Source organism: Arthrobacter sp. NPDC057259 (assembly GCF_042668995.1).
GTDB lineage: Bacteria > Actinomycetota > Actinomycetes > Actinomycetales > Micrococcaceae > Arthrobacter.
Map to the genome: position 1 here is coordinate 299,223 of NZ_JBHUYA010000002.1, position 55,592 is coordinate 354,814.

The 55,592-nt window shown below is 69.7% G+C and carries 55 protein-coding genes and 1 tRNA gene (2 of these 56 cut by a window edge); 39 read left to right on the forward strand and 17 right to left on the reverse strand.

Going from position 1 to position 55,592, the window contains the following annotated elements:
* From ACFUCU_RS05260 to ACFUCU_RS05275, 4 genes are all read left to right on the forward strand, one after another.
* Positions 1-723: the 3' end of a PH domain-containing protein gene (locus ACFUCU_RS05260; RefSeq protein WP_377971154.1), read on the forward strand. The gene continues 879 nt to the left of window position 1, outside the view; only the last 723 of its 1,602 coding nucleotides appear in the window; its start codon lies beyond the left edge, outside the window; its stop codon occupies positions 721-723.
* On the forward strand, positions 716-1,612 hold the full coding sequence (locus tag ACFUCU_RS05265; RefSeq protein WP_377971156.1) for a Rossmann-like and DUF2520 domain-containing protein: 897 nt from the start codon (positions 716-718) through the stop codon (positions 1,610-1,612). The genes ACFUCU_RS05260 and ACFUCU_RS05265 overlap by 8 nt, the downstream gene beginning before the upstream one ends.
* Before the next feature lie 24 nt (positions 1,613-1,636).
* A complete protein-coding gene (gene panC, locus ACFUCU_RS05270; RefSeq protein WP_377971157.1) occupies positions 1,637-2,524 on the forward strand; it encodes a pantoate--beta-alanine ligase in 888 nt (295 codons plus the stop codon).
* Positions 2,525-2,630: 106 nt separating this feature from the next.
* Positions 2,631-4,178 carry an MDR family MFS transporter gene (locus ACFUCU_RS05275; protein WP_377971158.1) on the forward strand — a complete coding sequence of 516 codons (1,548 nt, stop codon included), beginning with the start codon at positions 2,631-2,633 and terminating at the stop codon, positions 4,176-4,178.
* A gap of 83 nt (positions 4,179-4,261) precedes the next feature.
* Here ACFUCU_RS05275 and ACFUCU_RS05280 read toward each other — a convergent pair whose 3' ends face one another.
* Positions 4,262-5,095, reverse strand: a complete 834-nt coding sequence (locus ACFUCU_RS05280) for an alpha/beta fold hydrolase (protein ID WP_377971159.1) — start codon at positions 5,093-5,095, stop codon at positions 4,262-4,264.
* 247 nt (positions 5,096-5,342) lie between these two features.
* Between ACFUCU_RS05280 and ACFUCU_RS05285 the strand changes: the two genes are divergently transcribed.
* Positions 5,343-6,101 carry a hypothetical protein gene (locus tag ACFUCU_RS05285; protein WP_377971160.1) on the forward strand — a complete coding sequence of 253 codons (759 nt, stop codon included), beginning with the start codon at positions 5,343-5,345 and terminating at the stop codon, positions 6,099-6,101.
* Positions 6,102-6,210: 109 nt separating this feature from the next.
* Here ACFUCU_RS05285 and ACFUCU_RS05290 read toward each other — a convergent pair whose 3' ends face one another.
* On the reverse strand, positions 6,211-6,834 hold the full coding sequence (locus ACFUCU_RS05290) for a thymidine kinase (protein WP_290257006.1): 624 nt from the start codon (positions 6,832-6,834) through the stop codon (positions 6,211-6,213).
* Between the two features lie 89 nt (positions 6,835-6,923).
* Between ACFUCU_RS05290 and lysS the strand changes: the two genes are divergently transcribed.
* The 4 genes from lysS to ACFUCU_RS05310 all read left to right on the forward strand — a co-directional run bounded on the left by lysS (position 6,924) and on the right by ACFUCU_RS05310 (position 11,947).
* Positions 6,924-8,453, forward strand: a complete 1,530-nt coding sequence (gene lysS, locus ACFUCU_RS05295; RefSeq protein ID WP_290257005.1) for a lysine--tRNA ligase — start codon at positions 6,924-6,926, stop codon at positions 8,451-8,453.
* Positions 8,454-8,455: 2 nt separating this feature from the next.
* Positions 8,456-8,650, forward strand: coding sequence for a hypothetical protein (locus ACFUCU_RS05300; protein WP_290257004.1), 195 nt, complete (start codon positions 8,456-8,458; stop codon positions 8,648-8,650).
* 129 nt (positions 8,651-8,779) lie between these two features.
* On the forward strand, positions 8,780-9,106 hold the full coding sequence (locus tag ACFUCU_RS05305; RefSeq protein WP_290257003.1) for an Lsr2 family protein: 327 nt from the start codon (positions 8,780-8,782) through the stop codon (positions 9,104-9,106).
* A 348-nt stretch (positions 9,107-9,454) separates the two neighbouring features.
* Positions 9,455-11,947, forward strand: coding sequence for an ATP-dependent Clp protease ATP-binding subunit (locus ACFUCU_RS05310; protein ID WP_290257002.1), 2,493 nt, complete (start codon positions 9,455-9,457; stop codon positions 11,945-11,947).
* A 127-nt stretch (positions 11,948-12,074) separates the two neighbouring features.
* Here ACFUCU_RS05310 and ACFUCU_RS05315 read toward each other — a convergent pair whose 3' ends face one another.
* Positions 12,075-12,521 (reverse strand): Rieske (2Fe-2S) protein, encoded by a 447-nt coding sequence (locus tag ACFUCU_RS05315; protein WP_377971161.1) that lies wholly within the window; start codon positions 12,519-12,521, stop codon positions 12,075-12,077.
* A gap of 124 nt (positions 12,522-12,645) precedes the next feature.
* On the opposite strand from ACFUCU_RS05315, the gene ACFUCU_RS05320 reads away from it, so the two are divergent.
* From ACFUCU_RS05320 to dhaM, 5 genes are all read left to right on the forward strand, one after another.
* Positions 12,646-14,766 (forward strand): alpha/beta fold hydrolase, encoded by a 2,121-nt coding sequence (locus ACFUCU_RS05320; RefSeq protein WP_377971162.1) that lies wholly within the window; start codon positions 12,646-12,648, stop codon positions 14,764-14,766.
* Positions 14,767-14,824: 58 nt separating this feature from the next.
* On the forward strand, positions 14,825-15,334 hold the full coding sequence (locus ACFUCU_RS05325) for an amino-acid N-acetyltransferase (protein WP_377971163.1): 510 nt from the start codon (positions 14,825-14,827) through the stop codon (positions 15,332-15,334).
* A gap of 392 nt (positions 15,335-15,726) precedes the next feature.
* Positions 15,727-16,728: a dihydroxyacetone kinase subunit DhaK gene (gene dhaK, locus ACFUCU_RS05330; protein ID WP_377971165.1), complete on the forward strand. Its 1,002-nt coding sequence runs from the start codon at positions 15,727-15,729 to the stop codon at positions 16,726-16,728.
* Positions 16,729-16,730: 2 nt separating this feature from the next.
* Complete coding sequence (dhaL, locus tag ACFUCU_RS05335; RefSeq protein ID WP_377971167.1) at positions 16,731-17,372, forward strand: dihydroxyacetone kinase subunit DhaL; 642 nt, start codon at positions 16,731-16,733, stop codon at positions 17,370-17,372.
* Positions 17,369-18,040 carry a dihydroxyacetone kinase phosphoryl donor subunit DhaM gene (gene dhaM, locus ACFUCU_RS05340; RefSeq protein ID WP_377971169.1) on the forward strand — a complete coding sequence of 224 codons (672 nt, stop codon included), beginning with the start codon at positions 17,369-17,371 and terminating at the stop codon, positions 18,038-18,040. The genes dhaL and dhaM overlap by 4 nt, the downstream gene beginning before the upstream one ends.
* A 24-nt stretch (positions 18,041-18,064) precedes the next feature.
* Here the strand turns inward: dhaM and ACFUCU_RS05345 are convergent, their stop codons facing one another.
* Positions 18,065-19,087 carry an A/G-specific adenine glycosylase gene (locus ACFUCU_RS05345; RefSeq protein WP_377971171.1) on the reverse strand — a complete coding sequence of 341 codons (1,023 nt, stop codon included), beginning with the start codon at positions 19,085-19,087 and terminating at the stop codon, positions 18,065-18,067.
* A 96-nt stretch (positions 19,088-19,183) separates the two neighbouring features.
* Between ACFUCU_RS05345 and ACFUCU_RS05350 the strand changes: the two genes are divergently transcribed.
* Entirely contained in the window at positions 19,184-19,864 is a 681-nt protein-coding gene (locus tag ACFUCU_RS05350) for a hypothetical protein (protein WP_290256994.1), read from the forward strand.
* A 74-nt stretch (positions 19,865-19,938) separates the two neighbouring features.
* Here ACFUCU_RS05350 and disA read toward each other — a convergent pair whose 3' ends face one another.
* The gene (gene disA, locus ACFUCU_RS05355; RefSeq protein ID WP_290256993.1) at positions 19,939-21,015 is read right to left on the reverse strand and encodes a DNA integrity scanning diadenylate cyclase DisA; all 1,077 of its coding nucleotides are present in this window, start codon (positions 21,013-21,015) and stop codon (positions 19,939-19,941) included.
* Positions 21,016-21,342: 327 nt separating this feature from the next.
* Here disA and ACFUCU_RS05360 point away from each other — a divergent pair, with 327 nt between their 5' ends.
* A complete protein-coding gene (locus ACFUCU_RS05360; RefSeq protein WP_377971173.1) occupies positions 21,343-22,956 on the forward strand; it encodes a peptide chain release factor 3 in 1,614 nt (537 codons plus the stop codon).
* A 186-nt stretch (positions 22,957-23,142) separates the two neighbouring features.
* Entirely contained in the window at positions 23,143-24,510 is a 1,368-nt protein-coding gene (locus ACFUCU_RS05365) for a GAF domain-containing serine/threonine-protein kinase (protein ID WP_290256991.1), read from the forward strand.
* A gap of 86 nt (positions 24,511-24,596) precedes the next feature.
* Here ACFUCU_RS05365 and ACFUCU_RS05370 read toward each other — a convergent pair whose 3' ends face one another.
* Positions 24,597-25,799, reverse strand: a complete 1,203-nt coding sequence (locus ACFUCU_RS05370) for a PucR family transcriptional regulator (protein WP_377971175.1) — start codon at positions 25,797-25,799, stop codon at positions 24,597-24,599.
* Between the two features lie 97 nt (positions 25,800-25,896).
* Here ACFUCU_RS05370 and ACFUCU_RS05375 point away from each other — a divergent pair, with 97 nt between their 5' ends.
* Together ACFUCU_RS05375 and ACFUCU_RS05380 are read left to right on the forward strand one after the other, a co-directional pair.
* Complete coding sequence (locus ACFUCU_RS05375; protein WP_377971176.1) at positions 25,897-26,964, forward strand: ferredoxin reductase; 1,068 nt, start codon at positions 25,897-25,899, stop codon at positions 26,962-26,964.
* A 13-nt stretch (positions 26,965-26,977) separates the two neighbouring features.
* A complete protein-coding gene (locus ACFUCU_RS05380; protein WP_377971178.1) occupies positions 26,978-28,162 on the forward strand; it encodes a fatty acid desaturase family protein in 1,185 nt (394 codons plus the stop codon).
* Positions 28,163-28,239: 77 nt separating this feature from the next.
* On the opposite strand, the gene ACFUCU_RS05385 is transcribed toward ACFUCU_RS05380, so the two are convergent.
* Positions 28,240-30,297: a copper-translocating P-type ATPase gene (locus ACFUCU_RS05385; RefSeq protein ID WP_377971342.1), complete on the reverse strand. Its 2,058-nt coding sequence runs from the start codon at positions 30,295-30,297 to the stop codon at positions 28,240-28,242.
* Here ACFUCU_RS05385 and ACFUCU_RS05390 point away from each other — a divergent pair.
* Entirely contained in the window at positions 30,208-30,417 is a 210-nt protein-coding gene (locus tag ACFUCU_RS05390; RefSeq protein ID WP_377971344.1) for a hypothetical protein, read from the forward strand. The genes ACFUCU_RS05385 and ACFUCU_RS05390 overlap by 90 nt on opposite strands.
* 118 nt (positions 30,418-30,535) lie before the next feature.
* Here the strand turns inward: ACFUCU_RS05390 and radA are convergent, their stop codons facing one another.
* Together radA and ACFUCU_RS05400 are read right to left on the reverse strand one after the other, a co-directional pair.
* Positions 30,536-31,909, reverse strand: a complete 1,374-nt coding sequence (radA, locus tag ACFUCU_RS05395; protein WP_377971179.1) for a DNA repair protein RadA — start codon at positions 31,907-31,909, stop codon at positions 30,536-30,538.
* Positions 31,910-31,939: 30 nt separating this feature from the next.
* The gene (locus ACFUCU_RS05400; RefSeq protein ID WP_377971181.1) at positions 31,940-33,067 is read right to left on the reverse strand and encodes an aromatic acid exporter family protein; all 1,128 of its coding nucleotides are present in this window, start codon (positions 33,065-33,067) and stop codon (positions 31,940-31,942) included.
* Between the two features lie 271 nt (positions 33,068-33,338).
* Between ACFUCU_RS05400 and pstS the strand changes: the two genes are divergently transcribed.
* The 4 genes from pstS (at position 33,339) to pstB (ending at position 37,521) form a co-directional block, all read left to right on the forward strand.
* Positions 33,339-34,457, forward strand: coding sequence for a phosphate ABC transporter substrate-binding protein PstS (gene pstS / locus ACFUCU_RS05405; protein ID WP_290256985.1), 1,119 nt, complete (start codon positions 33,339-33,341; stop codon positions 34,455-34,457).
* A 193-nt stretch (positions 34,458-34,650) separates the two neighbouring features.
* Positions 34,651-35,583, forward strand: coding sequence for a phosphate ABC transporter permease subunit PstC (gene pstC / locus ACFUCU_RS05410; RefSeq protein WP_290256984.1), 933 nt, complete (start codon positions 34,651-34,653; stop codon positions 35,581-35,583).
* Complete coding sequence (pstA, locus tag ACFUCU_RS05415) at positions 35,584-36,693, forward strand: phosphate ABC transporter permease PstA (protein ID WP_377971184.1); 1,110 nt, start codon at positions 35,584-35,586, stop codon at positions 36,691-36,693.
* Positions 36,694-36,741: 48 nt separating this feature from the next.
* A complete protein-coding gene (gene pstB, locus ACFUCU_RS05420; RefSeq protein ID WP_290256982.1) occupies positions 36,742-37,521 on the forward strand; it encodes a phosphate ABC transporter ATP-binding protein PstB in 780 nt (259 codons plus the stop codon).
* A gap of 31 nt (positions 37,522-37,552) precedes the next feature.
* Here pstB and ACFUCU_RS05425 read toward each other — a convergent pair whose 3' ends face one another.
* The 3 genes from ACFUCU_RS05425 to ACFUCU_RS05435 form a co-directional block, all read right to left on the reverse strand.
* Entirely contained in the window at positions 37,553-38,569 is a 1,017-nt protein-coding gene (locus tag ACFUCU_RS05425; RefSeq protein ID WP_377971186.1) for an anion permease, read from the reverse strand.
* Between the two features lies 1 nt (position 38,570).
* On the reverse strand, positions 38,571-39,188 hold the full coding sequence (locus ACFUCU_RS05430) for a nuclease PIN (protein ID WP_356902961.1): 618 nt from the start codon (positions 39,186-39,188) through the stop codon (positions 38,571-38,573).
* 324 nt (positions 39,189-39,512) lie between these two features.
* Positions 39,513-40,169, reverse strand: a complete 657-nt coding sequence (locus ACFUCU_RS05435) for a hypothetical protein (protein ID WP_290256979.1) — start codon at positions 40,167-40,169, stop codon at positions 39,513-39,515.
* Positions 40,170-40,416: 247 nt separating this feature from the next.
* On the opposite strand from ACFUCU_RS05435, the gene ACFUCU_RS05440 reads away from it, so the two are divergent.
* The 5 genes from ACFUCU_RS05440 (at position 40,417) to ACFUCU_RS05460 (ending at position 43,394) form a co-directional block, all read left to right on the forward strand.
* A tRNA-Lys gene (locus ACFUCU_RS05440) sits at positions 40,417-40,489 on the forward strand.
* A gap of 128 nt (positions 40,490-40,617) precedes the next feature.
* Positions 40,618-41,121: a MarR family winged helix-turn-helix transcriptional regulator gene (locus ACFUCU_RS05445; protein WP_290256978.1), complete on the forward strand. Its 504-nt coding sequence runs from the start codon at positions 40,618-40,620 to the stop codon at positions 41,119-41,121.
* 63 nt (positions 41,122-41,184) lie between these two features.
* Positions 41,185-41,511, forward strand: coding sequence for a hypothetical protein (locus tag ACFUCU_RS05450; protein ID WP_377971188.1), 327 nt, complete (start codon positions 41,185-41,187; stop codon positions 41,509-41,511).
* On the forward strand, positions 41,508-42,416 hold the full coding sequence (locus ACFUCU_RS05455; protein WP_377971189.1) for a serine/threonine-protein kinase: 909 nt from the start codon (positions 41,508-41,510) through the stop codon (positions 42,414-42,416). Before ACFUCU_RS05450 ends, ACFUCU_RS05455 begins: the two co-directional genes overlap by 4 nt.
* A gap of 54 nt (positions 42,417-42,470) precedes the next feature.
* The gene (locus tag ACFUCU_RS05460; RefSeq protein ID WP_377971191.1) at positions 42,471-43,394 is read left to right on the forward strand and encodes a putative protein N(5)-glutamine methyltransferase; all 924 of its coding nucleotides are present in this window, start codon (positions 42,471-42,473) and stop codon (positions 43,392-43,394) included.
* On the opposite strand, the gene ACFUCU_RS05465 is transcribed toward ACFUCU_RS05460, so the two are convergent.
* The 4 genes from ACFUCU_RS05465 to ACFUCU_RS05480 all read right to left on the reverse strand — a co-directional run bounded on the left by ACFUCU_RS05465 (position 43,381) and on the right by ACFUCU_RS05480 (position 45,500).
* Positions 43,381-43,785, reverse strand: coding sequence for a YtxH domain-containing protein (locus ACFUCU_RS05465; protein WP_377971193.1), 405 nt, complete (start codon positions 43,783-43,785; stop codon positions 43,381-43,383). The genes ACFUCU_RS05460 and ACFUCU_RS05465 overlap by 14 nt on opposite strands.
* A gap of 124 nt (positions 43,786-43,909) precedes the next feature.
* Positions 43,910-44,173, reverse strand: coding sequence for a GlsB/YeaQ/YmgE family stress response membrane protein (locus ACFUCU_RS05470; protein ID WP_290256973.1), 264 nt, complete (start codon positions 44,171-44,173; stop codon positions 43,910-43,912).
* Positions 44,174-44,348: 175 nt separating this feature from the next.
* Positions 44,349-44,558 carry a dodecin gene (locus ACFUCU_RS05475; RefSeq protein WP_290256972.1) on the reverse strand — a complete coding sequence of 70 codons (210 nt, stop codon included), beginning with the start codon at positions 44,556-44,558 and terminating at the stop codon, positions 44,349-44,351.
* Between the two features lie 90 nt (positions 44,559-44,648).
* Positions 44,649-45,500 (reverse strand): SGNH/GDSL hydrolase family protein, encoded by an 852-nt coding sequence (locus tag ACFUCU_RS05480; RefSeq protein ID WP_377971195.1) that lies wholly within the window; start codon positions 45,498-45,500, stop codon positions 44,649-44,651.
* A 144-nt stretch (positions 45,501-45,644) separates the two neighbouring features.
* Between ACFUCU_RS05480 and ACFUCU_RS05485 the strand changes: the two genes are divergently transcribed.
* The gene (locus ACFUCU_RS05485; protein WP_290256971.1) at positions 45,645-45,902 is read left to right on the forward strand and encodes a metal-sensitive transcriptional regulator; all 258 of its coding nucleotides are present in this window, start codon (positions 45,645-45,647) and stop codon (positions 45,900-45,902) included.
* A 50-nt stretch (positions 45,903-45,952) separates the two neighbouring features.
* Here ACFUCU_RS05485 and ACFUCU_RS05490 read toward each other — a convergent pair whose 3' ends face one another.
* On the reverse strand, positions 45,953-46,663 hold the full coding sequence (locus ACFUCU_RS05490; RefSeq protein ID WP_377971198.1) for a FadR/GntR family transcriptional regulator: 711 nt from the start codon (positions 46,661-46,663) through the stop codon (positions 45,953-45,955).
* A 169-nt stretch (positions 46,664-46,832) separates the two neighbouring features.
* On the opposite strand from ACFUCU_RS05490, the gene ACFUCU_RS05495 reads away from it, so the two are divergent.
* The 9 genes from ACFUCU_RS05495 to ACFUCU_RS05535 form a co-directional block, all read left to right on the forward strand.
* Positions 46,833-48,320 (forward strand): four-carbon acid sugar kinase family protein, encoded by a 1,488-nt coding sequence (locus ACFUCU_RS05495; protein WP_377971200.1) that lies wholly within the window; start codon positions 46,833-46,835, stop codon positions 48,318-48,320.
* A gap of 29 nt (positions 48,321-48,349) precedes the next feature.
* Positions 48,350-49,243 carry an NAD(P)-dependent oxidoreductase gene (locus tag ACFUCU_RS05500; RefSeq protein WP_377971202.1) on the forward strand — a complete coding sequence of 298 codons (894 nt, stop codon included), beginning with the start codon at positions 48,350-48,352 and terminating at the stop codon, positions 49,241-49,243.
* Positions 49,244-49,331: 88 nt separating this feature from the next.
* Positions 49,332-50,798, forward strand: a complete 1,467-nt coding sequence (locus tag ACFUCU_RS05505) for a GntP family transporter (RefSeq protein ID WP_377971204.1) — start codon at positions 49,332-49,334, stop codon at positions 50,796-50,798.
* Positions 50,798-51,670, forward strand: coding sequence for a class II fructose-bisphosphate aldolase (locus tag ACFUCU_RS05510; protein WP_377971206.1), 873 nt, complete (start codon positions 50,798-50,800; stop codon positions 51,668-51,670). Before ACFUCU_RS05505 ends, ACFUCU_RS05510 begins: the two co-directional genes overlap by 1 nt.
* A gap of 57 nt (positions 51,671-51,727) precedes the next feature.
* Positions 51,728-52,132, forward strand: a complete 405-nt coding sequence (locus ACFUCU_RS05515; RefSeq protein WP_377971208.1) for a DUF1304 domain-containing protein — start codon at positions 51,728-51,730, stop codon at positions 52,130-52,132.
* A 102-nt stretch (positions 52,133-52,234) separates the two neighbouring features.
* Entirely contained in the window at positions 52,235-53,569 is a 1,335-nt protein-coding gene (locus tag ACFUCU_RS05520; protein ID WP_377971210.1) for an acyltransferase, read from the forward strand.
* Positions 53,566-53,910 carry a GNAT family N-acetyltransferase gene (locus ACFUCU_RS05525; RefSeq protein WP_377971211.1) on the forward strand — a complete coding sequence of 115 codons (345 nt, stop codon included), beginning with the start codon at positions 53,566-53,568 and terminating at the stop codon, positions 53,908-53,910. The genes ACFUCU_RS05520 and ACFUCU_RS05525 overlap by 4 nt, the downstream gene beginning before the upstream one ends.
* Before the next feature lie 83 nt (positions 53,911-53,993).
* Positions 53,994-54,872, forward strand: coding sequence for a hypothetical protein (locus tag ACFUCU_RS05530; RefSeq protein ID WP_377971213.1), 879 nt, complete (start codon positions 53,994-53,996; stop codon positions 54,870-54,872).
* Between the two features lie 77 nt (positions 54,873-54,949).
* Positions 54,950-55,592 carry the 5' portion of an SDR family NAD(P)-dependent oxidoreductase gene (locus ACFUCU_RS05535; RefSeq protein ID WP_377971215.1) on the forward strand. It continues 143 nt past the right edge of the window, so only the first 643 of its 786 coding nucleotides appear in the window; it begins with the start codon at positions 54,950-54,952; its stop codon lies off the right edge, out of view.

Consider the following 55,592-nt stretch of genomic DNA (forward strand, 5'->3'; position numbering starts at 1 on the left):
CAGACGCTCCCGCCGGGCAGGATCCAGGCCCTGCGGATCAGCCAGCCGCCGCTCTGGCGGCCGCTGGGCTGGTACCGCATCCAGGTCAACGTCGCCGGCTACGGGACGCCCGGCCAGGACGGCCAACGATCCGCCCGGACCACCCTGCTGCCGGTCGGCACCCTGCAGGACGTGACCGCGCTGCTGGACCTGGTGCTGCCCGATGGGGCCGCGCGGCCGGGCTCCGATCAATCCTTCGCCGCGGAAGCCGAGGGCCCTGACGCCCACGCCGTCCTCGCCGCCGGGCTGAGCGGGCTGGCGCCCGCAGCCCGCATCCAGGCCCGGCGGGACCCGGCCCACCCCACAGGCAGTGACGACGGCGGCTTCACCACCACCCCGCGCCGCGCCCGGCTGCTCGCGCCGCTGGGATGGCGTCGCAATGGCTTCGCCGTGACCGGCAGCGCGCTGCTGATCCGCACCGGCCGCTGGTGGCGGCACCTGACAGTGGTGCCGCACGGACGCACCCAGTCCATCGCCCTGCACCAGGGACCCGTGGCGCGGCGCTTCGGCGTCGTGGACCTGGTCCTGCACACCACCTCCGGACCGGTGGCCCCCCGGGTGATCCAGGCGGGCCTGGCCGAAGGCCGCGCCCTGCTCCTGGCCCAGGCTGCACACCTGAGCCCCAAACCCCAGCCGGTGGGGAACCCCGCCGAAGATCCACAGGAAGGCCCACAGCATGGCTAAGCCAGGACGCCTCGGCGTCGGAATCATCGGCGCCGGAAAGGTCGGAGCCGTCCTCGGCGCGGCCCTGCGCGCCGCCGAACACGCCGTCGTCGGCGTCTCCGCCGTCTCCGAGGCCAGCCGTGAACGGGCGGACACGCTCCTGCCCGGCGTGCCGGTCCTGGAGATCCAGGACATCGTCGAACGCGCCGAACTGGTGCTGCTGGCCGTCCCGGACGACGCCCTCGGCCCGCTGGTGGACGGGCTCGCGAAACTCGGCGCCTGGCAGCCGGGGCAGCTGGTTGCCCACACCTCCGGGCGCTTCGGCGTCGGCTTCCTGCATCCGGTCCGCGCCGCGGGCGCCGTGCCGCTGGCCCTGCACCCGGCCATGACCTTCACCGGGATGAGCCTGGACCTGACCCGCCTGCTGGACTGCACCTTCGGCGTGACCGCGGACCCGGCCATGCTGCCCATCGCCCAGGCCCTGGTGGTGGAGATGGGGGCCGAGCCCGTCGCCATCGCCGAGGGGGACCGGCCGCTGTACCACGCCGCCCTGGCCCACGGCTCGAACCACCTGGTCACCCTGGTGGCGCAGGCCGCGGAAATGCTGCGCGAGGTGGGCGTCGAGGAACCCGGCCGCATGCTGGGCCCGCTGCTGCGCGCCAGCCTCGAGAATGCCCTCGCCTCCGGTGAGTCGGCGCTGACCGGCCCGGTGGCCCGCGGGGACGCCGGCACCGTCGCCGCGCACGCGGAGGCGCTGCGCGACCTCGACGGCGGCTCCGGCGGGGATATTCTGGAGGCCTACCTGGCCATGGCGCGGGCGACGGCCCGCCGCGCGGGCAGCCGCGGGCTGCTCCGGCCGGACCAAGTCGACGGCATCCGCCAGGCGCTCGACGGCGCCGCACCGGACTGACCGTTTCCTGAGGAAGGACCCGATATGCCCATCCAGCTGGTGACCACCGCCGCGCAGCTGCGCGCCGAGAGCGCCCGCCTGCTCACCGAAAAGGGCGGCAGCTCCCAGGGCATCGTCCCCACCATGGGCGCCCTGCACGAGGGCCACGCCGCGCTGGCGCGCACCGCCGTCGCGCAGAACGACGTGGTGGTGGCCACCATCTTCGTTAACCCGCTGCAGTTCGGCGAGGCCGTGGACCTGGAACGCTACCCGCGCACGCTGGAGGCGGACCTGGCGCTGCTGGAGGCGGAGGGCGTGGACCTTGTGTTCGCGCCGTCCGTCGAGGAGGTCTACCCCGGCGGGGAGCCGATGGTCCGGATCACCTCGGGCGCGCTGGCCGAGAAGTGGGAGGGCGCCTCCCGCCCCGGGCACTTCGACGGCGCGCTGACCGTGGTGGCGAAGTTGCTGCACTACGGGCTGCCTGGTGCCGGCCAGGCCGACTACCGGGCGTACTTCGGCCAGAAGGACGCCCAGCAGCTGACCCTGGTGCGCCGGATGGTGGCGGACCTGAACTTCCCGGTGGAGATCGTGGCCGTCCCGATCGTGCGGTCGGCGGACGGGCTGGCTCTCTCCAGCCGGAACCGCTTCCTTTCCGACGCCGAACGCGAGGCCGCGCTGGTCCTCTCGCGGGCGCTGCGGCTGGTGGAGGACCGGGCGAACGCGCACGAACCCCTCGACCTGGACTCCGCCCGCGCGCTGGTGGAATCCCAGCCGCTCGTGGAAATGGACTACTTCGACGTCGTCGATCCGCTCACCCTTGAGCCGCTCGCGGAGAACTGCCGCGAGACGCCGTTCCGGGGCGAGGCTTTGGTGCTCATCGCTGCCAAGGTGGGCCCAGTGCGGCTGATCGACAACGTGCCGCTGGACTCCTAGGGAACAAATAGTCCGACGGGAGGGAATGACCTTTCCGGCCGGAGGGTTGAGAATCGTAGTGGCGGCCGTGTCCGCCAATCCGCCATCGCATCCCCGAGGGAACCCCATGCCTGAAGAATCCCGTTCCAACGTCCAGGAGGGTCTGGCCCCGCCCCGGATCGACGCCGAAAGCACCGACGCAGAGGGCACCGGAAACGGAAACCGCGCGGAAAGCCCCGCCGGCTCCCCGGCCGCGAACGCCCGCGCGGCCAAACCCGCGCCGGAGAAGCTGTCCCGCGAATCCGTGACGGTCATCGCCACCCTGCTGGTGGCCACCTTTGTGGTGATCCTGAACGAGACCATCATGAACGTGGCGCTGCAGCGGCTGATGGTGGACCTGCGCGTGGACGCGCCAACGGTCCAGTGGCTGGCCACCGGCTTCATGCTGACCATGGCCGTGGTCATCCCCACCACCGGGTTCATCCTGCAGCGGCTGACCACCCGGGCCGTCTTCATGCTGGCCATGGGACTGTTCTCCGGCGGCACCCTGCTGGCCGCCCTCGCCCCGGGCTTCCCGGTGCTCCTGCTGGCCCGGATCGTCCAGGCCGCCGGAACCGCCATCATGCTGCCGCTGCTGATGACCACCATCCTGACCCTGGTGCCGATCTCCCGGCGCGGCGCGGTCATGGGCAACGTCAGCATCGCGATCTCGGTGGCCCCGGCCATGGGTCCCACCGTCTCCGGCCTGATCCTGCAGAACTTTTCCTGGCGCTTCATGTTCGTCTTCGTCCTGCCCATCGCGCTGCTGGCCCTCGCGATCGGCGCCAAGTACCTCCGCAACATCGGCGAGAACGAGAAGACCCGGCTGGACGCCCTCTCCGTGGTCCTGACCATCCCGGCCTTCGGAGGCGTGGTCTACGGCCTGAGCCAGATCGGCGGCGGCACCTCCGGCCCGCCCGCCCCCGCGGTGGCCGCGCTCGCCGTCGGCGTCGTGTCCCTGGCCGCGTTCGTGTTCCGGCAGCTGCGGCTGCAGAAGCGGGACGAGCCGCTGCTGGACTTGAGGGCTTTCAACTTCCGGATGTTCACCGTCTCCGTGCTGCTGCTGGTGGTCGCGATGGTCGCGCTCTTCGGCGCCGTCATCCTGTTGCCGCTTTACCTGCAGGAAATCCGCGGCCTGAAGTCGCTGGAAACCGGCCTGGTGCTGCTCCCGGGCGGTCTCGCGATGGGCCTGCTGGGCCCGGTGATCGGCCGGCTGTTCGACAAGGTGGGCCCGCTGCCGCTGACCGTGACCGGCTCCGTGCTGATGGTGCTCTCGCTCTGGCAGCTCGCCGGACTGGACGCGCAGTCGCCGGTGGGCTGGATCATCGGCCTGCATGTGACCCTCAGCCTAGGCCTGGCGCTGCTGTTCACCCCCGCCTTCACCACCGGGCTGAACCCGCTGCCGCCGCACCTGTACTCGCACGGTTCGGCCATCCTGAGCACCCTGCAGCAGGTGGCCGGAGCGGCCGGCACCGCGCTGCTGGTCTCGATCTTCGCGGTGGTTTCCGTCTCGTCCGGTCCGGCAGCGGGCATGCACGCGGCGTTCCTGACCGCCGCGGCGATCGCCGTCGCCGCGCTCGTGCTCTCACTGCTGATGCGCAAGACCGAAGGGGCGGCAGGGCCCGCAGGACACTGAGAACCGGGCCACTGGGGGAGGGGAGCGGGCAAGTCCCGCTCCCGGGTCAACAGACGCGGCTGGCGCGCCGCGGGGAAGCTGCGTCAGCCGGCGAAGAAGGCGCTCAGCTCCGAGATCAGCTTCTCCGGGGCCTTATTCACGCCGTCGTGGCCCATGCCCGGCAGGATTGTGTAGCTCGAACCGGAGAGCACGTCGTGGATCTGGGCGCAGGCCACGCCGAAGTACGCCGGGCTCTTCTCGCCCACCACGATCAGGGTCTCCAGCGGCAGTGCCAGGAACGGTTCGGCGGGCATGTCGGCGGCGATGATCGCCTTAATCTCGCGGACGCCGGTCTTCATCAGCTCCCGCAGTTGCTTGCCCACGGGGGTCCCGGCGGTCAGCTTATTGGCCAGGGTCAGCATGGACAGCGGCATCCGGGAAACGGCGCTGCCGGTTTCCAACCCGCGGACCAGCACGGCCAGGGCCCGGTCGTCGTCGCCGGCGGCGGTGAGGCGCTCATACTCGGGGATCCAGTCGGCGGTGACGCTGTGGTTGACCGAGACGGCCGGGTCGTAGACCGCCAGCCGCTCCACCGGCAGGGTGCGGGCGGCGTGCAGGGCGACGGCGCCGCCGAAGCTGTGACCGAACACGTCCGTGCTGTTGGTGTGCTTCATCACGGCGTCGAGGTCGTGGATGTCCACGTCAAGTGTGTAGTCCTCCGGCTGCGGGGAGGAGCCGCCGCGGCCGCGGCGGTTAAAGGTGTGGACCGGCCGGCCGAGGGAGGCGCTGAGCTTCTGCGCAAACTTGGTGTAGTCGGCGGCGGTCACCATCGAGGCGGACACGACGACGACGCCGGAGCCGGCCGCGGACAGTTCCGCCCCCGTGCTGAACAACTCGAGGGTTCCGCCGTCGGGGGTGTGGATGTTCTCGCGGGTCATGGCTTGAGCCTAGCCCAGCCGGCCGCCCTCGCGCAGGCGGCTTCGGCCCAGGCTGCGCGGGCGGCCCTATATGGAGCCTTCTGAGAGCGGCGTGCACATTCCCCGCCAGTTTCGTAGCCCTCGCGCCGGTGGATGCGACGGCAAAATTTATTACTAAGCGTGCTTGCTATTACCTTTTCGATCGTGTGTACTCAATTTGGAAAGCATGCTTAGTTTCGTTCGACCCTTAGCCGATATGTGAGGAAAAATGGAAGATACACTCAAGGCCGGCCTGGCCACCGTCATTGACTTCGTCCCCAAGCTGGTGCTGTTCCTGGTCATCCTGATCGTCGGCCTGCTGATTGCAAAGGCGATCGCGAAGGCTCTGTCCAAGCTGCTGCACAAGGTCGGCTTCGACCGCGCCGTGGAGCGAGGCGGGGTGAAGAAGGCGCTGGCCAATTCCGAGCTTGATGCCAGTGACGTTATCTCCAAGATCATCTACTACGCCCTGGTGCTCTTCGTGCTTCAGTTCGCGTTCGGTGTCTTTGGGCCCAACCCGGTCAGCACGCTGCTCGCCGCGATCATCGCCTTTCTCCCGCGCGTCGTCGTCGCCATCATCATCGTCATCGTCAGTGCCGCGATCGCCGCGGCCGTCAAGACCCTCATTCAGGGCTCCCTCGGCGGCCTCTCCTACGGCAAGACGCTTGCGAACATCGCCAGCATCTTCATCCTGGGCATCGGCATCATCGCTGCCCTGAACCAGGTCGACATTGCCACCACCGTGACGACCCCGATCCTCATCGCTGTGCTTGCCGCGATCGTGGGCATCCTTGTTGTAGGCGTCGGCGGCGGGCTCATCAAGCCCATGTCCCAGCGCTGGGAGCACTACTTGAACAAGGCCGAGGCCGAGGCCCCGAAGATCAAGTCGGAGGCCCAGAATTCTCCCCCGGCCACCGAACAGATCAAGGACGCCGTCCACACCTACACGCCGGAAGCAGGCTCCACCGGCGGGACGCACCGCCTCTAAGGCATCCTCCCGCATTCGTTAGACCACAGGAACCGGCTCCGTCCCCTCAGGGACGGAGCCGGTTCTTTGCGCTTTGAGGGAGCCCACGTCGCGCACGCGGCTCCGTCGGTCAACCCAGCCGGCCGCCGGATACCTCGAGATAGCAGGAGCCGCAGAGGGATTCGTACCAGGCGTCCTGGCCGTCGATGGCGACCTGTTCGCCGTCGAACACCACCCGGTCGCCGATCCGGCGGGTGTTGAAGATCGCTTTGCGGCCGCAGCGGCAGATCGTCTTCAGCTCCTCCAGGGTGTGCGCGATCTCCAGCAGACGGAGCGACCCCGGGAAGGCGCGCGTACGGAAGTCCGTGCGGATGCCGTAGGCCAGCACCGGCACGTTGTCCAGGACGGCGATCCGGAACAGGTCATCCACCTGCTCCGGCGTCAGGAACTGCGCCTCATCCACCAGCAGGCAGGCCACCGGCGGGGTGTCCACGTGCTGCAGCAGCGCGTCCGGATCATCCCCGTGCGCCAGGGCGGAGAACAGTTCCCGCGCGGATGCGCCCGCCGGGATCAGGAAATCGACGTCGCGGGTCATGCCCAGGCGGGAGACGACGGCGGTGTCGCCCTTGGTGTCGATGTCCGGCTTGGCCAGCAGCACCCGCTGGCCGCGTTCCTCGTAGTTGAAGGCCGCCTGTAGCAGGCCCGTGGACTTGCCGGAGTTCATCGCGCCGTAGCGGAAGTAGAGCTTGGCCAAGGGGGTCCTTTCAGGAGCGGTCGCCCCCGATTCTAGTGCCACCGCCCCCGATCCCGGGCGCTCAGGAATCCCCGGTAAACTTAGGGATTGTGACTTCCCAAAACACCCCTGCCCCGAACACGCCCGAGCACTCCGAGGCCAGCGAACAGACCCTGGTCCGGATGGAAAAGCGCGCGAAGCTGATCGAGCGCGGGATCGAGGCCTACCCCGTGGGCGTCGAGCGGACCCACTCGCTGACGGATATCCGGGAGAAGTACGCCCACCTCGTCGCCGACGAGACCACCGGCGACGTCGTCGGTGTCACCGGCCGCATCGTCTTCATCCGCAACACCGGCAAGCTCTGCTTCGCCACCCTGCAGGAGGGCGGCCTCGACGGCAAGGCGGTCCGCCTCCAGGTCATGCTCAGCCTGGCCAACGTCGGTGAGGAGGCGCTCGCCGACTGGAAGTCCCTCGTGGACCTCGGCGATCACGTCTTCATCAAGGGTGAGGTCATCTCCTCCCGCCGCGGCGAGCTCTCCGTCATGGCCGAGTCCTGGTCCATGGCGTCCAAGGCCCTGCGCCCGCTGCCCGTGCTGCACGCTGAACTGAACGAGGAAACCCGCGTCCGCCAGCGCTACGTGGACCTGATCGTCCGCGACGAGGCCCGCGAGATGGTCTACACCCGCGCCGCAATCACCCGCTCCATCCGCGAGACCCTGCACCGCCAGGGCTACGTGGAGGTGGAGACCCCCATGCTGCAGCTAGTCCACGGCGGCGCCACCGCCCGCCCGTTCGAGACGCACATGAACGCGTTCGACCAGAAGATGACCCTGCGCATCGCCACCGAGCTCTACCTCAAGCGCACGGTCGTCGGCGGCATCGACCGGGTCTACGACATGGGCCGCGTCTTCCGGAACGAGGGCGTCGACTCCACGCACAGCCCCGAATTCACCACCCTGGAGAGCTACGAGGCCTGGGCCGACCAGTTCGTCATGGCGGACCGGATCAAGGAGATCATCCTCGACGCCGCGGACGCCGCTGGCGTGGGCCGGGTGCTGCAGACCGAGGCCGGCGAGATCAACCTCGACGGCGACTGGGCCTGGATGGCCGTCTACCCGGGCCTCTCCGACTTCGTCGGCCAGGAGATCACCCCGGACACCCCCGCCGCCGAGCTGCTGGCCCTCGCGGAAAAGCACGAGGTCAAGGTGGACGCCGCCTGGGACGCGGAGAAGCTCGTCGTCGAACTCTTCGGCGAACTGGTCGAGCCCACCCTGCTGAACCCGACCTTCGTGTACGACTACCCGCCGTCCGCGCAGCCGCTGGCCCGCCAGCACCGTGAGGACGGCCGCCTGATCGAGGCCTGGGACCTGATCATCGGCGGCATGGAGCGCGGCACCGCGTTCTCCGAGCTGATCGACCCCGTCATCCAGCGCGAACGCCTCACCGAACAGTCGCTGCGCTCCGCCGCCGGCGACGTCGAGGCCATGCAGCTGGACGAGGACTTCCTCCGGGCCCTCGAATACGGCGCCCCGCCGATGGGCGGCATCGGCCTCGGCATCGACCGGCTGGTGATGCTGTTCACCGGTGCGGGCATCCGCGAGACCATCCTGTTCCCGCTGCTCAAGCCCGAAGGCAACTGATCATGGATTACATTGCCGTGCTGCTGCCCTCCGTGGTGGTGGGCCTCATTTTCTGGTTCGTGATGAAGGCAATATTCAACGCCGATAAATCCGAACGCCAGGCCGAGGCCCGCGCCCAGGCGGAAGCCGACGCAGCAGTAAACGCCCCGGCCGCGAATTCCGCGCCGGATCAGGGGCATTCCCCGGAACAGCCCTAGAAAGTCATTAGCCGACGCTGTTTTCCCATAGCGTAGTTTTCGCTTTGACTCGGTGCCATAAAGCGATGGATACTTTTTACAGTTACATCCTGCTTTTCTAAATGCTCCTCCTTCGAAAAGAGAGTCTTTATGGCACAGAAAGTTGAAATCATCCTCGTGGATGATCTGGATGGGGGATCCGCGGACGAAACCGTCCGGTTTGGGCTGGACGGCGTCAGTTACGAAATTGACCTGTCGGCCAACAATGCTTCAGAACTGCGCTCGTCGCTCGAACGTTATGTGGGCCAGGCCCGCAAAACGTCCGCCGGCCGGCCCACCCGCACGAAGGCCGCCAGCGGCCGAAATCAGGATTCGGCCCAGATTCGCCAGTGGGCCCGTGACAATGGCTACGCGGTCAACAGCCGCGGCCGAATCCAGGCCGAAATTCAGGAAGCCTACCAAAAGGCCAATTCCTAAGATTGGCGCCGTTTCCGGCCCCTAGGGCCGGAACGAATTGCCTACAGCGAAGCCCCCGCCATCCGGTGGGGGCTTCGCTGCGTCCGGGGTCCGTACGTTCCTCCCCGGTTACCGTCCGGAGGCTGGCCCGGCGTGCCGACGCCGGAGCCCGGCCGGGCAGTGTTTGGGCCGTTTCCGGGGACCACCCGGCCTGGTGCGGCGGAGGTAACCGGGTAGGAGCGCATACACGGGCCGTGCACGCCGCCCGGGTCCCCGCAACCGCCCCGGTTTCCCCTGTGGCGAACAAGCCACAAATTACGAAGACCGCCACGTAGCATCAAAGTACGTCGTAGCTAGGAGTGTGGCGAAATGTTTGAGCGATTTACGGACCGTGCCCGTCGCGTAGTTGTGCTTGCCCAAGAAGAGGCACGCATGCTGAACCACAATTACATCGGTACCGAACACATCCTCTTGGGTCTGATCCATGAGGGTGAAGGTGTTGCCGCCAAAGCCCTCGAGTCCTTGAGCATTTCGCTCGACGGCGTCCGCGAGCAGGTGCAGGAGATCATCGGACAGGGCCAGCAGGCGCCGTCCGGTCACATCCCCTTCACGCCGCGGGCCAAGAAGGTGCTGGAACTCTCCCTGCGCGAGGCCCTGCAGCTCGGCCACAACTACATCGGCACCGAGCACATCCTGCTCGGCCTCATCCGCGAGGGTGAAGGCGTTGCCGCTCAGGTGCTGGTCAAGCTCGGAGCAGACCTCAACCGGGTCCGCCAGCAGGTCATCCAGCTGCTCTCCGGCTACCAGGGCAAGGAATCCGCCGGAGCCGGTGTCGGCGCCGGCCAGGCCGAGGGTACCCCCGCCGGCTCGGTCGTCCTCGACCAGTTCGGCCGGAACCTGACCCAGGCCGCCCGGGAGAACAAGCTTGACCCCGTGATCGGCCGCGAGCAGGAAATGGAACGCGTCATGCAGGTCCTTTCCCGCCGCACCAAGAACAACCCCGTCCTGATCGGTGAACCCGGTGTCGGTAAGACCGCCGTCGTCGAGGGCCTGGCCCAGGCGATCGTCCGCGGCGACGTCCCGGAAACCATCAAGGACAAGCAGCTCTACACCCTGGACCTCGGTTCCCTGGTGGCAGGCTCCCGTTACCGCGGTGACTTCGAAGAGCGACTGAAGAAGGTCCTCAAGGAGATCCGCACCCGCGGCGACATCATCCTGTTCATCGACGAGATCCACACCCTGGTGGGTGCGGGCGCGGCCGAGGGCGCCATCGATGCGGCCTCGATCCTGAAGCCCATGCTGGCCCGCGGCGAGCTGCAGACCATCGGCGCCACCACGCTGGATGAGTACCGCAAGCACATCGAGAAGGACGCCGCCCTGGAGCGCCGCTTCCAGCCGATCCAGGTCAAGGAGCCCTCCGTCGCGGATGCGATCGAGATCCTCAAGGGCCTGCGTGACCGCTACGAGGCGCACCACCGCGTGACCATCACCGACGGCGCCCTCGCCTCGGCCGCGAGCCTGTCCGAGCGCTACATCTCGGACCGCTTCCTGCCGGACAAGGCCATCGACCTGATCGATGAAGCCGGCGCCCGGCTGCGCATCCGCCGGATGACCGCTCCGCCGGAGCTGAAGCTGATGGACGAGAAGATTGCGGCCATGAAGCTGGAGAAGGAATCGGCGATCGACGCCCAGGACTTCGAAGGAGCCGCCTCGCTGCGCGACAAGGAGCAGAAGCTCATTGCCGAACGCGCCGAGAAGGAACGCCAGTGGAAGACCGGCGGCATGGACGACATCTCCGAGGTGGATGAGGACATCATCGCCGAGGTGCTCGCGAACTCCACCGGCATCCCGGTCTTCAAGCTGACCGAGGAAGAGTCCTCGCGCCTGCTGAAGATGGAAGAGGAACTGCACAAGCGCGTCGTCGGCCAGGACGAGGCCATCAAGGCCCTGTCCCAGGCGATCCGCCGCACCCGTGCCGGCCTCAAGGACCCGAAGCGTCCCGGCGGCTCGTTCATCTTCGCCGGCCCCACCGGCGTCGGCAAGACCGAGCTGGCCAAGGCCCTCGCGGAGTTCCTGTTCGGCGAGGAAGACGCGCTGATCACCCTGGACATGTCCGAGTACTCCGAGAAGCACACCGTTTCGCGGCTCTTCGGTGCCCCTCCGGGCTACGTGGGCTACGAGGAAGGCGGCCAGCTGACCGAGAAGGTCCGGCGTCGTCCGTTCTCCGTGGTGCTCTTCGACGAGGTGGAGAAGGCCCACGCGGACCTGTTCAACTCGCTGCTGCAGATCCTGGAAGACGGCCGCCTGACCGACTCCCAGGGCCGCGTGGTGGACTTCAAGAACACCGTGATCATCATGACCACCAACCTCGGTACCCGGGACATCTCCAAGAGCGTCGCCACCGGCTTCCAGTCCGGCACGGACACGCAGACCGGCTACAACCGGATGCGCGCCCGGGTCACGGAGGAGCTCAAGCAGCACTTCCGCCCCGAGTTCCTGAACCGTGTTGACGACGTCGTGGTCTTCCCGCAGCTGACCCAGGACGAGATCATCGAGATCGTCGACCTATTCGTCACCCGCCTGGAGCGCCGCCTCAAGGACAAGGACATGGGCATCGAGCTCACGCCCGCGGCCAAGGTGCTCCTGGCCACCCGCGGCTACGACCCCGCGATGGGTGCCCGGCCGCTGCGCCGCACCATCCAGCGCGAGATCGAGGACCAGCTCTCCGAGAAGATCCTCTTCGGTGAGTTGCACTCCGGCGACATCGTGGTGGTCGACGTCGAGGGGGAGGGCGACGACGCGAAGTTCACCTTCGCCGGCAACGCCAAGCCGAGCATCCCGGAGATCGCGCCGACCCACTAGGGCAGGTTCGCTGCTCCGCACGGCACCAGACGCAACGGCCCCGGCCGCTTCCCTCGCGGGAGCGGCCGGGGCCGTCGTCGTTAAGCCTTAAAGCGTTGAGGCCCGCGCCCAGGGCCGCGACGGGTCATCAGGCGGTGACGGTGATCCATTCGCCGTCGATCGCGGCCTTCAGCTTGGCCAGCGGCGCGCGGGCCGGGCCCTGGATGACGCTGCCGTCGCTGCCCTTGAAGGAGGAGCCGTGGCAGGGGCATTCGAAGTCGCCGCCGGCCGGGGCCACCGGGCAGCCCGCGTGGGTGCAGGCCGCGTCGTAGGCCAGGACGGTCTTCTCGTCCGGGCGGAAGATCACCACGGCCTTGCCGTTGACCTTGCCGGTGGCGGTCCCGCCCACCTTGACCTCGCTGACCTTCCCCACCTGCACGGGGGTGCCCGCGGGGACGGAAGACGCCGCGGCGTCGCTGGTGGCGGCCGCGTCGGAGTCCGGCCCGGAGCAGGCGGAGAGCGTCAGGGCGGTGCCGCCGGCCGCTCCGGCGCCAAGCAGCAGGGAACGTCGGGGGAGCATCTGTTCAGGATTCATGGCCCCATTCTGCCAACCGGCGCTGGGAATTGGCTGCGGGCCTACATACCGGAATCTTGAAAGCATTGTTTCACTCTTAGTGAACCCGGTGTGATCGGGGGCACATCGGGTGTTGAATCGGACCATGCCTTCAACCGAAACGCCTTCGACCGGCGGGTTCCCACAGACACCCTTCCACGACCTGGACCACTACCTGGCCATCCCGCGCCTCAGCGGCCTCGCCATGAGCCCGGACGGCCGGCGCCTGGTCACCGCCGTCGCCACCCTGAACGACAAGGGCACCGACTACCGCACCGCGCTCTGGGAGATCGACCCGGCCGGAACGCGCCCGGCCCGGCGGCTGACCCGCAGCGCCAAGGGCGAGGCCGGGGCCGCCTTCGCCGCCGACGGCACCCTCTACTTCACCTCCGAGCGCCCGGACCCGGAGAACCCCGACGCCGAGGCCGTCAAGGCCCTCTGGGCGCTGCCGGCCGACGGCGGAGAAGCGCGCCTGGCTCTCTCCCGCGCCGGCGGGGTCAGCGGCGTGCTGGCCGCCCGGGACGCCGACGCCGTGTTCGTCACCGCCCCGGTGCTGGCCGGTTCCACGGACGAAACCGATGACGAGGAGCGCCGGAAGGCCCGCAAGGACAAGAAGGTAGCCGCCATCCTGCACACCGGCTATCCGGTGCGGTACTGGGATGCCGACCTCGGTCCCGGCCAGCCGCGGATCTTCGCCGTCGAACCCGGCACGGAACCGGAGAACGGCACCCCGGGAACGGTCGACGCCGCCACCCCCGCCACCCTGCGCAACCTCACCCCGGAGGCGGGCAGCGGGCTCCGCGAGGCCGATATGTCGGTCAGCCCGGACGGGAAGACCATCTACAGCAGCTTCACCCGGCCGCTGGCCAACGCCGACTCCCGGATCGTCCTGGTGGCCGTGGACGTCGCCACCGGCACCACCCGCGTCCTGCTGGATGAGCCGGGCATGAGCTACTTCCCCGGCCCCGTCAGCCCGGACGGGAGCACCCTGGCCGTGCTCAGCGAAACCGACACCACCCCGGAACAAGCGCCGCAGGTCCGGCTGCACCTGCTGGACCTCACCGGACCCGACGCGAGGCTCAGCCCGCTGGCGGAAGGCTGGGACCGTTGGCCGCGCCCGGCCGCCTGGCTGCCGGACGGTTCGGCTCTGCTGGTCACCGCGGACGAGGACGGGGCCACCCCGGTGTTCCGGGTGGACGTGGCGGACTCCGGCACCGGCGCCGCATCCAGCGCACCGCACCGGCTGACCGACGACGCCGCAGCCTACACCGACGTCGTCGTCTCACCGGACGGGCAGCATGCCTACGCGCTCCGCAGCTCCTACGAATTCCCCGCCGAGGCGGTCCGGATCGACCTCGCCTCAGGCGACGTCACCCGGCTGCCCGCCCCCGCCGGGCGCCCTGCGCACCCGGGCCGGCTGGAGCGGGTGGAAACCACCGCCGCGGATGGCCGGCGGGTCCCCGCCTACCTGGCCCTGCCCGACGACGCCTCGGCGGAGAGCCCTGCTCCGCTGTTGCTCTGGATCCACGGCGGCCCGCTGGGCTCCTGGAACGCCTGGACCTGGCGCTGGAACCCGTGGCTGCTGGTGGCCCGGGGCTATGCCGTCCTGCTCCCGGACCCGGCCCTGTCCACCGGCTACGGCCAGGACCACATCCAGAGCGGCTGGGGCGAGTGGGGCAAGGCCCCCTTCACGGACCTGATGGCCATCACCGACGCGGTCGTGGACCGGCCGGACATCGACCAGACCCGCACCGCGGCGATGGGCGGCTCCTTTGGCGGCTACATGGCCAACTGGGTGGCGGGCCAGACGGACCGGTTCACGGCGATCGTCACCCACGCCAGCCTCTGGGCACTGGACCAGTTCGGCCCCACCACCGACGCGGCCCAGTACTGGCTGAAGGAAATGACCGAGGAGATGGCCGCGGCTAACTCCCCGCACCTGTTCGTGGAGAACATCCGCACCCCCATGCTGGTGATCCACGGCGACAAGGACTATCGGGTGCCGATCGGCGAGGGCCTGCGGCTCTGGTACGAGCTGCTCGCCAAGTCCCAGCTCGCCGCGGACGGGGATGGCCGCACCGACCACCGGTTCCTCTACTTCCCGGACGAAAACCACTGGATCCTGCAGCCGCAGCACGCCAAGGTCTGGTACGGCGTCGTCGAGCACTTCCTCGCCCGGCACCTGCTGGAGGAGGACATCGCGGTGCCCGCGGAGCTCGGCGTCTAGGCCGCCGGGGAGGCGTGAGGCGCACGGGGGCGGCGGGGCGGAGCAGTAGGATGGGGCCGTGACTGAGCCCATCCGGATCCGCCCTGCCCGCACCCACGACGTCGCCGCGATCAAGACCCTCGTGGCGCCCCTGGCGGACCAGCGGATCCTGATGGCGAAGGAGACGGTCGCCTACTACGAGAGCCTGCAGGAGTTCCGGATTGCCGAATCGTCCGACGGCGAGGTCATCGGCTGCGGCGCGCTGCACGTGATGTGGGAGGACCTGGCCGAAGTGCGCACCCTGGCCACTTCCGACGCGTGGCGCGGCAAGGGCGTGGGCCACCAGCTGGTGGAGCACCTGCTGGACGACGCCCGCGCGCTGGGCGTCTCCCGGGTCTTCTGCCTCACCTTCGAGGTGGAGTTCTTCAAGCGCCACGGTTTCGCCGTCATGGCGGACCAGACGGCGGTGGACCCGGTGGTCTACTCCGAGCTGCTGCGCTCCCACGACGAGGGCGTCGCCGAGTTCCTGGACCTTGCCCGGGTCAAGCCCAACACCCTCGGTAACACCCGGATGATCCGCGCCCTGTAAGGGCCGCCCGGCCTCTTCCGCCACCTCCACTCGGTGGATAAACTGATGCCGGCCCGGCGGGGAAGGGCCGCCGTCGTCCGGAGGCAGACTGTGCAACACCGCGTGATCTTTCCTGACTTTTCCGCGTTCCAGATGTCCGTGGACGCCCCTCCGCTGCCGCCGTGCGACGCTCCGGCCTACGACGGCGGAGCAACGGACGGTGCCGGTGGTGGCGGTGAAGCCGGCGGCGGCTTGCGCCCGGGCCGGCGGCTGCCCCCGCAGGAGGGACTGGGGCCGGACGCGTGGCCGGAATTCCCCTCCGCAGTCCCGCCCGGCCCCGGAGCCTACCGCGGGCCGGACGCCGGTAGTAGGGTTCAACCAAAGCAGCCAGGACACCATCCAGGAGCGCAGCCATGAAGAAACTCATCAACGATCCCAAGGCCGTGGTCGACGAATCAGTGGAGGGCTTCGGGCTCGCCCACGCGGACCTCGTCACCGTCCACCCCGACCCAAAATACATCGTCCGCAAGGACGCCCCGGTGGCCGGGAAAGTGGGCCTCGTCTCCGGCGGCGGCAGCGGCCACGAACCCCTGCACGGCGGCTACGTCGGGAAGGGCATGCTGGACGCCGCGGTCCCCGGCGCCGTCTTCACCTCGCCCACCCCGGACCAGATCCTGCCCGCCACCCTCGCCTCCAACTCCGGGGCCGGCGTCGTCCACATCGTGAAGAACTACACCGGCGACGTGCTGAACTTCGAGACCGCCGCCGAACTCGCCCAGGCCGAGGGAGTTGAGGTCCGCACCGTGCTGGTCAACGACGACGTCGCCGTGCAGGACTCGCTCTACACCGCCGGGCGGCGGGGCGTGGGCGGCACCGTCCTGGTCGAGAAGATCGCCGGCGCCGCGGCCGAACGCGGCGATAACCTGGATGCCGTCGCCGCGATAGGGGACAGGGTCAACCAGAACGTGCGCAGCATGGGCGTGGCGCTGACCGCCTGCACGGTCCCGCACGCGGGTGTCCCCAGCTTCGAGCTGGAGGACAACGAGATCGAGATCGGCATTGGCATCCACGGCGAACCCGGCCGGCAGAAGATTCCCATGGAGCCCGCGGACGGCATCACCGACCGCCTCCTGGACCCGGTGGTCAGCGACCTGGGACTGGCGTCCGGGGACAAGGTCCTCCTGTTCGTCAACGGCATGGGCGGCACCCCGCAAAGCGAGCTCTACATCGTCTACCGCCGCGCGGTGCACCGGCTCGAGGAGCAGGGCGTGAGCGTGGAGCGCTCGCTGGTGGGCAACTACATCACCTCCCTCGAGATGCAGGGCTGCTCCATCACCGTTCTGAAGCTCGACGACGAGATGACAGCCCTCTGGGACGCACCCGTGCACACCGCGGCCCTGCGCTGGGGCGCCTGACCGTGGGGCTGGACGTCGGCTGGGCCGTCCGCTGGCTGACCTTGTCGGCCGAGGCCATGGCCGAGCACCGGGTGGAACTGATCGAACTGGACCGGCCCATCGGGGACTCTGACCACGGCGAGAACATGGACCGCGGCTTCAAAGCCGTAATGGACAAGCTCGCCGAGGCGCCCCCGGAAACCGCCGGAGCCGCGCTGAAGCTGACCGCCATGACGCTGATGTCCAAGGTGGGCGGAGCCGCGGGACCGCTGTACGGCACCGCTTTCCTGCGTGCAGCAACCGCCCTCGGCGACGCCGCGGACATCGACGCCGGCACGCTCGCCACGGCGCTGACGGCAGCCCGGGACGGGATCGTGGCCCGCGGCAAGGCCGAATCGGGGGACAAGACCATGGTGGATGCCTGGACCCCTGCCGTCGACGCGGGCTCGGCGGCTGCCCGGGCCGACGGCGGAAGCCCGGGCCGTGTGCTGGCCGCGGCGGCTGACGCCGCGGAGGCCGGGGCCGTCTCCACCGACCCGATGCAGGCGCGGAAGGGCCGCGCCAGCTATCTGGGGGAGCGCAGCATCGGCCACCGCGACCCGGGGGCCGTGTCCACCGCCCTGATCCTGAGGGCCGCCGCTGAGGCCGCGGAGGGCGCCGCATGACGGTGCGGCTGGTGGTGGTCTCACACAGCGCGAAAATCGCCGAGGGTGCCGTCGAACTCGCCGCCCAGATGGCGCCGGACGTGCCCATCATCGCGGCGGGCGGCACCGACGACGGGCGGATCGGTACCAGCCTGGAGAAGGTCATGGCCGCGCTGGAACAGGCCGACGGCGGCGAGGGCGTGGTGGTCCTCACGGACCTGGGCTCCGCCGTGATGACTGCCGAATCTGCCGTTGAGTTTGCCACGGACCCCGGTTCCATCCACCTGGCCGATGCTCCGCTGATCGAGGGCCTGGTGGCGGCCGCGGTGTCCGCGCAGACCGGAGCCGACGCGGAGACCGTGAAGGAGGCGGCCGAGGCCGTCTACCGGCCGCCGGAGCACCACCACGCCCATGCGGAGAGGACCGCAGCTCCGGACGCGCAGGGAGACTTCGAACTGGTCAACAAGGCCGGCATGCACGCCCGGCCGGCCGCCAAGATCGCCGGGAGCCTTGCCGGAATGGACGCCACGGTCACCATCAACGGCGTCGACGGGGAGTCCATGACGGAGCTGATGATGCTGGGTGCCGGGCAGGGTACCGTGTTGCACATCGAGGCCAGCGGTCCGGACGCGGTCAAGGCCGTCGACTACCTGGGCGGACTCATCAGCGACGGGTTTGGTGAGCCCTAGGCTTCACCTAGTTCGTCTTGGCGCTCAGGCCGGCAGCTGCAGCCCTGCCGGATGCTGTTCTGCCAGGCCGTCGGCCAGCAGCCCGGCCACGGCACGCTCCAGCTGTTCCGGCGGGGCATTCAGCCGGTGCAGGGCGGCCAGCGGGATACCGATCCCAACAGGCATGAACCCCAGGTCGGCGGGCGCGCGGTCCAGCAGCTCCCGGGGCACCGGCGCCTCGGCAACACGCAGCACCGCGACCACAGCCCCGCGGACCTGGCGGTCCGTGCCGTGCCAGGCCTGGCCCTTGGGGGTGTAAGTGGGCGCGGGTTCCCCGGCGGCCAGCCAGGCGCACGCACCCCGGACCGGGCACTGCCCGCACTTGGGTGAGCGGGCGGTACAGACCAGGGCGCCGAGTTCCATCACGGCGGCATTCCAGCGCACCGATTCCGACCCGCCCTCGGGCAGCAGCTCCGCCGCGAGGCGCATCTCCGCGGCGGTGAGGGCCGGGGCGGGCAGCGCGGCGCCGCCGATCAGCCGGGAGTGCACCCGGCGGATGTTGGTATCCACCACCGTTTCCCGCCGGCCGAAGGCGAAGGCGGCGACGGCAGCCGCGGTGTAGGTTCCGACGCCGGGCAGCGCCAGCAGCTCCGGGTAGGTGCCGGGCACGTCGCCGTCGTGGTCATTGACGATCGCCGCCGCGGCAGCGTGCAGCCGCAGGGCGCGCCGCGGATAGCCCAACCGGCCCCAGGCGCGGACGGCCTCGCCGGGGGCTTCCTTGGCCAGGTCGGCCGGTTCGGGCCAGCGCCGCAGCCACTCCTCCCACACCGGAAGCACCCGCACTACCGGGGTCTGCTGCAGCATGATCTCGCTGACCAGGACGCCCCAGGGGGTGCGGTCCGCCTCGCGCCACGGCAGGTCCCGGGCCGTGTCCGCGAACCAGAAGTCCAGGGCGGCGTGGAGCTCCGCCAGCCGGCCGGCGGGCGGTGCGGCGGGGGCGCCCACTGCCTGCGCGGCGGGTGAGCCATGCGCGGTGGGGGCGGCCATTGTTTCGGGGGAGGGAGTCATTGTTTTGATCGGACCAGCTTAATAGAGACGCGCACCATAGCCGGACCAGCGGCGTGGTGGTGTGTGATCGGAGGCGCGGTTCTCTAGCCTAGAAGAATGGTCAGGCAAGGCAACGCTCGCGGTACGGCCCGGAAACCGGGTAAAGCCGTCTACCGCCGTCGACGCCTCCTTGCCGGCGCCGTCCTGCTCCTGGTCCTGGCGCTCGCCGTGGCCGGTGTCGTGGCCGTCTCCAATGCCCTTTCCGGCGGCTCTTCCGACGACGCAGGGCAGGCAGGCAGCGCCAACGTTAGCGGCGCCACCGCGTCTGCCGCCGCGTCCGGGACGGCCTCCGCCGGCGCCTCAGCGTCCGCTAGCCCGACTGCCTCCGCGACGCCCAGCCCGACGTCGGCCTGCGACGACAAGCTGATCACCGTCACTGCCGCCACGGACAAGGCCGTCTACGGTCCTGGCGAGAACCCGCTGCTGACGCTCAAGGTCACGAACGGCAACCAGGTCCCCTGTGAGGTCAATATCGGCACCTCGCAGATGGAGTACGTCGTCACCAGCGGCGCGGACCGGATCTTCTCCTCGGCGGACTGCCAGGCCGAGAGCGGCGACCTGGTGAAGTCGATCGGCCCCGGTCAGAGCGAGACGGCCAACTTCCCGTGGGCCCGGAACCGGTCCGTCGACGGGTGCAAGGCAGTCGCGGCGCAGCCCGGCGGCGGCGGCGCGTACTACGTCTTCACGGCGCGGCTGGGAAACAAGACCAGCCCCAAGGCCGTCTTCCAGCTCGGCTAAGCCGGCTGAGCCGGCCGGGCCGGGGGAGAAAACCCGGCGGAGCCGGTTGAGGGAGCCGGTTTAGCGCAGCCGGTTTAGAGGAACCGGTCCAGCAAGCTGGCCTCCGCCATCCGGCTCAGGCCCTCGCGGACGGTCCGGGCGCGCTGGTCTCCGATCCCGTCCACGGTCATCAGGTCATCGATGGTGGCGGCCATCAGGAACTGCAGGCCGCCAAAGTGGTCCACCAGCCGGTCGGCCACGGCCTTCGGCACCGCCTTCAGGCCGGACAGCAGCCGGTAGCCGCGCGGCTGGACGACGGCGTCGAGGTTGGCCTCCCCGCCGGCGAACCCGACGATCCCGGCGATCTTGCCCAGATCGATCAGCTCCGTCGAATCCAGGCTGACCAGGGCCTTGACGGCCTTGTCGATGTCCTCGACGGAGGCGTGCGGGCCCGAGTAGTCCCGGATGATCACGTCGCTGCCCGGGCCGCGGCCCACGGTGAGCTCGTCCAGCTGCAGCGACAGCAGACGGCCGTCCTCGCCGAGTTCCAGCACGTACTGGGAGATTTCCTCGGAGATCCGGCGCACCATCTCCTGGCGCTGCAGGGTGACGGCGACGTCCCGGACGGTCACCATCGCCTCGATCTCAAGGGCGGACAGGGAGCTGGTGACCTGGTCCAGCCGCGACCGGTACCGCTCGAGGGTGGCGAGGGCCTGGTTGGCGCGAGCCAGGACCTTCTCGGAGCCTTCCAGCACGTGCCGCAGGCCGTTGACGTACAGGGCGATGATCTGCATCGACTGGCTCACGGAGATGACCGGCACGCCGGTCTGGATGGCGACGCGCTCGGCGGTCCGGTGCCGGGTGCCGGTCTCCTGGGTCTCGATGCTGGAATCGGGCACCAGCTGCACTCCGGCGCGCAGGATGTTGCTGGCGTCCTTGTCACAGACGATCGCGCCGTCCATTTTCGCCAGTTCCCGCAACCGGGTGGGGGAGAAGTCGATGCCGATCTCGAACCCACCGGAGCAGATGGATTCGATGGTCCGGTCCATGCCCAGCACGATCAGCGCGCCGGTGCGGCCGCGCAGGATCCGTTCTAGCCCGTCCCGAAGGGCGGTGCCGGGGGCCACCCTGGCCAGCGTCGCCTTGAGTGCGTCTTCGGGGCTCCGAGCCATGGGTGTTTCCCTTCAAAGGTGCAGGCCACTGCCTGCTGTGCGCCGGATCCGCGGATTTCACGCGGTGGCCGGTCAGAACAAAAATGCCCGGTCGCCCGGTAGCACCATCATAGGGGTACGGTGCCCCGTTTTCCGCACGGACAAGCCCCAAAGTGGTCCATGGGAGCACTCCGGCGGGGCCCGGAAAGTGCTCTTCCCGCGGACCCCGGCGGACCGCATTTTGGGCTCCGCCGGGGCTGTCCCGCCCCTGCGATAAACTGGAGTCCTGGGTGTATCGCGGGCTCTCCGCGCAGTGAACCCGCCCCAAGCCGCAGCGAAAGTAGCACCGTGTCTCAAGATGTCCACAGCCCCGCCCGAGTCCAGGAGATTCACAAGCAGGCGGGCCGGCGCCGGACCTTCGCAGTCATTTCCCACCCCGACGCCGGTAAGTCCACGCTGACCGAGGCGCTGGCGCTGCACGCGAAGGTGATCGGCACCGCCGGTGCGTCCAGCGGCAAGGCCAACCGCAAGGAAACGGTCTCCGACTGGATGCAGATGGAAAAGGACCGCGGCATCTCCATCAGCTCCGCGGCGCTCCAGTTCGCCTACCGGGACACCGTCATCAACCTGCTGGACACCCCCGGCCACGCCGACTTCTCCGAGGACACCTACCGCGTGCTCGCGGCCGTTGACTGCGCCGTCATGCTGGTGGACGCGGCCAAGGGCCTGGAAACCCAGACCATGAAGCTCTTCGAGGTCTGCAAGCAGCGGAACCTGCCCATCATCACCGTGATCAACAAGTGGGACCGCCCCGGCCTGGACGCGCTGGCGCTGATGGACGAGATCACCGAGCGCACCGGTCTGCAGCCCATGCCGCTGACGTGGGCCGTGGGCATCTCCGGCGACTTCCGCGGCGTCTGGGACCTGCGCAACGACCGCTTCGCCCGGTTCCAGCGCAACAACGCCGGCGCCAACATCGCCCTGACCGACTACTTCACCCCGGAAGAGGCCGCCGAGAGCCAGGGCGATGACTGGTCCAACGCGGTGGACGAGGCCGGGTTGGTCATCGAGTCCAACCTCGCGTTCGACGTCGAGGCCTTCCACGCCGGCAAGGCCACCCCCATCCTCTTCAGCTCCGCGGCGCTCAACTTCGGCGTCAAGGAGATCCTGGATGCGCTGGTGGACTTCGCCCCGCCCGCCGCACCCCGCCCCGACGTCGACGGCGACCCGCGGCCGGTGGATGCCCCGTTCGCCGGTTTCGTCTTCAAGGTCCAGGCCGGCATGAACAAGGCCCACCGCGACCACGTCGCCTTCATCCGGGTCTGCTCCGGCGTCTTCGAACGCGGCATGGTGGTCACCCAGGGCCGCACCGGTAAGTCCTTCGCCACCAAGTACGCCCAGCAGGTCTTCGGCCGCGAACGAGAGGTGATCGACGAGGCCTTCCCGGGCGACGTCGTGGGCCTGGTCAACGCCTCCGCGCTGCGGGTGGGCGACAGCCTGTTCCTGGACCAGCCGGTGGAATTCCCCGCGATCCCGCTGTTCGCGCCGGAACACTTCCAGGTGGCCCGCTCCAAGGACCCCAGCCGCTTCAAGCAGTTCCGCCGCGGCATCGAACAGCTCGAGCACGAGGGCGTCATCCAGGTGCTTCGCTCCGACATCCGCGGCGACCAGGCACCCGTGCTCGCCGCAGTCGGCCCCATGCAGTTCGAGGTGGTCGAGGACCGGATGGCCCACGACTTCAGCGCCCCGATGCGGCTGGAGCGGCTGCCTTACTCGCTGGCCCGGATTACGACGGCGGACGCCATGCCCGCGCTGGCCAACGTCACCGGCGCGGAGGTGCTGCTGCGCTCCGACGGCGAGTACCTGGCCCTCTTCAACGACGTGTGGGCGCTGCGGCGGATCGAGAAGAACCTGCCGGACCTGACGCTGGTCCCGATCGGCACCCACAACCCCGCGAAGTAGCCACCGCATCACCTGGCCCGGACGCCCGGGGACCGCGGCGAAATAAACGCCGCGGCCCCTATCATTCCGGCGATTCCGCGTTATCATAAGTAACCTTGCTAATTTGCGGGCGCCGGCCCCAGGCCAGCTCACAGCACCGATCCGCCGAGGTTCAGCGGACCCCGAACGAGGGAACACCTAAAGGCGTTGACCATCACCATCGAATCCGGAGCCCTGTTTGGCGGGCGCTACCGGATTGAGTCCCTGATCGGCAGGGGAAGCCAGTCCACCGTGTATCGGTGCTACGACCAGCAGTTGCGCCGTGAGGTTGCCGTGAAACTCTTCCGCGCCGACCCGGACGGCCCCGGTGCCGTCCGGCTGCAGCGGCAGGAAGCCCGCATCCTCGCCGGGATGAGCCATCATGCCCTGGTGATGCTGCTGGACGCCGGTTCGGACCGCGACGACGACGGCCAGGAGCTCAGCTACCTGGTGATGGAGTACGTCCCGGGCCAGGACCTGCGGCACCGAACCGTCCGCGGACCGCTCTCCGCCGCGCATATGGCACACATCGGCTACGACCTCGCCGAGGGCCTGTCCTACATTCACCACCACGGCGTGGTGCACCGGGACGTCAAGCCCGGGAACGTCCTGCTGGTGGACTACAGCAATGAGGACCGCAGGCCCCGGGCCAAGCTCACCGATTTCGGCGTCGCCTGCTTCGCGGACGCCCCGGAGGACGACCAGGAGGACGGCGGCACCTCCGGAACGCCCGCCTATCTCAGCCCCGAGCAGGCTGCCGGCGGCCCGGCCGGTCCCGCCAGCGACGTCTACTCCCTGGGGCTTGTCCTGCTGGAGGGGCTAACCGGAAACATGGCCTACCCCGGGGCGCCGATCCAGTCCGCCGTCGCTCGGCTCCTCCATGACCCGAAGATCCCCGACGAGCTGGCGCCCAAGTGGGCGGAGCTGCTCGCCTCCATGCTCTCCCGCGACCCGGCCGGCCGGCCGGCCGCCAGGGAGGTGGCCCTGGCCCTCCGGCAGGAGATCATCAGCTCATCCGGCCGCCGACGCCGCGGCGGCTCGGTACCCGACGAGGCCGGGCGGATGCGGGCCGTTGAGCGCTACGGCATCCTGGATACGCCAGCGGACGGCTCCTTCGACCGCATCGCGGCGTTGGCGGCCCGGATGTTCTCGGTGCCGGTGGCGATCGTCAGCATCGTGGACCACGACCGGATCTGGTTCAAGGCCCACCATGGCACCGACGTGAGCGAGATCGGCCGTGACCCCGGGCTCTGTGCCTCGGCCATCCTGCAGGAGGGGCCCTGGATTATCAACGACGCCGCCAATGACCCGCGGACGCTGGCCAACCCCTTGGTGGCGGGCGAGTTTGGCCTGCAGTTCTACGCCGGGATTCCGCTGCGGACCCCCGACGGCTACAACCTGGGCACCTTCTGCATCCTGGACCGGGAGCCCAGGGAGTTCGGCGCGGAGGACACCCGCACGCTCGAGGACCTGGCCGCCCTGGTAATGAACGACCTCGAGCTAAGGCTCCGCGGCAGGGAGCTGGCCGCGGGCTGAGCCGGCCCGGCCACGGGACGGCGCCGCAAGCGCCTGCCGATCCAGCGCCTGCCTACCAGCGCCTCCGTGACCGCGCACCTGCCGTCCTAGCGCCTGCCGGCGTTGAGGGCCAGTTCCAGCTCGAAGCGAGCCACCGGGTCCTCCAGCGCGTCGCCGAACAGCTCCCGCAGCTGCGCCGCGCGGTACCCCACGGTCTGCGGATGGATCCCGAGCTCCTCGGCCACCGGGCCCCGCTGGCCCCAGTGCCGGAGCCAGGACAGCAGCGTCTCGGCCAGCCGTTCGCGCTGCGCCGGCCGGAGCCCCTCCAGCGGTGCCAGCCGCCGGCTGGCCAACTCGGCGATGGCCGACGGCTCGGCGCCCAGCACCACGGCGGCCAGGTGCTCGTCCGCCCAGATTGGCGGATCCTCCGGGCCGTCACGGTGCGGCAGGACTGACGCGGCCAGCACGGCCAGACGCAGTGAGTCGGGCACTTTTTCCCAGCCCCCGGCCGGCCCAACCGCGGCACCGCGGCCGCGCAGCGCGTTGTCCACGTCCCGCCGCGCGGCCGCGGAACGGGGTGCGGGAACCAGGACGACGGCGTCGGTCTCCCGCTCGATCACCAGGGTCCCGGGGCCCAGCCTCAGTCGCAGGCCCGCTGCCCGGTCCAGCGGCAGCGTCACCACGCACATTCGCTGCGGCAGCGCCCAGTCGGCCATCGCGGCGGTCTGGCGGAGGGCCGCCTCGTCCGCCTGGCCGAGCAGCAGCAGGTCCAGCAACTCGGTCCGGCGGCGGTCCACCGCGCCCGCCCGCTCCGACTGTTCAAACGCGTAGGCCTCGGCGCTGACGGCGGAGAGCTCGTCGATGTAGGCCAGGATCGATTCGCCCAGGTCAACCACCACGTTCTGGCCCAGGTGCTGCTCCATCGAGACCTTGGACATCTCCCGGAACGTCACCCGGGCGCCCATCCGGTAGGCGCTCAGCAGCGCGTCCATGCTCCTGCCCTGACGGAACTCGCCGCTGCCCAGCCCCGCCACCAGCTCCCGGCTTTCCTCCGAGAGGGCCGGCAGAGCCGTGCCCGGCAGCTGCAGGAAACGGTCCAGGGCCGCGGCCACCCCGCGCCTCAGCCCCCGGCCGAAGCGGCCCTCGATGGGACGAGCGTAGGCCGGCACCAGCTGCGGCACCGCGTCGATAATGGCCTCCACGATGCCCGGCATCCGGGGCCGGAGCACGTCGCTGACCTCCGTGGGCAGGGCCAGCCAGGGCGGGTCATAGGCGGGGTAGCCGGTGCCGGAGGTGGGTGCCGCATCCATGGTGGACTCCAAAAACTGTTGTGGCGAGATAGTTTCTACATCTCGATCGTATGCCTTGGGTGAAGAATTATGACTCCTGCCGACATACACTTGATAAATGATCCGGCTCCGTAAGCTGGCGCGCGCCGCATCTCTGCTGACCACCCCGCTAGCCCCAGAAGACATTCTGTCGCTATTCAACCCCGTGTTTTCCGCCCGCCAACTGCGCGGCGTGGTCACCAGGGTGGTCCCGGAAACGGCCGACTCCGCCACCATCTTTTTCCATCCCGGCCGCGGCTGGCAGGCGCACCGCGCCGGCCAGTGGGCGCGCATCGGCGTCGAACTCAACGGCGTCCGCCAGTGGCGTTCCTACTCGCTCAGCGCACCCGCAGGCGAGGATCCCGCCATCACCGTCACGGACATGGGCGCCGTCTCCGGCGCGCTGGTCCGCAACACCAAGCCCGGTGACGTACTGTTCCTGGCTCCGCCGCAGGGCCACTTCGTCCTCCCCGAGCACCCGCGGCCCCTGCTGATGCTCACCGCCGGCAGCGGCATCACCCCGGTGATGTCCATGATCCGCACGCTGGTCCCGCACCGGCCCGATGCCGACGTCGTCCTCATCCACACCGCCCGGACCCGGGAGGACTCCATCTTCCTGGAGGAGCTCGCCGAGCTCGCCGACCAGTTCCCCAACTTCACGGTGACCCACTGGTTCACCGGCGAACGCGGCCGGGCCGACTTCAGCTCCGGTGCCGAGCTGGACCGGCTGTGCCCGGACTGGCGGGACCGGGCCGCCTACGCCTGCGGTCCGGAGGGATTCCTGGACGACGCCGAATCGCTCTGGGCGATCGAATCCGGCACCGAGGAGCGCGGAACCGACCTCACGATTGAACGGTTCAGCACCAACCTGGGCGGCGGCGAGGGGCACGACGGCGGCCTGGTCACCTTCGAGGCCTCCGACCGCGAGGTCGAGGCCGACGGCGCCACACCGCTGCTGGACGTCGGCGAGGACGCCGGCGTGCTGATGCCCAGCGGCTGCCGCATGGGCATCTGCCACAGCTGCCTGACCCCACTCCGGGCCGGCCAGGTCCGTGACCTTCGCAGCGGCGAGGTGCACGGCGAGCCCGGCCAACTTATCCAGACGTGTGTCTCGGCAGCCGCCGGGCCCGTGAACCTCGACCTCTGAGGAGAGCCACCCTATGACCACGCTTGCAGAAAAGCCCACCCTCGACGGCGAAGACGCCGCCCCGGCAGCCGCCGTCGCCAAGCCCCGCAAGGGCGCCCTGGCCGAAACCGGCAGCCCGCTGGTCCGGCCGCCGGCCGCCGCCCACCTCTCCGACGAACAGGTCGCGGAACTCGGCCGCGAGCTGGATGCCATCCGGGACGCGGTGCTGGCCAAGCGCGGCGCCGAGGACGCCGCGTACATCCGCCGGATGATCAAGATCCAGCGCGGGCTCGAGATCTCCGGCCGAGCGGCCCTGCTGGTGAGTAAGAACAAGGCGGCCTGGGCCACCGGCACCACCCTGCTGAGCCTCGCCAAGATCCTCGAGAACATGGAACTGGGCCACAACATCCTGCACGGCCAGTGGGACTGGATGCGCGATCCGGACATCCACTCCACCACTTGGGAATGGGATTTCGTCACCCCGTCCCGGTCCTGGCAGCACACCCACAACGACCTCCACCACCGCTGGACCAACGTGGTCGGCAAGGACAACGACATCGGATACAACCTGCTCCGTATGGATCCGCAGCAGGAATGGAAGCCCTTCAACCTGGGCAACCCGGTCTACAACGCCCTGCTGGCACCGGTCTTCGAATGGGGCATCGCCGTCTACGACCTGGAGCTCGTGGAATACCGCGAGGGCAAGAAGAGCAAGGAGGCCCTGCTCAAGGACCTCAAGGCCCTCGGCATCAAGGCGGTCAAGCAGTTCACCAAGGACTACGCCGCCACCCCCGCCGTCGCCATGCTCAGCGGCTCCGGCAAGCAGGCCCTCTACGGCACCCTGGCCGCCAATGCCATCCGCAACGTCTGGGCCCACGCGGTCATCTTCTGCGGACACTTCCCGGACGGCACGGACACCTTCACGGAGGAAATGGTCGACGGCGAGACCCGCGGCGACTGGTACGTGCGCCAGATGATCGGCTCGGCCAACATCTCCGGCTCCCCGTTCATGCACCTGATGACCGGCAACCTCTCGCACCAGATCGAGCACCACCTCTTCCCGGACCTGCCGTCCAACCGGTACGCCGAGGTTGCGCCCGAGGTCAGGGACATCTGCCGCCGGTACAACCTGCCCTACAACACCGGCCCCATGTGGAAGCAGGTCGGCTCCACCTGGGCCAAGATCTTCAAGCTCGCCCTGCCGCCGAAGAAGGCCTAGCAGCTTCGTAGTTCCTGTTTGACCCGAAAAGGGGCGCCCGCCAGCCCAGCGGACGCCCCTTTTCGTGTCTGTTCGGCCTAGCGGACCTGGGCCGGGTTGAGGGTCAGGCGCCGCAGCCACTGGGCGTTCAGGGCCACCACCACCGTCGAGGCGGACATCAGGATGGCGCCGGCGGCGGGGGAGAGGACGAACCCGGCGAAGGCGAGGACTCCGGCGGCGAGGGGCACGGCGAGGACGTTGTAGCCGGTGGCCCAGATGAGGTTCTGCCACATCTTCCGGTAGCTCGCCCGGGACAGGTCCACCATGGAAAGCACCGCCCGGGGATCGTTGCCGGCCAGCACCACCCCGGCGGATTCCACCGCCACGTCCGTGCCGCCGCCGATCGCGATGCCCACCTCGGCCCGGGCCAGGGCGGGGGAGTCGTTCACGCCGTCGCCCACCATGGCCACCTTCAATCCCCGGGCCTGAAGTTCGGCAACCTTCTTGTCCTTGTCCGCCGGCAGGACCTCGGCGAAGACCTCATCGATGCCGAGTTCTTCCGCCACGGCATCCGCCACCTGCCGGGCATCGCCGGTGATCATTGCCACCCTGATGCCGCGGCGCTGCAGGGCCTCGACCGCCTGCCGGGATTCCTCCCGCACGGCGTCCTCGAGGCCGACTGCGCCCAGCACCCGGTCGCCCTCCACCAGGTGCAGGACGGCCGCGCCGCGGCGGACCCACCCGGAGGTGGCTGCCGCCAGGTCCGCGGGCTCCGCCAGGCCCAGTTCCTTCAGCAGCGCCGGTCCGCCGATGTGGAGCCGGCGGCCGCCGACGTCGGCCCGGACGCCGCGGCCGGTCAGGGAGGTGAAGTCCCTGGCCGCCGGAACATCGAGCCCGCGTCCGCGGGCGGCGGTGACGATTGCACGGGCCACCGGGTGCTCGCTGTCGGCCTCCACCGCGGCCGCCAACGCCAGGACCTCGTCCCGGTCCGAACCCTCCGCAGCGGCCACATCCCGGACTTCCGGGGCGCCCTTGGTGAGCGTTCCGGTCTTGTCGAAGAGGACCACGTCGACGGTGCGCATCCGCTCCAGGGCCATCCGGTTCTTGATCAGGACGCCGGCACGCGCGGCCCGCTCCGTGGAGATGGCGATCACCAGCGGGATGGCCAGGCCCAGGGCGTGCGGGCAGGCGATGACCAGGACGGTGACGGTGCGTTCGACGGCGTCGGCCAGGCTGCCCAGCAGCGTCCAGGCGATGAAGGTCACGACGCCGGCGCCTGCGGCGAAGTAGAACAGGAACGCCGCCGCCCGGTCCGCGAGGGCCTGGGCCTTCGAGGAGGAGGACTGCGCCTCGGCCACCAGCCGCTGAATCCCCGCCAGTGCGGTGTCCTCGCCGGTGGCCGAGACCCTTACCCGGACGCTGTTGTCCGTCGCGATGGTCCCGGCCACGACGGCGTCACCGGGGGAGCGCAGGACGGTGCGGGACTCGCCGCTGATCATCGATTCGTCGAACTCGGCCTGGCCTTCCGTCACCTCGCCGTCGGCGGGCATCCGGCCGCCGGGGCGGACCAGGATCGTGTCCCCTTCGGCCAGGTCGGAGACCTTCACCGTCTCGGTGCCGCCGTCCGTGATCCGTTCCGCCTCGTCGGGCAGCAGGGCGGCCAGGGCATCGAGGGCCCCCTGCGCCGAGCCCAGGGCGCGCATTTCGATCCAGTGCCCCAGCAGCATGATGACCACCAGGAGCGCCAGCTCCCACCAGAAGTCGAGGTCGAAGCCGCCGAGGTCCAGGCTGGTGGCCCACGACGCGGCGAACGCCACCGTGATGGCCATCGCGATCAGGAGCATCATGCCGGGCTTGCGGGACTTCAGCTCGCTGACGCCGCCCTTGAGGAATGGCTGGCCGCCGTACAGGAAGACCACCGTGCCCAGCACCGGCGGAATCCAGGCGGAGCCGGGAAACTGCGGGGGTTCGTAGCCCAGCAGGTGGCCGAACATCGGGCTGAACAGGACCACGGGGACGGACAGGACCAGGGTCAGCCAGAACTTGTTCCGGAACATCGCCACGCTGTGCCCGGCATGCTGGCCGTGCTGGTGGACGGCATGGTCGTCATCCTGGGGCGGGTGCTGGCCGTGATGGGCGGCGTCCCCGGCCGGCATCCCGGCATGGCCGTGTGCGCCGTGGCCTCGGGCACTGTCGTGCTGGTCCGGGTGGGGGTGCCGGCCCCGGAGCTGGTCCGTGTGGCCGCCGTGCTGGTTTTCCATGGTGCTGCCTCCTGAAAACTCATCGGCATCGTGCACCACTCAACATACCCCTAGGGGGTATGCGTGGCAAGGGCCTCACGGCCGGGCGCCCATCGTCAGGCAGTTGCCGGGCACAGCGCACGGCCGGAGGCGCCTAGGCGATCAGCAGGCTCAGCGCCTCCGTCAGGTGGCCCACCTCGCGGACCGAGAAACCCTCCGGGACCGGACCGTGCCCTGCCGGGCTCGCGGGGACCACGGCGTGGGTGAACCCCAGCCGGTGCGCCTCCTGGATCCGCTGGTTGATTCCGGGGACGGGCCGGACCTCGCCGGCCAGGCCCACCTCGCCGAAGGCGATCAGCCGTTGCGGCAGCGGCTTCCTGGCCTTGGCGCTCGCCACCGCCAAGGCGACGGCGAGGTCAGTGGCGGGCTCGCTGAGCTTCACCCCGCCCACCGTCGCCACGTAGGAGTCATCCTTGTGCAGCTGGCAGCCGGCACGTTGCTGCAGCACCGCCAGCAGCATAGCGACCCTTGAGCTGTCCAGGCCGCTGGTGGCGCGGCGGGGCTGGGCGTTGGCGCTCTCTGCCAGCAGCGACTGCACCTCCGCCAGCAGCGGCCGGCGGCCCTCAAGGGTGACCGTGATGCAGGTGCCGGACACCGGATCTTTGGTGCGGGAGACGAACAGCCCGCTCGGATCGGCCAGCCCGGTGATGCCGTTCTCGTTCAGATCGAAGCAGCCGACGTCGTCCGTGGGCCCATAGCGGTTCTTGACCGCCCGCAGCAGCCGGAGCCGAGAGTGCCGCTCACCCTCGAACTGACAGACCACGTCCACCAGGTGCTCCAGCAGCCGGGGCCCGGCGATGGAGCCGTCCTTGGTCACGTGGCCCACCAGCAGGGTGGTCATGTTGCGGCGCTTCGCCGCCGCGATCAGGGACGCGGCCACCTCGCGGACCTGGGAGACGCCGCCGGCGCTGCCGTCCACGTCGGCGCTGCTGAGCGTCTGCACCGAGTCCACCACCAGCAGCCTCGGCTCGAGTTTTTCCACCTGGCCCAGCGCCTGGCCCAGGTCGGTCTCCGCGGAGAGGTACAGCGACTCGGCGACGGCGTCGATCCGGTCCGCGCGCAGCTTCACCTGGGCGGCGGACTCCTCGCCGGTGACGTAGAGAACGTCCTGGGCGGTCCGGGCGAACTTGGCCGCGACGTCCAGCAGCAGGGTGGACTTGCCGACGCCGGGTTCACCGGCGAGCAGGATCACGGCGCCGGGAACCAGCCCGCCGCCGAGCACCCGGTCCAGTTCGTCCACGCCGGTGGGCAGGAAGGCGGCGGTGGTGGCGTCGACGTCGGCGATCCGGCGGGCCGGTTCCAGCACGGTGGTGGCGGCGGTGGTCCGGGCCACCGCGGCGCCGGTTTCCTCCACTGTGCCCCACGCCTGGCACTCGCCGCAGCGGCCCACCCACTTGGCCGTCGTCCAGCCGCATTCCGCGCATTTATAGCCCGGCGCCTTGGCGGCCCGGGATGTCTTTGTAGCCATTGCTCCACCCTAACCTCGGGCACCGACAGGCTAGAGCGCAGGCAGGATGTCCCGGGCCTCGTCCGAGTTCACGCCGGAGGCCTCCAGCAGGTCCACCATCAGCGGACGGAAGAGCATCACCACGGTCTCGCCCTCCAGCCGCTGCACGTCCAGCAGGCGCGGGTGCAACCGGCCGGCGATCTCGCTGAGCTCCACCCGGGCGGTGCGCAGGTGGGCGCGGCGGACGCCGTCGTGCACCTCCGCCAGGCCCAGCCCCAGCTCGTCGATCGCCGCCGCCGTTTCCATCAGCACCTCGGCGATGTTCTCGGTGGCGTCGTCGGAGAGCGCGGCGTGGTTGATGGCGCTGGTCAGGCGGCGGGCGAAGACGCGGCTATTGCGCAGGGCAAGGTCGATGTAGTCCAGCGACTGGGACAGCTGGTCCAGTTCGTCGCGGTAGCGCCGGTAGGCCGGCGCCAGGGCGGCCACCTCGCCGGAGGAGCGCAGGCTCTGCCGCATCGCGTCCACCAGCGGCTGGCAGTTCCGGCCGCGGATCAGCGCGTGCCAGGCCTGGGTGGCGTCGCTGCGGGTCAGCGCTTCCGAGCATTCCCGGAGCACCTCGGCGAGTTCGTGGAGCAGCTTCTTGACGTCGTTGCGCGGTTCGCGGCGCGGGTCCCGTGGGATCAGGAACGTCACGAGCAGCGCGCAGACCCCGCCTACGACGGCGTCGATGCTGCGGGTGAACGGACCGCCGGCCGGGGCCGGAAGCAGCACCACCAGCAGCGACTGCAGGCCCAGCTGCGTGGTGAAAATCGTTCCGCTGTCCAGGAACCGCGCCAGTAGAATCGAGAAGAGAAGCACGACGGCGGCCTGCCAGATTCCCGCGCCCAGCCAGTGCAGCAGCAGGTCACCCACCACAATGCCGATGGTGCAGCCCAGGCCCACCTCCACGACGCGGCGCAGCCGCGGGTCACGGGAGAAGCCCAGGGCGATCAGGGAGGAGGTGGCGGCAAACAGCGGCCCCGTGTGGCCCAGGACGTACTCGGCGAAGGCGTAGGCCCCGACGGCGCACGCAGTCATCTGGACCGCCGGCAGCAACGAGTTCCGGCTCCGGACGAAGCCGGTACGAATCCGCCCACGCAGGAACCGTGCGCTTGCGGAAATCCCTGTAGCGGCGGCCATGGGGTCCAGTCTATTTGCTGGCCCCGGCGCCCGCTCCGCGCGGCGCGGCTCTTACGACCGGTCCGCCCGCAGCGCAACCATCAACGGTCGAAATCGGTGCAGATGTCAGCCGATGGCCGGGATTCGTTAACCCGCCGTTAACTTTGGACCCCAATTCTCTTCACTTGGGGCACTTAGCGTCGGTAAAGGTACAAAACGTACCCACCGTCTTTTCTGTACGGACGTCTCCGGTCCGGCACGCATCTGTTTATCCCTGGAAGGGGTACATCTAGTGAAGGCATCACGCTTCGGCCGCAACGCGGCCATCGCTGTTATCGCAGCCGGCGCCCTGGCGCTCACCGCTTGCGGCTCCGACAACGCGACCAACTCCACCGCGGGCACCCCGGCCGCCTCCGGCCCCAAGGTCACCGGCACGCTGACCGGCATCGGTTCCTCCGCGCAGGGTGCGGCCATGGACGTGTGGAAGACCAACTTCGCCTCCGCCAACCAGGGCGCCCAGGTGCAGTACTCCCCGGACGGCTCCGGCGCGGGCCGCAAGGCCATCCTCGACGGCTCGGCCCAGTTCGCCGGCTCCGACGCGTACCTCAAGGATGACGAGTACGCCTCCTCCAAGGCCAAGTGCGGCCCCGACGGCGCCCTGAACATCCCGGTCTACATCTCCCCGATTGCCGTGGCCTTCAACCTGCCCGACGTCAAGGACCTGAAGCTGGACGCCGCCACCGTCGCCAAGATCTTCCGCGGCCAGATCGCCAAGTGGAACGACCCGGCCATCGCCGCCCTGAACCCGGACGCCAAGCTTCCGGACCTCAAGGTGACCCCGGTCAACCGTTCCGATGACTCCGGCACCACGCAGAACTTCACGGACTACCTGTCCGCCGCTGCGTCCGACGTCTGGACCGACAAGTCCTCCGGTGTCTGGCCGGCCTCGCTCAAGGGCGAGAACGCCAAGGGCACCTCCGGCGTCGTCAAGACCGTCACCGACACCCCCGGTGCCGTGACCTACGCCGACGACTCCGCCGTCAGCGGCAAGCTGGGCGTTGCCCAGATCAAGGTGGGCAACGGCTTCACCACGATCTCCGCCGACGCCGCCGCCAAGGCCGTCGACGCCGGCAAGCCGGTCGAGGGCCGCGCCGCCAACGACCTCTCCATCAAGCTGGACCGCAAGACCACCATCGAGGGTGCCTACCCGATCGTCCTGGTCTCCTTCCACGTCGTCTGCAGCACCTACGACAGCAAGGAAACCGCGGACCTGGTCAAGGCCTTCGAGAACTACGTCGTCTCCGACGCCGGCCAGAAGGCTGCCGCCGAGTCCGCGAAGTCCGCACCGCTGTCCAAAGCCCTGCAGGACAAGGCCGCGAAGTCGATCGAATCGATCAAGGCAAAGTCCTAGGGAATCCCTTTCCCCGCAAGGCATAGTGGAAACACCAGCCTGAGCCAGGTTCCCTGTCCCGGCCGGGCGGTCATTGACCGCCTGACCGGGGCAGGGAACCTAGCCGTTTGTCCGCCGTACCCCAGATTGACCGCCGCGCAACGGGCGTGACCCGTCCGCCGCGCAGCGCAGATCGAAGCTGAAGGATCGTGAAGTGACCACCACCTCCCTGACCACGTCCCGGGGCGCAGGCCGCGCCGGTGACAAAGTCTTCTCCGCAGCCACCCTGGCCGCCGGGTGCCTGATCCTTGCCGTCCTCTTCGGCGTGGCGCTCTTCCTGGTGATCCAGGCCGTCCCGGCGCTCGTCGCCCCGCCGGACAAGATCCAGGGCGGAGCGGGCTTCTTCGCCTACATCTGGCCGATCGTGATCGGTACCCTGATCGCCGCCGTGATCGCCCTCGTCATCGCCACCCCCGTGGCGATCGGCGTCGCGCTCTTCATCTCGCACTTCGCCCCCCGCCGGCTCGCCTCGGGCCTGGGCTACGTGATCGACCTGCTCGCCGCCATCCCCTCGGTGGTCTACGGCGCCTGGGGCGCGGCCTTCCTGGCCCGCGAAATCTCCCCGGCCTACGGCTGGCTCGCCTCCAACCTCGGCTGGCTGCCGATCTTCCAGGGCCCGGCGTCGGCCACCGGCAAGACCATCCTGACCGCGGGAATCGTCCTGGCCGTCATGGTGCTGCCCATCATCACCTCGCTCTCGCGCGAAATCTTCCTGCAGACCCCCAAGCTGCACGAGGAGGCCGCGCTGGCCCTGGGCGCCACCCGCTGGGAGATGATCCGGATGGCGGTACTGCCGTTTGGCCGCCCCGGCATCATCAGCGCCATCATGCTGGGCCTGGGCCGCGCGCTCGGAGAGACCATGGCCGTGGCGCTGGTGCTCTCCTCCGGCGCCCTGACCGCCAGCCTGATCCAGTCCGGCAACCAGACCATCGCCGCCGAAATCGCCCTGAACTTCCCGGAAGCCAGCGGCCTGAAGGTCAGCACCCTGATCGCGGCCGGCCTGGTCCTGTTCATCATTACCCTCGGCGTGAACATGCTCGCCCGGTGGATCATCACCCGGCACAAAGAATTCTCGGGAGCCAACTAAATGACTGCCACCCTGACCCCCGTCAAGAAGCGCTCGGCCCTGACCAAGGGCCAGCTGCCCAAGTCCGCGCCGTACATCGTCCTGGCCCTCGCCCTGATCCTCGGCGCCGCCATCCTGGCCCTGATCGGCTTCAACGCCTTCGGCTGGGGCATCGTCTCCGCCGTCCTCTTCACCGTGGGCCTGGTCGGCTGGAGCGCCGCCGTCGAAGGCTCCCGCCGGGCCAAGGACAAGCTCGCCACCTGCCTGGTGGTGGGCGCGTTCCTGATCTCCCTGCTGCCCCTGGTCTCCGTGATCTGGACCGTTCTGGTCAAGGGCCTCCCCGGCCTGCTGGATCCCGGGTTCCTCGGCACCTCCATGAACGGGGTGACCGGCGCGTTCGACAACAAGAGCGTCGAGAACGGCGCCCCCGTGGTCGGCGGCATCTACCACGCCCTCATCGGCACCGTGCAGATCACCCTGCTGGCCACGGTCATCTCCGTCCCGGTGGGCCTGCTGACCTCGATCTACCTGGTCGAATACGGCGATGACCGCCCGCTGGCGCGGGCCATCACCTTCTTCGTCGACGTGATGACCGGCATCCCCTCGATTGTGGCCGGCCTCTTTGCCGCGGCGTTCTTCTTCGCCGTCGCCGGTCCGGGCACCAAGACCGGAGCCGTCGCGGCCGTCGCCCTCTCCGTGCTGATGATCCCGGTGGTGGTCCGCTCCAGCGAGGAAATGCTGAAGATCGTCCCGAACGAACTGCGCGAGGCGGCCTACGCCCTGGGCGTGCGGAAGTGGCGCACCATCCTCAAGGTGGTCATTCCGACGGCGATCTCCGGCATCGCCTCCGGCGTCACCCTCGCGATCGCCCGCGTGATCGGCGAGACCGCCCCCATCCTGGTCACCGCCGGCTTCGCCACCTCGATCAACAACAACGTCTTTGGCGGCTGGATGGCCTCGCTCCCGACGTTCATTTACACCCAGATCCTGAACCCGACCTCGCCGTCGAACCCGGGACCGTCGGACCAGCGCGCCTGGGGCGCGGCCCTGGTCCTGATCATCCTGGTGATGCTGCTCAACCTCGCCGCCCGCCTGGTGGCCCGCATCTTCGCCCCGAAAGCCGGCCGCTAGGCCCGCGCCGGCTACCGGACCCTCAATCTCTCCCAGTGAAGGAACAGCATGTCTAAGCGCATCGACGTCAAAGACCTCAACGTCTACTACAGCAAATTCCTGGCCGTCGAGGACGTCAACATCAACATCGACGCCAAGTCCGTCACGGCCTTCATTGGCCCGTCCGGCTGCGGCAAGTCCACCTTCCTGCGCACCCTGAACCGGATGCACGAGGTGATCCCGGGCGCCCGCGTGGAGGGCGAGGTGCTGCTCGACGGCGACAACCTCTACGGCCCTGGCGTGGACCCGGTGACGGTCCGCTCGCAGATCGGCATGGTCTTCCAGCGGCCCAACCCGTTCCCCACCATGTCCATCCGCGACAACGTGCTGGCCGGCGTGAAGCTGAACAACAAGAAAATCTCCAAGGGCGACGCCGACGCGCTGGTGGAGCGCTCGCTGCGCGGCGCGAACCTCTGGAACGAGGTCAAGGACCGCCTGGCCAAGCCCGGCTCCGGCCTCTCCGGCGGCCAGCAGCAGCGCCTCTGCATCGCCCGCGCGATCGCCGTGGAACCGCAGGTCATCCTGATGGACGAGCCCTGCTCCGCGCTGGACCCGATCTCCACCCTCGCCATCGAGGACCTCATCAACGAACTCAAGGATGAGTACACCGTGGTGATCGTGACCCACAACATGCAGCAGGCCGCCCGCGTCTCGGACAAGACGGCGTTCTTCAACATCGCCGGCACCGGCAAGCCGGGCAAGCTGATCGAGTACGGGGACACCCACACCATCTTCAGCAACCCCACCGTCAAGGCCACCGAGGACTACGTCTCCGGCCGCTTCGGATAAAGCCTGGGGGCTGGCTGGCCTCTGCCGGGTGCTACAGGTTTGAGAGCGGCGAGAGCGCCAGCTCCAGCACGAACGCCACAGCGGCGGTCACCAGCGGCGTGAGTGTCCAGAACGCCAGGATCCGCAGCACCAGCCGCCGGTTCATGGCGGCGTAGCCCTGGTTCGCCCCGGCTCCGAGCACCGCCGCGGTGACGGTGTGCGTGGTGGACACCGGCCAGTGCAGCCCGATCGCGCCCACCAGCAGGATCAGGCTGCTGTAGAGCTGCGCCACGGACCCGCGCAGCGGATCGATCCGGACCAGGCGGTGGCCCAGGGTGTAGGAAATCCGCCACCCGCCCGCCAGCGTCCCTGCGGTCAGCATGGCGGCCGTCAGCAGGGCCACCCACACCGGCATGGACCCGCCGTCGGCCAGGCCCGCCGCGATCATCGCCAGGATCAGCACGGCGCTGGTACGCTGCCCGTCCTGCAGCCCGTGGCCGAACGCGACGGCGCCCGCGGCCACGGCTTGGGCGCGCCGGGCGCGGCTGTTGACGACGCCGGGCGGGGTGTAGCGCGCCGCCCACGTGGCCGGCCAGACCAGCAGGTAGGACCCGGCGAAGGCGATCGCGGGGGAGATCAGCAGCGGCAGTACCACCTGCACCATCAGCGACTGGTCCACGCCCAGCACCGAGTTGCCGCCCACCGCCACGCTGGCGAGGCCGGCGCCGGCAAGGCCGCCGACCAGCGCATGCGTGGACGACGACGGGATGCCCCGCCACCAGTTGTAGACGCCCCACAGCACCGCACTGAGCAATCCGGCCATCAGGATGGTCAGGCCGTTGCCGCCGGCCGGCAGCACCACCCAGGTGCGGCTGACCTCCAGGGCCAGGGCCGCGCTGAGGGCCGCCCCGACGAAGTTGAACAGCCCGGCCAGCAGGACCGCGATGGTGGGGGTCAGCGCCCGGGTGCGGACGGCCAGCGCCACCGAGGAGGAGGCGTCCCGGAAACCGTTCAGGAAGGCGAAGGCCGCGGCGAACAGCACCACCGCGGCGAAGAAGACCAGGGACACGTCAGGATTCCTTGACGATGATGCTGCCTACCTGGGTGGCGATCCGGCGCATGTCCTTGGTGACATCCACCAGCTGGTCGGCGATGTCCCGGTTGCGGGCGTACTGGGCGTGCTTCATGTCCTTGAGCATGTCCGCCACCCAGACCCGGTGGGTGCGTTCGGCGCGTTTGGTCAGCCGCAGCACCTCGATCCAGTAGTCCTCCAGCTCGTCCAGGTTGTTCAGCTGGCGCATCGCCTCGACGGTCAGTTCCGCCTGCCGGCTGATGATTTCCAACTGGTCCGCGGCGCGGCGGGGCAGCCGGTCCAGCTTGTAGAGGAAGACCAGGTCCGCGGCGGCGTCCAGCTTCTCCATCGCCTCGTTCAGATAGCGGGAGAGGGCGTACATGTCGTCGCGGGGGACCGGGTTGAGGAAGCTGCTGCGCATGTGGGTCAGCAGCGCGAAGTGCAGCTCGGCCGCCTTCGCCTCGTGGTTGTGCATGTCCTCGACCAGGCGGGAGTGTTCGGCCGCGGGCGCGCCGAGGATCTCCGAGAGCGTGCCGGTGGCCAGCAGGATCTGCCGGGCCATCTGGGACAGGAGGTTCAGTCCCGCAGGTTCCTGGGGAAAAAGTCGCAGCTTCACGTGGGGTTACCGGTCTCCGAATGAGGCGTACACGGGCGTGGTCCGCCGGCCTTGATTCGAATTGATCGGCCCGCGCATGAAGATCACTTTACCGTCCGGTGGACGGCGGCCCTGCGGGGGCGGAACAGAGGGGGAAGAGTAGATGGTGCCGAGCCGGATACGCCTCTCGGCGGTAGGCCGCTCTAGGCGGCTAATTGTTGAAGCCCGGGGGTTTCGCAGCTCGGCACCGGTTTTAGTTTTCTACGCCCGACGGACCAAGTCAAGATTGACAGCGGGGCCCCGGCGGGCGTATCCGGACCCCGCCATGGCCGGTCCGGTGGGTCTCTAGTCGAGCTCGCCGAGGCGCCACGCGTTGGCCGCGTGCTCCAGGTCCTCCGCGGTTTTGACCAGCAGGTGCGAGTTCCGCGTGAGCTTGGTGGCGTGCCCGGCGTTGCTGTGCTCGGCGCCGTCGGCGAGGGTGGCCTGCCCCAGGGCAACTACCCGGCAAAACGCCGCGGACCGTTCCAGCGCGACGTCGAACTCGCCGTCGAACGCCCCGGAGAGGATGGCATCCGCCATGGTGCGCATCTCCTCGGCGCCCGGCGGCTCGGCCGCCCCGGCGACGGCGTGGGACACCTGCGCGGTGTCCTTGCCTGCCCGGAAGTACACCGAGATCCGCTCCGGATCCTGCACCGTCGCGGCGCGCAGGGCATACAAGCGCCACAGGGCGCCGGGCAGGGACCGGGCCGGGCTCTCGGCCCACATCTCGGCGATCGCCTCCAGGCCCTGTTCGTCGGCGAGCTTCACCAGGCGTTTGGTGACCTTGGGGTCGTCACTGTCGCGGCCGCGGCGGACCAGCGCCTGGGCGGCCAGGTGGGCCGCCTCTGACACGCGGGCCGGATCGGCGCCGCCGGCGAACGGCTCGAAGTCGATCGGCGCGAAGGGCTTCGGCTTGTGGTGACGGACGGGGCCGGGATTGCCGGTACCTGCTTGCTCGCTCATGCCACCACGCTACTCCTGTGCCATCGGGGAATCGAGCGTCCGGCGGGGCCCGGCAGCCCGCACCGGGAAGGTACCGGGAACCGGTCCGGGGCGCCCGCGCCGCCGCGGGATCGGCCCGTTACGGCGCGTCGGCGGTGAAAAGCGCGGCGTGGTCTGCGGTACAGTGTTAACGTCCAGAAATGGATGGCGCTGCCACTGCGCCCGGAGCCGGTTTCTGCCGCGTTTCCCGTGCAGCGGCCGCTTGAGGGGGCCTTTAGCTCAGTTGGTAGAGCATCGGACTTTTAATCCGTGGGTCGTGGGTTCGATCCCCACAGGGCCCACTCTTTTAGCGAAGAGTGGAAATTCCCCCGGCATCCTGGCGACAGGACGCCGGGGGTTTTTTGCGTCCCGCACCCGACAGGCCACGTTAGGAAGCCTGTCTAGTTATCAGCTCGGCTAGGATTGATCTATGGACTCCCATGTAACGGCAGACTCAGGCTACTGGTACGGCTTGGAGGGGCAGGTTGATGCCCCCACCGCCGTGCTGCAGGCGCTCCGCGGCTACCGCTCCGCCGAGGTCGCCACCCGGCGTTCCACCAGGGACTCCATGGGCATGGGCGAGACCGACCTGCTGGCGCTGCGCTACCTGCTCCGCGCCCAGTCCTCCGGAGAACGGGTGGGGCCCAAGGACCTCAGCCGCATGCTGGGAATCACGACGGCGTCCACCACCTCCCTGATCGACCGGCTGGTGCTCAGCGGGCATGTCCGCCGCGAGCCGCACCCCACCGACCGGCGCTCCCTGGTGATCGTCCCGACGACGGAGACCGACACCGAGGTCCGGGAAACCCTGGGGCAGATGCACCGCCGGATGCTCGAGGTCGCCGAGGGCCTCACGCCCGACGAGAGCCGCGTGATCGTGTCCTTCCTGCGCAAGATGACCGAGGCCCTGGACGAGCACACCGCCAGCCACTGACTAGAGCAAAGTTCCGGGACTCAAAACTAGCTAGTTCAGCTAGCGATATGTATGCTTACCAATGTGTTGGATAACCTATCGCGCAAAAATGATGAGTCGCGGCTGCTGACCATCGACCACGGCTTCGGGCCCGAGGCGGGCTCAATGGATGTGGAGCTGGAAAACCAGGCCCAGACCGCGGATCGGACCTCCGCCGCCATCCGCGCCCTGGCCCCCAGCCACTGCGGCGCCCCAATGCAGTGGGAGGCCCCGGCGCTCGCCACCATGGCCGACTACTCCTATGAGCCCGACGGCGGGCCGGCCTCGCTGCCGCCGGTCTGGCGCTGCTCCTGCGGCTTCCAAGTCGACGGCATCCTCCACCCCTCCAACGCACTGGCCTCCCTTTCGTGAGCGCCGTTCCGGTCACCGAGACCCTCCTCCCGGCAGCCGGGCTGCCCGGCCTCGACGCCAGCCTGCTGGCCCTCCCCAACGAACCCCAGGGCCGCTTTCTGGTCCACGAGCGGCTGGGCCGAGGCGCAACGTCCACGGTCTACCGCGGCAGCGACCTCGCCACCGGCCGGCCGGTCGCCATCAAGGTTGCCGAGGGGCCGGCCGAAAAGGACGCCTCCCGGATCCTCGACGAGGCACGGGTCCTCGCCTCCCTGGACCACCCCGCCGTCGTCCGCTTCGTTGCGGCCGGCACCGTCCCCGAGGGCGACCGGTGGGCCGGCCGGCCTTACCTGGTGGAGGAATATGCCAGCGGCGGAAGCCTGAGCGACCGCATCCACCAGGGCGCCACCGAGCCCGCCAACGTCGCGTCGTGGGCCGCCGATGCCCTCGCCGGCCTCGACCACGTCCACGGCAGGGGCCTGGTCCACCGGGACATCAAACCCGCCAACATCCTCGTTAGCCAGCTGCGGCGCAGCTCGGTACGGCTGGCCGACTTCGGCATCGCCGTGACGGCCGGCACCACCCCCGAGGCCGGCATGTCCTCCGGTACGGTGCACTACATGAGCCCGGAGCAGGCCAAGGAACAGCCGCTCCACCCCGCCACCGACATCTACGCCCTGGGCCTGGTGCTCCTCGAGTGCCTCACGGGGGAGAAGGCCTACCCGGGAACCCCGGTGGAGTCGCTCGTGGCCCGCACCCTCCGCAGCCCGGCGATCCCCGCCACGCTCGGCAACGGCTGGACCGGCCTGCTGAAGTCGATGACGGCCATGAACCCCGCGGACCGGCCCAGCGCCGCCGCCGCCCGCAAGAAAGTCCTCCGGCTGGTACCGGCACGCCCGCGGCCGTCCCTCCGGGTGGTGGGCTGACCCCGACCGCACCGCTAGCATGAAGTTCCCTACCCGCGGCGGACGGAACGGCCCATGCAGCACACCGGTACCCGGCGGCAGGACATCATTCGGCGGCTCCGCAGCGCCGGCTGTGTCTTCGCCGAAGAAGAAGCTGACCTGCTGCTCGGCGCCGCCGCGGACACGGATCAACTCGAAAGCCTCGTGGACCGCCGCGTCGACGGGCTCCCGCTGGAACACCTGCTGGGCTGGGCGGACTTCTGCGGGCTGAGAATTGCCGTGGATCCCGGGGTCTTCGTCCCCCGCCGCCGCACGGAATACCTCGTCCGGCGCGGAGTGACGCTGCTGCGGGAGCTCGACGCCGGTCCCGGGCGCCCGCCCTTGGTGGTGGACGCCGGTCCCGGGCGCCCGCCCGTGGTGGTGGATCTGTGTTGCGGCTCCGGAGCGGTGGGGGCTGCGCTGTTGGCGGCCGCCGGCCCGATGGAGCTGCACGCCGCGGACCTTGACCCCGCCGCCGTCGCCTGTGCGCGGCGTAACCTCAGCGCACCCGGCGCCGCTGTCCACACCGGCGACCTGTTCGAAGCCCTGCCCGAGGAGCTGCGGGGTCGCGTGGACCTGCTGGCGGTGAACGCGCCGTACGTGCCCACCGATGCCATCGCCGGAATGCCCCCGGAGGCCAGGCTCCATGAACCCCGGATCTCGCTCGACGGGGGAGTGGACGGCCTCGCGCTGCACCGACGTATTGCGGCCGGCGCCACGGACTGGCTCGTCCCGGGCGGCTGGCTCCTAATCGAAACCAGCCGGAGCCAGGCCCGCGCCACCCGTTCCATCCTGACGGACAACGGCTTCGCCGCCCGGATCCGCACCTCCGACGCGCTCGACGCCACGGTGGTGGAAAGCCGACTCCGGTTTTTCGCTGCGGTTCCGGACGGACGCACCCCGGGTCCGGGGGGCGCCAGTCCGAAACCGCGGCGGAATCTGCGATCTAGTTCGGCGTGACGTGCTTCGGCGCCTCGTCGGTGCCGAGGTTCGGGGTGCCCACGTGGGTGCTGTGCGCCGGGACGGCGCCTGTCGGCTCGGCCGTGGCGGTGTCCTCACGGGTTGCGGCGTTCGAGGTCTTCGTGGCGCCGTCGCCCGCTGAGCCGTCGTGGTGGACCTTGGAGGTGATGACCGTTCCGGCGCGGCGGGCCGCCTCGGCCAGCTGGCCCGTTACTTCGGGGGCCTTGTCCTTGACAGCCTCGGTGGCCGCGGTGACCCCGTCCTGCACCGGCTTGCTCTGCCAGAGTTCCGACGCGCGGGTCTTCAGCTTCTCGTACGCGGCGCGGCCCGAGCGGGACCCCAGGATGTAGCCGGCGGCAAGGCCTGTGCCGAAAACAAGTTTGTTCTTCATACTGCGCTCCTAATCCGTGCTGATGGGTGGATATCCGCGGTGGCCCGGGGCCCCCCGGCGGATATCCGGAAACAAAAAACCGGCCCCGGGAATAAATCCCGGAGCCGGTTCCTAGTGCTCCGACTTAGCGGTGCGAACGGCGGGTGATCATGCCGTAGATGAGCAGAACGATGATCGAACCGACGATCGCCAGCAGCCAAGTGGTCAGCGAGAAGAAGTCCTGCAGACCGGTGCCGAAGATTGCGCTGCCGATGAAGCCGCCCAGGAGGGCGCCAACAACGCCGAGGACCATCGTGATGACCCAGCCGCCGCCCTGACGGCCCGGCAGGATGGCCTTGGCGATTGCGCCGGCGATGAGACCCAGAATCAGAAATCCGAGAATACCCATTTGCTGTCCTTCGCTTTCTGTTGAGGAGACACCCGGGTTGCCGGGTGCGCTTCGTCCTTCTGGGTAAATACTAATCATGCTTACTATCAAATTGCCACCCGGGCGGAGGAAATCGCCGCAAGGGAGATGCAATCGTTAGCAGGCGTCCAGCAGAAAGCACGGCAGGGACGGCGGGTCAGCGCTCCAGCCGGAAGCCGAGTTTGATGGTGACCTGCCAGTCGGCCACCTCGTTGTTTTCCAGGTGTCCGCGGATCTCCTTGACCTCAAACCAGTCCAGGTTGCGCAGGGTCTTGGCGGCCTCGGCGATGCCGTTACGGACGGCCGCATCGACGCCCTCCGTCGAGGTGCCGACTATTTCGGAAATGCTGTAGGTGTGGTTGGACATCTTCGCTCCTCGGGATCGTCGTCGGTCCGTTGACCCGGCCGCGGCGGCCGGGGGCCGTCCCTGCAGGCTAGCGGACCGGACCGCCCCGGACTAGGGGCGGCCGGCGGGGGAAGCGGTCACCCGCAGTACCGGGCCGGGGTCCGGGCGCTTCGGCGCGGCCGGGCTCTCGGGCGGGTGCGGCCGGAGCCGCTGGGCCATCCACGGAAACAGATAGTGCGTCGCCCAGGACAGGTCCTCGGTGCGGGTCTGGCGCCAGCCGGGCGCGGGCAGCGGCTTGGGCCGCAGCGGCACCAAGGTGTGCGGAACCTGCAGGGTGTCCAGCACCATGCCCGCAATGGTGTGGTGGCCCAGCGGCGAAAAATGCAGCCGGTCCGGGTCCCACATCCGCGGATCGCTGAGTTCCCGCATGGTCCACAGGTCCGCGATCACGCCATGGTGGCGTGCCGCGATGGTCCGAATGTTCTCGTTGAACACCGCCACCTTCCCACGGATGCGGCCAAAAACGGGCGTGTGGCCCCAGTCGGGGCCGGTGAAGATCACCACGGTCGCCCCCGTGGCGGACAGGGCGGCGACGGCGGCGTCCAGGTCGACGGCGAGACGGTCCGGGTCGCGGCGGTGGAAGACCAGGTCGTTGCCGCCCGCGGAGAGCGTCACCAGGTCCGGTTGCAGCGCGATGGCCCGCTCCAACTGCAGGTCGACGATCTCCTGCAGCACCAGGCCGCTGACGGCGAGGTTGGCGTAGGAAAAGTCGGCACGGAGGGCGGCGAGCTCCTCCGCAATCCGGTCCGCCCAGCCGCGGATGCCGCCGGGACTGCCCGGTTCAGGGTCCCCCAGGCCGGCGGTGAACGAGTCACCCAGGGATACCAGCCGCTTCCAGTGGCCGCCGCCCGGCGCGGCGTTGCCGAAGGGGAGTGCCGGATCGAGGAATGCTGCCGAGTTCACAAGCTCAGAAATACGCCCGGACCGACGCCGGGGCAAGGTACTTTCGGCCCCCACAGGGGGATTCCCGATACCTGCCGGGGGTATGCATGATACGGCAGGGGGTATATGATAGACGGTAATCCACCACTTTTCCGGGAGGCTCCCATGGAACTCGATCCCACGGACATGAAGTCCGTCATTAACCGGCTTCGCCGCGCCCAGGGCCAGCTTGCCGCCGTGACCCGCATGCTCGAGGAGGGCCGCGACTGCAAGAGCGTCGTGACCCAGCTCGCGGCCGTCTCCAGCGCCCTCGACAAGGCGGGCTTCTCCATCATCGCCACCGGCCTGCAGCAGTGCATGCAGCAGGAGGACCCCAGCCTGGACCGCGCCGAACTGGAGAAGCTCTTCCTCTCCCTGGCCTAAACAGGCTTGGGGCGCCGATAGCCCGGCCATTGGGCGGCCATCGGGCAGCGTCAGCCTGCCGGGGCCGCCAGCACGTAGGTCCGCAGGTCATCCAGCGTCTGCTGCATGTGGGCGTCCATAGCGTCGCGCGCCAGCCGTGGGTCGCGGGTGGCCAGCGCCGCCGCAATTTTTCCGTGCTGCTCGATCGCATGGGCCTGGATCTCACGCACCTCGGAGGTCTGGGTCCGGCGCCTCTCAAGGACCCGGTGCAACGGCGCGAACAGCACCGCGGCGAAAACATTCTCCGAGGCGCGCAGGATCAGGTCGTGGAAGGCGAGGTCGGCGGCCACGAAGGCTGCGACGTCGTGGTGTTCGTGGGCGGTGCGCATTGACTCCACCTGGCCGCGGAGGGTGTCCAGGTCGGCGTCGCTGATCCGCGAGGCCGCCAGTTCGCAGGCTCCCGATTCCAGCATCCGCCGCAGTTCGATGAGCTGGACCGCCGTGGCGGCGTCGTTGGTGCCCTCCGAGGCCGCGCGCAGCACGGCCTCCAGCGATGCCCAGCGGCTCAGCGGGTTGACGAACGTGCCCCGCCCGCGCTCGACGCTCAGGATGTGCTGGGCCTCCAGGGTCTTGATCGCCTCACGGACGGTCATCCGGCTCACGTCGTGCCGCGCGCTCAGCTCGAGCTCGCCCGGGACCGGGGAGCCGGGCGGGAACTCGCCGGCGATGATGCGGTCCAGCAGCTCGTCGGCCACCACGCCTACCAGCGATTTCCTAGCCAAATCTCCCCGTCCAACGTCATCCACACGCGTGCCCGACAAGTCTACTTGCGCGTCTCTGTGCCTTATGCCACACTAACACTCACTTGTTAGATGTCAGACATCTTACAAATGCGGTTGGAGACCAGCCGCGCAGATTCCACCGCAACAGAGTTTCCACAATGGAGTGCACGTGCCCTTAGCAGCAGAGCCCTTAGAGGCAGATGTCCTGGCCGCCTTTCCGGCGGAGGTCCCGGTACCGGCAGCCTTGGTGGCCGACGGCGTGGCCGCAGCCGCCGCGGCGGGCCCCCGCACCCTCGTGGTGCTGGATGATGACCCCACCGGCACCCAGTCCGTCGCCGACCTCCCCGTCCTGACCCGGTGGGAGGTGGAGGACTTTGCCTGGGCCTTCTCCCACCGCATCAACGGCCGCCCCGCGGACGCCGTCTACGTCCTGACCAACACCCGCAGCCTGGACCCGGCCGAGGCCGCAGCCCGCAACGAGGAAATCGTCCGCAACGCGCTCGCCGCCGCGCAGGCCGAGTCCCTGAGCGTGGGCTTCGTCAGCCGCAGCGATTCCACCCTCCGCGGCCACTACCCGCTGGAGCCGGACGTCATCGCCGCCACCGTCAGCGCCGTCGACGGCGGGGCCACAGACGGCGTCGTGATCGTCCCGGCCTTCCCGGACGCCGGCCGCGTCACGATCGGCGGGGTGCACTACATGCGCGCCGGCGCCACCGGCCGCCTCACCCCGGTGGCGGACACCGAGTTCGCCCGTGACGCCAGTTTCGGCTTCGCCAACTCCGAGCTCGCCCGCTACGTCGAGGAAAAGTCCGGCGGCCGCTTCAGCGCCGGCTCCGTGATCGTCCTGGACCTGGACACCATCCGGGCCGGGGACCCGCAGGCCTCGGCCCGCGCCATCGCGGACGCCATCGACGCCGCCACCGACTCCACCCCGATCGTGGCCGACATCGTCTCCGAGAACGACCTCCGGCTCCTCTCCCTGGGCCTGCAGGAGGCAGAACGCCGCGGCAAGAAGCTGCTCTACCGCGTCGGCCCGCCGTTCGTCCGAGCCCGGATCGGGCAGGAAATCCGCGCCGAACTCACCGGCGCCGAGGCCTACGCCGGCAACCAGCCCTCGGAGGCCGGCGGCCTGATCGTGGTTGGTTCGCACGTGGGCGTCACCACCCGCCAGCTCAACGCCCTGACCGCCCAGCATGGGTCGGCCCGGATCGTGGAGATCGACGTCGAACAGCTCCTGGACGGCCGCGCCGAGGAGCACCTGGACGCCACGGTCGCCCATGTCGCCGACGCGCTGCACGGCGCGGACGTCATCCTGCACACCAGCCGCCTCCTGATCAAGGCCGACGACGCCGCGGAGAGCCTGCGGATCGCCCGTACCGTCTCGGCCGCCGTCGTCGCGGTCGTCAACCGGACGCTGAAGACCTTCCCGCCCCGCTTCGTGATCGCCAAGGGCGGGATCACCTCCTCGGACGTCGCCGCCCACGGCCTCGAAATCCGCCGCGCGATCGTCCGCGGCCCCATGCTCCCGGGCATCGTCTCCCTCTGGGAGCCGGTCGACGGACCCGCCAAGGGCATCCCGTACGTCGTCTTCGCCGGGAACGTCGGCGACGACGAATCCCTCGCCCAGGTCACGCGCAAACTCAGCGCCACCTTCTAACCAGCCGCACCCTTTCAACGGAGAAAACCATGAACTACCAAGTCACCGTCCTCGGCCTCGGCGCCATGGGCCTGCCGATGGCAGCCCGGCTTGCCACGGAACTGACCGTCCACGGCTTCGACATCGCCGAGCCCCGCCTGCGGCTCGCCGAAGAGGCCGGCGTCCGCACCTTCGGCTCCGCCCGTGAGGCCGCCGAGGGCGCCGACGCGCTGCTGCTGGCCGTGCGCAACGGCGAACAGCTGGACGAGGTCCTCTTCGGCGCAGCCGGCGTCGCCGGGGTCCTCAAGCCCGGCGCCGTCGTCATCCTCGGCAGCACCGTGGGCACCGACGCCGTCCCCGCCACCGTGGCCCGGCTGGCCGAGCACGGCGTCAGCCTGGTGGACGCCCCGCTTTCCGGCGGCCCGAAGCGCGCCGGCGAGGGCGACCTGCTGATCGTCGTCGGCGCCGAACCCGCCGCCCTGGAAGCCGCCCGTCCGGTGCTGGAACTGCTCGCCTCCACCCTGACCGTGGTGGGAGACAAGCCCGGCGACGGCCAGGCGCTCAAGACCGTTAACCAGCTGCTGTGCGGCGTGCACATCGCCGCCGCGGCCGAGGCGATGGCCCTGGCCGACGCCCTTGGCCTGGACCAGGCGAAGACCCTGGCCGCGCTTGAGGCCGGCGCCGCCGGGTCCTTCATGCTCTCCAACCGCGGCCCCCGCATCCTCGAGGCCTACACCGAGGACGGCGCGGAGGTCCTGAGCCGGCTGGACATCTTCGTCAAGGACATGGGTATCGTCGGCAAGGCCACCCGCGCCGCCGGGCTCGCCGCGCCGGTGGCCGCCGCCGCCGAACAGCTCTACCTGCTGGGCCAGGCCCAGGGCCTCGCCGCCGAGGACGACTCGGCCGTCATCAAGGTCGTTGCCCCCGCAAAGCGCACCGCCTAAGCCTTCCGACCCCCCCGACCCCGGCCGCGGCGGCCCCCAACGCCGCGGCCGGCCCCCTCCCTCCCGCCTGTCAAAGGAGACACCCCCGATGAACCCCCTGCTCAATTCCCTGATGGTGGGCGCGGCCGACGCGCCCGTCATCAAACCGGCCGTGGAGCTGGGCACTCCGCTGCTGCTGACCATCGCCGCCGCCGGCGTCGCCCTCCTGCTGGTGCTGATCATCCGCTTCAAGATCCAGGCCTTCGTGGCCCTCCTGACGGTCAGCATCCTGGTGGCCGTCGCCGCCCAGATCCCGCTCAAGGACGTCTTCACGGTCGTCTCCAACGGCGTCGGCAGCACCATGGGCAAGGTCGCGCTGCTGATCGCCCTCGGCGCCATCCTCGGCCGCATGATCGAGGTCTCCGGCGGCGTGCAGTCCCTCGCCGACCACTTCACCGCGAAACTCGGTGCCAGGCGCGTGGCTGTGGCGCTCACCGCCGTCGGCTTCCTCGTCGCCATCCCCGTGTTCTTCGAGGTCGGCATCATCGTCCTGGTGCCGATCGTCTACGCCTTCGCCAAGATCGCCAAGGTCCACCCGGTGAAGTTCGGCCTGCCGATGGCCGGCATCATGCTGGCCATCCACGTCGCCGTCCCGCCGCACCCGGGCATCGTGGCCGGCGCGGGCGTCTTCGGCGCCGACATCGGCCTGATCGCCCTGATCTCGCTGGTCATCTGCGTCCCGCTGGGCTTCCTGTCCTACTGGGTGGCCTCGATCATGAACCGCAGGGACTACGAACTGCTGCCCGCGGTCAAGGCCCAGGTGGACGAGTTCGGCACCAAGTCCCTGGTGAAGGTGGGCCACGACGGTCCCGGCGCCGCCGCCGTCGCCCCGCCGCGGCCGGGCCTGATCATCTTCCTGATCGCCACCCCCATCGTCCTGATCCTGCTCGGCACGGTCGGCACCCTCACCATCGCCAAGAGCAGCGCCTGGTACGGCGTCGCATCCTTCGTCGGCAACCCGTTCTTCGCCCTGCTGGTGGCCGTGGCGCTCTGCTTCTTCCTGCTCGCCGTCCGCCGCCGCTGGTCGCTGACCGAGACCGGTGAAATTTTCGAGGGCGCGCTGCCCCCTATCGCCTCGATCCTCATGGTGGTGGCCGCCGGCGGTGTGTTCGGCAGCGTCCTGCAGGTCTCCGGCATCGGCCAGGCCCTCTCCCAGACCCTCGACACGCTCGGCGTGCCGCTGCTGCTGCTGGGCTTCATCATCTCCCTGGCCCTCCGCGCCGCGCAGGGCTCGGCCACCGTGGCGATCGTGACCACCTCCGGCCTGCTGTCCTCCGCGGTGGCCTCCGGCGGCTACACCCCGGCACAGATCGCGGTGCTGGTCATCGCGATCGGCTTCGGTTCGCTCGGACTGTCCCACGTCACCGACGCCGGCTTCTGGGTGGTGGTCCGCTACTACGGCCTCACCGTCGCCGACGGCCTGCGCACCTGGACCGTGCTGACCACCGTGCTGGGCGTGGCCGGCTTCGCGCTGACCTTCGTGGCCTGGCTCCTGGTCTCGGGCCTCAGCGCCTGATGCGTACCCGTCTGGACACCCTGGTCGCCGGCGCCCTGCAGCAGGGCTCGGCCGTCCCGGCCTTCACCTGCTACGACTTCACGACGGCGCTGGCCGTGGTGGGCGCGGCGGAGGAGGTCGGGCGGGGCATCATCCTGTTGGTGGCGCCGAAGACCGCGGGCACCCCCAACGGCCTGCGGCTGATCACGGCCCTGCGTGGCCTCGCCGACGACGCCCGCGTCCCCGTCGCGGTCCAGCTGGACCACGCCGCGGACCCGCAGCTGATCCTGGATTCTGTCGACGCCGGAGCCGATTCGGTGCTGGTGGACGGCTCCGCACTGCCCTACGAGGAGAACATCGCCCTGGTCCGGGACGTCCGGGCCAGGCTCGAAGCGCAGGGCCGGGACGACATCGTCATCGAGGCCGAGCTTGGCGGCCTCGCCGGCGACGAGGACCGCGCCTTCGGCCCCGACGCCGGCGGGAACGCCGCCGGTCACGAGGCGGGCCTGACCGATCCCGGCCAGGTGGAGGACTTCGTGGCCCGCACCGGCGCCCGGCTGCTTGCCGTGGCCGTGGGCAACGTCCACGGCAAGTACCGCGGCGAACCCCGGCTGCGGTGGGACGTCCTGCAGGAGGTGGCCGTTCGCGTCCGGGTGCCGCTGGTGCTTCACGGCGCCTCTGGGATTCCGGCCTCCGAGCTGGCCAAGGCCCCTGCGATGAACGTGGGTAAGGTCAACTTCAACACCGAGCTGCGCACCGGCGTGCTGCAGGCCCTCACCGAGCAGCTGCCGGTGCACCGGGCCGACGGCGAGAACCTGCAGGGCCTGCTAGGCCACTGGACCGGCTCCGCCCGGAGCTTCGCGGCCGCGTCCCTGGCGGCCCTGGCCCGGTAGCACGGGTACCCGGCTACGCAGGAAGTCTGCAAAGCGGCGGGAGGCTAGGATCAACCCATGATCCTGGCCTCCCTCGTCTTTGCCCTGCTGGCAGCCCTGCTCCACGTCTACATCTTCATCCTGGAGTCCTTCCAGTGGACCCGGCCCGCGACATGGAAACGGTTCGGCCTGGCCTCGCAGGCGGACGCGGAAACCACCCGCCCCATGGCCTACAACCAGGGCTTCTACAACCTGTTCCTGGCCATCGGCGCGTTCGTAGGCGCCGGCTGCGTGGCCTTCGGCGGGCCCGGGACGTCCGCCGCCGTGGTCGGCTGGACCCTGATCCTCAGCTGCTGCGGCTCGATGCTGCTGGCGGCCCTGGTGCTGGCCCTCAGCGGCAGGAAGTACCTCCGCCCCGCCGCCACCCAGGGCACCCTGCCGTTGCTCGCCGTCGTGCTGGGCCTCGCCGCCATCCTCGCCTAGCCCACCCCGGCCGCGCTCGCCGGTCCTTCCCGCCCTTACCCCGGCCCGCGGCGCTGGGCCACAATGGTGCTGTGGACAGCGTGAGGGCGGTGTAGCCCCGCCATGACCGGGGGCTCGGGGCAGCGGGGGACCGGAACCCGGAGCACGGACGGCCGTGATCCGGCGATCGATCTCGCCCGGCTGTTCTGCCTGGCCCTGGTGGTGGTTGGCCACACGCTGATGGTCAGCCCGGTGCTGCACCCGGACGGCACGGTCACCTCGGAGAACACCCTCGGCAACGAACACTGGTTCGAACCCGTGGTCTGGGTGCTGCAGGTGATGCCACTGTTCTTCGTGGCCGGTGGCGTGACCGGGCTCTACTCGTGGCGGCGGTTGCGCTCCCTCGGCGGAACGGCCTCCGAATTCATCCAGGCCCGGCTGCTGCGGCTGATCCGCCCGGCCGCGGTGCTCCTGGCGATGATGTTCACCGGATTGTGGGTGGCCCGGCTGGCGGGGGTGGACCCGCAGGTGGTCCAGCTGCTGGCCAGCGGCGCGGGCATGCCGCTGTGGTTCCTGGCGGCGTACCTCGCCGCGCAGTTGAACCTTCCGTGGCTGGCCGCCCTGCATGCGAGGGCCCCGTGGCTGACGCTGGCCGGGCTGGTGGCCCTGGTGGCGGCCGTCGACTGCCTCCACGGCGCGGTGCCCGGCCTGGCGTACGCCAACATGGTGTTCCTCTGGTGCGCCGTGCAGCAGCTCGGGTTCCTGCTGGCCGACGGGACGCTGCGGCTGGGCCTTGCGGCCCTGTTGGGCCTGGTGGCCGGCAGCAACGCCGTCCTGGGCGCGGTGGTGGTGCTGCGCCTCTATTCCGGGAACATGCTGGTGAACCTCAATCCGCCCAACCTCACCCTCTTCCTGCTGGCCGTCTCACAGGCCGCGGCCCTGCAGCTGCTGCGGCCCTGGCTGGTCCGGCTGGCGGCCCTCCGGCCGGTCGGGGCCGTCCTCGCCGGCGTCGGCCGCCGGTCCATGACCATCTACCTCTGGCACCTGCCGCTGATCGCTGCCGTCTCCGGGCTGCTCCTGCTGACCCGCCTGGCGCTGCCCGCCGGCGGCAGCGCGGCCTGGTGGTGGACCCGTCCGCTGCTGCTGCTCGCCGTCGCCCTCCTGCTGCTGCCCGTCCTGGCCCTCTTCGGGAGGCTGGAGGAGCGGCCGACGGCGCCCGGGCCGCCCCGGTCCAGGCCGGCCACCGCCGTGGCCACCGCCGCCGTGGTGGTCTTCCTGCCGGTGGTCCAGGCCGCCGTCAACGGACTGACCGTGGGGCTGCTGGGCGGCGGTGCCGCCTGCTTCGCGCTCGCCGTCCTGCTGCTGGGCCGCGTTCCGGTGCGCGCCCCGGCGCCCGATCGGCCCGATGCGGGGGACCCATTGCCACCCCCGGAGATACATGCCAAGGTCGAACCATGACCGAGAGCGCGGCAAGAACCGAAGACACCTTTGGCCCGGACGTCACCACCACCCGCAACGACGCGCTGCACCGGTACGAGCTGCACGTCGGCGGCGAGCTCGCCGTACAGGCCCGGTACATCGACCGTCCGGGCCACGTGGACTTCACCCACACGGAAACCGAGGAACGGTTCGCCGGCCGGGGACTGGCCAAGGTGCTGGCGCACTTCGCCTTGGACGACGTGGTCGCCTCCGGCAAACGGATCATCCCGCACTGCCCGTTCATCTACCGCTACCTGCGCAAGCACGAGGCCTACAACCAGTGCGTCGATTGGCCGGAGCGGCCGCCCGCCGGTGCCTGACAGCTTGTGAGCCCGGCAACAAGCTCGTATGGTTAGCTCTGAGTTATGCAGTTGGCTCACGGACGTGTCTTTTGGAGTATCCCGTGAACCACAAACTGCGTGTGCTTGTCCGTGTTGATGCCGATACCGGCCACGTGACCTTGGAAGCCTCGGGTTGCCTCACCCAGGACAGCTACCCCGCCCTGCTGCACATTATGCGCCGCTCCAGCCGCCTTGCCGCCGGTGCGGACGTGACCCTGGACCTGTACGGCGCCTCCCACCTCGATCCCGAGATCCTGCTGTCCCTGAGGGAATCCTCGTCCTCCCGGGCTGAGGGTTTCGCGCTGGAACTGCTGGAGCCGGCGGAACTGCCGGTCTGCCTGGCCCACGTGGGGCCGGCCGCCGGGGAGCTTGCCGACGACGACGAGGCCGGCGCCTTGGGCGACGACCGGCTGGACGCTCCGTCCACCACCGCTGACGTGGACGAGGACCCGGTGGAGACCGGGGAGCGCATCCAAGGCCTGGAGCTGGCTCAGTACTTCGAGGGGACCCTGGACCCGGCGGTGACCGTGCGGGCACTCTCGGACGATGCCCTCGGCCAGCTGGCGGACGCGCTGTACCGGCATCTCGACACCACCCACCCCTCCTTCGGCGCGCACACCTGGTATGACCTCGCCGCCGAGGAACTGCAGCACCGCTACCGCCGTGAGGACGGGCTGGCCGGGGCCGCCCCCGAGCTGACCTCCGGGCTGGCCATCGACGCCTCCGCAGGGCTGACCCCGGAGGACATCTCCGCCATGGACCAGGCCGCCGAGGTGCTCGCCGGGGAAGACCTCGACGAGGCTGGCCCCGAGGTCACCGAACGCGCTGCGGCCGAACTGGCCGTCCGAACCCAGGACCGTGACCCGCTCCGGGCTGCCGTCGACGGGGATAACGACGACACCCCCGACGGCGAACGAACCGCCGGCCCAATTTCCGCCTAAGCCGGTTCTATCTGAGTCTGATATTGCCTGAGCCTTTTGTGCCTGATTGCAGGCGGGACCGGGACTAGGCTTCAGCTATGACTGCAGAGACCGCCGGAGCCACGCCCGCATCCACCGCCCTGGTCACGGGCGCCACCGCCGGGCTCGGGGCCGAGTTCGCCCGCCAGCTGGCCGAGCAGGGCCACCGGCTGGTCCTCGTGGCCCGCGACGCCGGGCGGCTGCATGCCGTCGCCGAGGATCTGGAGAACAGCTTCGGCGTGACGGCAGAGGTGCTCCCGGCCGACCTGACCGAGGACACGGGCGTGGCTGCCGTCGTCGCGCGCCTCGCCGATCCCGCCCGCCCGGTGGAGATCCTGGTCAACAACGCCGGCATGGGCCTGCTCCGCTCGTTCGCCGAGAACCCGATCGAGGACGAGAAACGCCACCTCAAGCTCCACGTCGAGACGGCGATGGAGCTCTCGCACGCCGCCCTGCAGGGCATGCTTCAGCGAGGCTCCGGCCGGATCATCAATGTGGCCTCCGTCGCCGCGTTCCTGCCGCGGGAAACCTACTCGGCCGCGAAGGCCTGGCTGCTGAGCTTCAGCCGGTGGGCCAACATTGCATATGCCTCGCGGGGCATACAGGTGACGGCCGTCTGCCCCGGCTTCACCCACACCGAATTTCACGACCGGATGGGCATGGACAAGTCCGTGGCACCGTCCTGGATGTGGCTGAGCGCCG

Coding starts and splice junctions, on each gene's coding strand:
- ACFUCU_RS05265 (WP_377971156.1), top strand. CDS start 716: ATGGCTAAGCCAGGACGCCTCGGCGTCGGAATCATCGGCGCCGGAAAG.
- panC (WP_377971157.1), top strand. CDS start 1,637: ATGCCCATCCAGCTGGTGACCACCGCCGCGCAGCTGCGCGCCGAGAGC.
- ACFUCU_RS05275 (WP_377971158.1), top strand. CDS start 2,631: ATGCCTGAAGAATCCCGTTCCAACGTCCAGGAGGGTCTGGCCCCGCCC.
- ACFUCU_RS05280 (WP_377971159.1), bottom strand. CDS start 5,095: ATGACCCGCGAGAACATCCACACCCCCGACGGCGGAACCCTCGAGTTG.
- ACFUCU_RS05285 (WP_377971160.1), top strand. CDS start 5,343: ATGGAAGATACACTCAAGGCCGGCCTGGCCACCGTCATTGACTTCGTC.
- ACFUCU_RS05300 (WP_290257004.1), top strand. CDS start 8,456: ATGGATTACATTGCCGTGCTGCTGCCCTCCGTGGTGGTGGGCCTCATT.
- ACFUCU_RS05305 (WP_290257003.1), top strand. CDS start 8,780: ATGGCACAGAAAGTTGAAATCATCCTCGTGGATGATCTGGATGGGGGA.
- ACFUCU_RS05310 (WP_290257002.1), top strand. CDS start 9,455: ATGTTTGAGCGATTTACGGACCGTGCCCGTCGCGTAGTTGTGCTTGCC.
- ACFUCU_RS05315 (WP_377971161.1), bottom strand. CDS start 12,521: ATGAATCCTGAACAGATGCTCCCCCGACGTTCCCTGCTGCTTGGCGCC.
- ACFUCU_RS05320 (WP_377971162.1), top strand. CDS start 12,646: ATGCCTTCAACCGAAACGCCTTCGACCGGCGGGTTCCCACAGACACCC.
- dhaK (WP_377971165.1), top strand. CDS start 15,727: ATGAAGAAACTCATCAACGATCCCAAGGCCGTGGTCGACGAATCAGTG.
- dhaM (WP_377971169.1), top strand. CDS start 17,369: ATGACGGTGCGGCTGGTGGTGGTCTCACACAGCGCGAAAATCGCCGAG.
- ACFUCU_RS05345 (WP_377971171.1), bottom strand. CDS start 19,087: ATGACTCCCTCCCCCGAAACAATGGCCGCCCCCACCGCGCATGGCTCA.
- ACFUCU_RS05350 (WP_290256994.1), top strand. CDS start 19,184: ATGGTCAGGCAAGGCAACGCTCGCGGTACGGCCCGGAAACCGGGTAAA.
- disA (WP_290256993.1), bottom strand. CDS start 21,015: ATGGCTCGGAGCCCCGAAGACGCACTCAAGGCGACGCTGGCCAGGGTG.
- ACFUCU_RS05370 (WP_377971175.1), bottom strand. CDS start 25,799: ATGGATGCGGCACCCACCTCCGGCACCGGCTACCCCGCCTATGACCCG.
- ACFUCU_RS05375 (WP_377971176.1), top strand. CDS start 25,897: ATGATCCGGCTCCGTAAGCTGGCGCGCGCCGCATCTCTGCTGACCACC.
- ACFUCU_RS05380 (WP_377971178.1), top strand. CDS start 26,978: ATGACCACGCTTGCAGAAAAGCCCACCCTCGACGGCGAAGACGCCGCC.
- ACFUCU_RS05385 (WP_377971342.1), bottom strand. CDS start 30,297: ATGCCGGCCGGGGACGCCGCCCATCACGGCCAGCACCCGCCCCAGGAT.
- radA (WP_377971179.1), bottom strand. CDS start 31,909: ATGGCTACAAAGACATCCCGGGCCGCCAAGGCGCCGGGCTATAAATGC.
- ACFUCU_RS05400 (WP_377971181.1), bottom strand. CDS start 33,067: ATGGCCGCCGCTACAGGGATTTCCGCAAGCGCACGGTTCCTGCGTGGG.
- pstA (WP_377971184.1), top strand. CDS start 35,584: ATGACTGCCACCCTGACCCCCGTCAAGAAGCGCTCGGCCCTGACCAAG.
- pstB (WP_290256982.1), top strand. CDS start 36,742: ATGTCTAAGCGCATCGACGTCAAAGACCTCAACGTCTACTACAGCAAA.
- ACFUCU_RS05435 (WP_290256979.1), bottom strand. CDS start 40,169: ATGAGCGAGCAAGCAGGTACCGGCAATCCCGGCCCCGTCCGTCACCAC.
- ACFUCU_RS05445 (WP_290256978.1), top strand. CDS start 40,618: ATGGACTCCCATGTAACGGCAGACTCAGGCTACTGGTACGGCTTGGAG.
- ACFUCU_RS05460 (WP_377971191.1), top strand. CDS start 42,471: ATGCAGCACACCGGTACCCGGCGGCAGGACATCATTCGGCGGCTCCGC.
- ACFUCU_RS05465 (WP_377971193.1), bottom strand. CDS start 43,785: ATGAAGAACAAACTTGTTTTCGGCACAGGCCTTGCCGCCGGCTACATC.
- ACFUCU_RS05470 (WP_290256973.1), bottom strand. CDS start 44,173: ATGGGTATTCTCGGATTTCTGATTCTGGGTCTCATCGCCGGCGCAATC.
- ACFUCU_RS05475 (WP_290256972.1), bottom strand. CDS start 44,558: ATGTCCAACCACACCTACAGCATTTCCGAAATAGTCGGCACCTCGACG.
- ACFUCU_RS05485 (WP_290256971.1), top strand. CDS start 45,645: ATGGAACTCGATCCCACGGACATGAAGTCCGTCATTAACCGGCTTCGC.
- ACFUCU_RS05500 (WP_377971202.1), top strand. CDS start 48,350: ATGAACTACCAAGTCACCGTCCTCGGCCTCGGCGCCATGGGCCTGCCG.
- ACFUCU_RS05505 (WP_377971204.1), top strand. CDS start 49,332: ATGAACCCCCTGCTCAATTCCCTGATGGTGGGCGCGGCCGACGCGCCC.
- ACFUCU_RS05510 (WP_377971206.1), top strand. CDS start 50,798: ATGCGTACCCGTCTGGACACCCTGGTCGCCGGCGCCCTGCAGCAGGGC.
- ACFUCU_RS05515 (WP_377971208.1), top strand. CDS start 51,728: ATGATCCTGGCCTCCCTCGTCTTTGCCCTGCTGGCAGCCCTGCTCCAC.
- ACFUCU_RS05520 (WP_377971210.1), top strand. CDS start 52,235: ATGACCGGGGGCTCGGGGCAGCGGGGGACCGGAACCCGGAGCACGGAC.
- ACFUCU_RS05525 (WP_377971211.1), top strand. CDS start 53,566: ATGACCGAGAGCGCGGCAAGAACCGAAGACACCTTTGGCCCGGACGTC.